The organism is Paenibacillus sp. TSM33 (assembly GCF_056099025.1).
This window is the reverse complement of the sequence record NZ_JBLZXB010000017.1, coordinates 1,038,090-1,095,760: the sequence shown is the minus strand read 5'-3', so window position 1 is coordinate 1,095,760 and position 57,671 is coordinate 1,038,090. Positions and strand designations below refer to the sequence as shown.

The following is a 57,671-nucleotide window of genomic DNA, read 5'->3' as shown; positions in this document are numbered from 1 at the left end:
TTTAGAGGATTTTCGAAAGGAATTTCCTCATAATTATGAGTTGCGTTGTCCCGCTATGATTTTCCCGTTGCCAAGAGGGGAGGAGAGTAATGGAGCTGAGTTCGCTATTATTTTAAAACGAGATAATGATGGAGATACGATAGTCTATTCCCCACTCCCATTGTCATATCTAGAAAAAAGTTAATATTCTATTGAAAGAAAAGGGGAAAACAAGTGCTGACTAATGTAAAGCTATCCTGTGTTTCCTTCTGGCTATATGGAGTGCGTTGATTTGTATCGAAGAGATCTCTAAGTTTCAAATTAAAAATTGGAGATTGCTCCAGAAAGATATACGGCAAATTGTTACAGAGCAGTTTTCGGAGTACAGGCACGGATGGGCACCTGCCTACATACAATAAACAGACCGCGAGCCCGGTAAGTAACAAAGGCCGGTAAGTTCGCAACTACCTCAGGAGGTGTCATCCGTGCCCGGACTATTTAGTGCTATCGCTCTGTTCATCAAGGAATTGACGCTACTCGTTTCCTACGTGAAAAACAACGCCTTTCCGCAGCCATTGACTGAGAAAGAGGAAGCTCGACACCTAAAGCTGTTTGCCGAAGGCAACGCACATTCCCGTAACACACTTATTGAACATAACCTAAGATTGGTGGCCCATATTGTAAAAAAATTCGATAACACCGGCGAAGATTTGGAGGATCTGATATCCATCGGCACCATTGGACTGATCAAAGCTATTGAAAGCTTTCAGACCGGAAAAGGAACAAAACTGGCAACATTTGCAGCCCGTTGTATAGAAAACGAGATCCTGATGCATTTGAGGTCCCTGAAAAAGACACGCAAAGACGTATCTCTCCACGATCCTATAGGGACTGACAAGGAAGGCAACGAAATTACTTTAATTGATATCCTCGGTTCCGAGGCGGACGATATTGTAGATAAGGTACAGCTCAAAATCGAGAAGAGCAAAATCTATCGCAATCTGGATATTTTAGATGAGCGTGAAAAAGAAGTGGTGATTGGTCGTTTCGGCCTGGAAGCCGGAGGAGAGGAACGAACACAGCGGGAAATTGCACGAGAACTGGGAATTTCACGCTCGTATGTGTCACGAATTGAAAAGCGCGCGCTGATGAAGTTATACCATGAATTTTACAAACAAAAGGGATAATGGATAAGAAGATGTTTGAAGCCTCTTGAGGCCCTTAACAGGGCTAAACTAGTCTTTGTTGCTCTTTGTAGAGAACGCGTTGTTTTCTAGTTTATTAATTCGATTCCGAGTCTTTTGTTCAAATGACCTCCAAAAAGGATCTTCTCCTGACCAGTGAACAGCATACGCTTGTCTTTTGTCGTTATCAACATGCTCTGTACTCGTACTACCGTTTTTTTTGCTTAAATAATAGCTATTTTGCTATTTAAAACGCAAATAAAAGCCTGTAGTGGTTTTCTACACTACAGGCTAAAAATGCTTGATATTATTGGGTATTTTTACTTCGTCAGGACAAGCTCTATCGCTAGTCGGCTCTCTTGGATTGAATTTATTTTCCTACATACTCATCCAAAAAGCGATCCACTCTTTTGAAATATTCAGTGGGGTAATGGTTGATGGCATCGATGTGCTCCGTATTTTGCGGGTACCATACTTCTGCTTTTGGGTTATCTTTTAAGGACTCGTAAATAATTTCTGTATTTTTATAACTAATTTGCTGATCTCCAGTACCATGAATGAGCATAACTGGTTTGTCTTGCATCTTTTTTACCGCATCCATAGGAGATATGGAATCAAGATCAACCTTAAAGACCCAATTTGCCATCCATGTCGATGTATAACTGAATGGAAACGCAGGCAGACCTGAAAAGTAGGGCAAACCCTCTCTCAAGAATAGACCAGCATTCCGAAAAGGACTATCTGCAATTATGGCTTTGATGTCATCACTTTCACTTGCGGCTAGCAAAGAAGTAGCAGCACCCATAGAAAAGCCGATAACTCCAATCTTATCACCCGTATGGTCTCTGGATTTTAAATAGCTTACAGCTCCTAGCAAATCGTATTTTTCATTGAGGCCCAGTGTGATCAAATCACCATCGGATTTACCTTGCGAGCTGAGGTCAAATGCCAATACATTGTAGCCTTTCGGAACGAAATGTTCTACTAACTTTTGGGTCCGCCCTTTGACTAAACGATTGCTCGTATATCCATGGACGACAATAATCGTTTTATCACTTGGTTTACCAGAAAGACCACTTGCAGGAAAGAATGTCCCTTTAATCGTATTATCATTTTTCAAACTTTTGAACTCGACCTCTTCGTAGGGGGTTTTATCGCTATTCAATTCATAGCTGACATTAGTGTCTCTAGGATGGTGCAACAAGGTGTCTACTACTTTATAAGATATAAAAAATACAAGAGCCATTACAAGCAGAAGTACGATTCCTAAGCTCCATAAAATTTTCTTCCGTTTTTTCACACGAACGTTAACTGTCAGATCGGGTTGTAATGATGTTTGACTCATTCAGACTCCTCCGGCTTTTCTAAAGGTTGTATGGGTGCGAACAAATAAAAGGCATGCTTCTTCAGATTTTCCCACTCGGGATGATGAATAATACTTTCTCCAAGAGTTAAGCCCACTCCATTTAAAAAAGAGATATAGGCACGAGAGATCATTGCTGGAGAAAAGCTTTTGTTGAATTCTCCCATTAACTGTCCCTTGGTATAGACGTATTCAATCGCATCTGTCATTACCTTTACATTTTCAAGGACCTTCTGTGTAAGTTCAGGGAATCTTATTCGTTGTCCTAAGACAGATTGAACAAGCCGCAATTCATTTATATAGGAGTAGATATGGTTGAATTGTTCTGCCACCATGTTCTTAATCAATACGCCTGGTGTCCCTTCTTGTTTTAGACAAGCAAGCGATTTCACCTGAATATCAGCAAGAGGCTCAAGGACTGCGGCGTAGAATAAAGCTTCTTTGTTAGGGAAATATTGGAAAATGGTTCCAGGAGTAACTCCCACACTCTGCGCAATGATAGCCATTGTGGTATTAGAATATCCACTTTCTGCGAATAGGACAACAGCTTCTTCAAGGATACGTTTACGCCGCTCCAGTCTTTTTTCTTCATTGACGGGTCTTGCCAATTGTATTCCCCTTTCTTTAAACTAACATTAATTAAATGACTGATTATTTAATTAATAATATATCTTAAATTACGACTTATAGCAAGAGTGAATTTATTTTACTTACGAGCAGATTGAACCTCAACATATAAAATAAGTCGGTATACTGCCCAATATGCGCCTCTGGCCTGTTTTTATCAGATTATTTTGGATGAGTAAACGTTCCGCCTTCCTTAAATTCAATAACATCGGTGAAGATTTGGAGGATCTTATATCCATCGGTACCATCGGACTGATCAAGGCCATTGAAAGCTTTCAGACTGGGAAAGGCACCAAGTTGGAAATATTTGCAGCCCGTTTTATAGAAAACGAGATCCTGATGCATTTGCAATTTCTGAAAAACACGCAAAGACGTATCACTCCATGATTCTATAGAGACTGAAGGAAGGCAACAAGATTTGAATACAGGATTATGTTTATGTCATCAGCTGGACGAATATCCTGACGGAGCGCGACGTAGTAGCGAGTCTTAATTTTCGCACGATGACTCTACAATCAAACTCGTTTATACTTTAAATTACTTAATAGTGAAAGCAATGGATATGAGGTGGATTAATGATTCTGGTAAGTTCATGTTTGGCAGGCATGAAGGTGCGATATAACGGGACGGACAGTCTGGATGTACATATTCAGAAATTGGTAGAGGAAAAGAAGGCAATGACGATCTGTCCTGAGCTACTGGGGGGCTTTATGACGCCGAGAGAGCCTGCTGAGATTGTTGGAGGGACAGGGGAGGATGTGCTGACTGGCACCGCCAAGGTGATCGAGTATTCAGGCAATGATGTCAGTGATATGTACATTAGAGGTGCGTACGAAGCTTTACATATAGCCAGAGAGGTTAACGCGTCACTTATTGTTTTAAAAGAAAACAGTCCGTCCTGCGGATCGGCAGCGATCTATAATGGGGCATTCGAAAACCGTAAAATCGCAGGCAACGGGGTAACCTCAGCTTTGTTAAAAAGGGAGGGCTTTAAGGTTATATCGGAAGAACAAATATCGGAGATTTTCTTGCAGGAGAATATGTAATAGTAAATTAAGCGTCTTGTCGCTTACTGGCTTATAGCTGTGAGCGCAAGACGCTTGTTTGTGCTGTGTCCGTTTTACACCCACGTATCAATATTATTTAAGCTTTAATGCCAAAATCCCTAAATACTCCTTGAGGGCTGTCCCAGTTGTAGATATGGCTCCAGCCGACGGTGAGAGCTTGGCAGCATACAGTGACAGCTTTTCACTTGCCAGATAGTCGGTTGGATAAGCTGTGGCTTGCATACCTGCACGCTGAAATTCCAGTGCAGCACGGGGCATATGGAATGCGGAGGTCACCAGAATAGGTTTTGTGAACTGGTGCTGTTTCAAAATTTGGGAGGTATATACAGCATTTTGCTGTGTATTTAAGGAACGGTTTTCGATGAAGATGTCCTTTGCCGGAATACCGAGTCCTACTAGCTGTCTCTGCGCAATATTCGCTTCATTACCACTGTCTCCAAACACTTGTCCACCGGAAAAAAGAATAGGTAGACCTGTTGCTTCATGCAGTCTAGCCGCAGTGAGCAGTCGGTTGGCCGCAGACCCTAGCAGATTACCTTGTCCATTGATGTCGGGAGTTCCCTCTGTAGCTCCGCCCCCAAGTACGACAATAACATCGCCTTGAACGGTACGGGGCTGTGGATACTGCTTTTCCAGACTACGGATTAACAAATCCCCAGCCAAATTGGTCGATGAAACATACAGCAGCAATGTAACAAGGAGCAGTACGACAGCAGGTTTACGCGCCCGTTTCCATAGCCAGATTACAAGCCCTGCCATCACGAGGATGAACAAACCGGGAGGAAGCACGAAGCTGTATAGAAATTTGATGAAATAAATCAAGTGCAGACAACCTCCTATCCTTATAAGCTTTATCTATTGGGTACATTGTAACATAGGCCAAAGACTGGAATCCTCTGTTGATAAAGTTATGCTGTAGGCGTAATATATAAAGTCTAGTGATTTTTTCATAGAGGAGCGAGAGCATCATGGGAGAGTTAACGACAGCCAAGCGGATAATGATGATCGCGCTACTGGTTGTATTGTGGGGCATTTCTTGGCCCATCTATAAAGTTGCACTGGAATTCACGCCTCCCCTTTTGTTTGCAGGACTTCGCACACTGTTGGGTGGTCTGCTATTGGGAGCGATTTTAGCACCGAGATGGAATCGCATTCGTTGGAAAGAAAATTGGCGGGTGTATGCTATTTCAGGTGTTTTTAACGTAGTCCTGTTCTATGGATTGCAAACCGTAGGGCTCATGTATGTACCATCTGGCTTGTTCTCTGTGCTGGTATATCTTCAGCCTGTGCTGGTCGGCATTTTTGCATGGATGTGGCTGGGGGAAGCAATGTCCAAACTCAAGGTGATTGGATTGATTATTGGATTTCTGGGCGTTGCAGCTGTCAGTGTCGGAGGGTTTTCAGGACATGTGGCTATCGCAGGTGTAATTATCGCCATTATTACAGCAGTGAGCTGGGCGTTGGGAACTGTATATGTGAAAAAGGTTAACCAGCGTGTGGATTCGTTGTGGCTGGTCGCATTTCAATGTACACTTGGAGGCATTGTGTTAACAGGAGCTGGATCGGTTACGGAAAGCTGGTCGGACATCGTGTGGAATGTTCCATATGTGTCAGGGCTGGTATTCGGGACTGTGCTGGGAATTTCACTATCCTGGCTGCTGTATTTCACGCTGGTCAATTCGGGGGATGCCAGTAAGGTCGCTTCCTATACGTTTTTGGTACCTGTGATTTCAGTATTTGTCAGTTCTATGCTGCTTCACGAATCGATTACGGCTTTTCTGCTGATCGGTCTGGTATTAATCGGTTTTAGCATTTATCTGGTTAATCGCAGAGTAAGGGTAGTGCGGCAAGCTTGAAAATTAATAACTTAACAATAGCAACAAGTAGGACTCTGCTCAGGTAGCAGAGTCCTTTTTTATAGGTGACAGAATGCAGTGAATGTCAGTGAATGATGGTAACAAGGTTCCCACTCTAGGGAGTTGGTTAAGCTATGAATGACGGCACACACTGTCAAATAAAGAAGGGAGATGCGGACGATGGCACGGAAATTATTGATAACAGGGGCGGCGGGCACAATTGGGAAAGTTCTTTATGAAGGGCTAAAAGCGGAAGGGAAATATGAAATAACCGCTGCCGATGTAATGAGTGATGAAGAAGCAGGGATTGTCGAACTAGATATACATGACGTTGCTAGATTGGCTGAGCTTACACGTGGAATGGATACGGTATTGCATTTTGCATGGATTAAGGATGAGGGGGATTTTCTCGGCAAAGTGTTGTCTGGCAATGTAAGCGGAGCCTATAGGCTGTATGAAGCTGCGGTCAAAAATGGGGTGAAACGAATTATTTTTGCCAGTTCCAATCATGCCACAGGGTTTTATAAAGTAGGCGAAGCCATAGATGTAGAAGATCCCTACCGACCCGATAGTTTTTATGGATTGAGTAAGTGCTACATTGAACTGTTGGGACGGCTATATGCCGATCAGGGCAAAATATCTTCAATAAATATCCGTATCGGCAATTTTCCTGGGGATGATCGGCCACATTCGGAGCGTGCTGCTCATATTTGGATTTCTGAGCGCGATATGATCCATCTGACTATCTGCTGTATTGAGGCCCCTTCGGAGATGAATTATCTTAATTTGTACGGTACGTCAGCTAATACGGATAATTATTATGACATTGGCTACTTGGAAGAACGAATTGGATATAAGCCGCAGGATAATGCCGCTGAGTTGCTGGAGCAGGCCAAGAAAAACGGATTTCGGGTGAAACAGGATGAAACCACTTTTCAGGGTGGGCAAAAGGAATAGAGTAGATCGTCCAAATATGCTTGATGAATGGGCTAAAGGCGTCGATCAGGCGCCTCATATCACACAAAACTTCACAAATATCCGAATTGTTCACTCCTCTGGACACTCCTTTGTTCATGAAGCATGAGAGGCTTCACTTTTCATTTTGAATGCGCTTACATAATATATAGTTATACGGCGGCGATGCTACAAACCTTGCAGTCGGTAATGTATATAGAGGGGGAGTGACTCACATTGAATCAGCCTTTGCCCAAAAATTCTGCAATGCTTACGACGGATTCCCGCTTGAACGGTAGGCTGGGAACAGGCAGGAAACACGGTTTTTTCTATGAACTGATCCGCAATCGAGTATTATTTCTGATGTTGTTGCCCACTTTAATCTTTTTCTTTATAAATTCGTACATTCCTATGGTCGGCATCTATTATGCATTTACCCAGTTTGACTTCAATACCAGCCTTTTTGAGGCCCAGTTTGTCGGACTCCAGAATTTTCGCTTTCTATGGCAATCCGGCACGCTGACAAAACTAACATTGAATACGGTTGGATACAATGCGGCGTTTATCTTACTCGGTAACGTGTTAGCGATTATCCTCGCTATTTTGCTGAATGAGTTGCGGGGCCGCTACTTTAAAAAGATCACTCAATCTGTGATGTTCCTGCCATATTTCGTTTCTTTCGTTATTCTAAGTGTCATCGTGTATAACATATTTAATTATGATAATGGTTTTCTGAACACGCTGCTCGTGCAATTTGGTGGTGAACGTGTGGATGTGTATAACAAACCATGGGTGTGGATTTTCCTGATTATCCTGTTCTATTTGTGGAAAAATCTCGGCTACAGTATGGTAATCTACCTGGCAGCGATCACAGGGATCAGTGACGAGTATTATGAGGCAGCTAAAATAGACGGAGCCAACATTTTTCAACGAATTTGGTACATTACCGTACCGATGCTCAAGTCAACATTCGTTGTGCTGCTGTTATTTGCACTGGGTAGTATTATGAAAGGACAATTTGATCTGTTCTATCAGTTAATCGGTAACAACGGCGTGCTGTACAATACGACTGATATTTTGGACACTTATGTGTATCGTTCCTTGAAAGTGACTTTTGATGTGGGTATGGCTTCGGCCGCAGGCGTGTATCAATCCTTGTTCGGATTTGTACTAATCATGACTGTGAACTATATCATCCGCAAGCTGAACGACGAATATGCCTTATTCTAGAAAGGAGGACCGAAACGGATGGCGATCAAAGAAGATGTATACACTCGACTATTTAAAATCATCTCTTATGTGATTATCATTGTGGCATCCATGGCTTGTTTACTCCCGTTCCTACTTATTATTTCGGCTTCACTAACCAGTAATGAATCGATTATCAGGGATGGCTATCACTTTATTCCACAGCAATTCTCGCTGGAAGGATACCGGACGGTGTTCACCTTTCCTGAAGAGGTGTTAAGGGCGTACGGGGTAACGATTTTTACCACGGTTGTAGGCACGACGTTGGGCCTGTTCCTGATGACGATGGCGGGTTATGTGCTGGCACGCAAAGATTTTAAATACCGCAACGCGTTTTCATTTTATATATACTTTACGACGTTGTTCGGAGGCGGCTTGGTACCTTGGTACATCATGCTGACGAAGTATTTAGGATTGCTTGATACGTATACCGTTCTTATTTTTCCGGGATTGATGACTCCATTTCTGATTATTTTGATGAAAAATTTCATTCGTTCCTCCATGCCGGAAGAGCTGTTCGAGTCTGCTAAAATTGATGGTGCGGGTGATTTTAAAATTTATTATCGAATTGTACTGCCTTTATCTACACCAGGTATTGCCACTGTGGGGCTGTTTCTGGCCTTGGCTTACTGGAATGACTGGTTCTCGTCCTCACTCTTTATTAATGACCCGCACAAATACCAGTTGCAATATTACCTGTACAATGTAATTAACTCCATGCAATTTATTGCTCAAATGGGTGCAGGTACCGGCGTGTCCCTTTCCAACGATATGCCGACAGAGTCGACTAAAATGGCAATGGCAATCGTGGTTACGGGCCCCATTTTACTACTGTACCCGTTCATTCAGCGTTACTTTGTCAAGGGATTAACCATTGGTGCGGTAAAAGGATAAAACGGAACTATAGAGCTGGGATGGCATGACGTGCTGACGGCGTGCCATCTAAGCAGCAACTTTTGTAAGCGTTTTATTTAAACAGAATACCATTTCAAAGGGAGGATTCACATGACATTCACAAAGAAAAGAAAACAACGCATGTCCATCCTGATTGCAGTAATGGTTATCATGGCGCTCTTAGCCGGGTGTGGGGGCGGTAGTGGAAACAGCGCACAAACAGCAAATGGAGAGGATGATAAAGCCCAGAAAGTACAGCTGCAATTTTATATGCTGGGTGATGCTCCTAAGGACCTGCCTACCATTGAGGCAGAGATCAATAAGTTGGCGGAAAAAGATCTGAATGCCACCGTCAAATTTAACTATACGACGTGGACAGACTGGGACCAAAAATATAAGCTGTTATTGTCTTCGGGTCAGCCTATCGACCTGATCTTCACTGCAGATTGGACGCAGTATCAGGCCTATGCCAAGAAGGGCGCATTCCTACCATTAGACGATCTGCTGCCTAAGGCCACACCTGCCTTGCAAAAATTTGTGCCTCAGGACATGTGGGATGGGGTTAAAATCGGAGGCAAAATTTATACCGTACCTGGTACGTATAAAGAATATGTCACAAACGGTTTTGTATGGCGCGAGGATTTACGCGAAAAGTACAATTTGCCTAAACCTACAGACATCAAAAGTTACGAGGCTTACATGGATGGCATACGTCAGCATGAGCCTAGTATGAAGCCCGTATCTTTGAACAGCGATATCAAGGGAAATTTGCATGATCGATATACCGAATTAGTAACGAAGAGTGTAGGTGCTTTGCCTTATGGCATTGGTATCAAATATGAAAAACCAACAGAGGTATATAAATATTGGGGCTCAGATGAACAAAAAGAAGAGCTGAATACTTACAAACGCTGGGCTGATAAAGGATTCATTCCTAAAAACGTATTAAACGTAAAAGATACGCTTCAGGATCAAGTCACTTCTGGTAAAGCAGCGAGTATTTTTGGCGACAATCCAACCCGCTTTAATGATATGGTCATTAAGCTCAAAGCATCCCACCCGGACTGGAAGCTAGAGTACTATCCATTCCCGCTGACCACGGGCTATGCAACTCCGGTGCATCCGATTCATAATGGCTTTGCAATTCCAAAAAGCAGTCCGAACCCAGCTCGCGCATTGGCCTTTTATGAAAAGCTTGTAACGGACAAACGCTATAACCTGCTTACGCAATATGGCATCGAAGGCAAAAACTACGAAGTCAAAGATGGTTACTATCATATGATAGGTAGCGGTAGTACGAATGGATTTTCTCGAGAAGGCATGAACAGCTGGGCTTGGCGTAACCCGGAATACATGCTGTTTGATTCAGGTTTTGACCGTGTGAAGAAGATTTTTGCCGAGCTGGATAAAATCCAGAAGCCTGATCTGTTTACTGGCTTTGCAGAGGACTATACGACCTACCAAGCAGAAAAAGCGGCATTGGAACAGGTCGAGAAGCAGTATCTGTATCCACTTCAAGCTGGACTGATCGACAACGTTGATCAAGGCCTTGAGACCTTCTTGCAAAAGGCGAACCAAGCTGGTTTGGAGAAAATTCAAACTGAATATACCAAGCAATGGGAAGCCTATGTGAAGGAGAAGGGGATCAAGTAAAACGTAAAGGGCTGTGATCTAAAGTAGAAAAGCAAGTCTCCAGAAAGATGGAGGCTTGCTTTTTTGATGTCGCTTATTGCGCATTCGCTTTAGAACGGCGAAAATCTGTGGGTGTCACGCCCAAGCTGCGTTTGAACATACGGTGGAAATAAGAACTGCTTGCAAATCCGGTTTGTTCTGCCACTTCAGCCACCGACCAGTCGGTCTGTTCCAGCAGCTCACAGGCCTTGCGAATACGGAGCTGCTGAATGACGTCTACGATGGTGGACATGGTTTGTTGCTTATAAAGCCTGCTGATATAAATTGGCGACATATCCAGCTCTTCCGCAATCTGATTGAGACAGAAATTGGGGTCCGTATAAGCTTGCTCCATTCGTTCGTTGATTTGTTGTACCAATCGTTCTTGCTTCGTATTTCGTTTTTCCGCTAGACTGGAGCGAACCTGTTCAAAGACCAATTGGTAATGTTCAATAAGATCCTCAGCGGTCTCTAATCGATCTGCGGATGGTAATTCAGGTTTAGATTCGATAGCAAATCCATTGAGCTCACTTATATGCCGAACGGCATTATTCACACTCATAATGAGCCGGGATATTGCCACCCGAACAGAGGAAAACGGATATTTCTCCATATGCATCAACAGATCTTTGAACATCCGGTGTGCATCCTCCGTATGACCAGATAGCAGCGTATCCAGCAATTTTTTTTCTTTATCTGATGGAAATACATAAGTATTTTGGACATCTTCATCTGTAGTGTTTCGCGCATTAATAATACAGCCATGACCCTGAAAAAAACGGTGCATAGATGCGTTCTCTACCTGGCGGTACAGCAGATGAAGCTGTTCTGGTTGACTCGTAATCGCGCTGTAGGTCAGTGATACACTCAGCTTCAAATATTCGAAACAGGCTTCGCGTATTTGGCGTAATAGGGTTTCCAGTAGTACCGTGTCTGTATGTTCCGCAGGGTCTAAAATGTTGAGCATCAGTAGGACGCTATCTTCATCCATATCAACGGTCTCCACCCGATACGTTTGCCCGCATATTTCAGAAGCGATATTCATGATCGCAAACTTGTAAGGTAGCAGATCAGGTCCACGCTCGCTTTGCCAGCGGGCATATTCGTCTATGCGCAGGAGTACAAGGCGATAGTCTTTATCGAACTGGAATGTAATCCCAAGCTCGCGCAACCGTTCCGGTTCTTCACCGGCGGGAAGATTTCGGGTTCCCCGAATCACATTCCGTAAAATGTTTTGCCGGATCGTATACATACTGTTTCGTTTCTCCGATTCCAGTGAATTCATATGCACAACAATTTGGCCAATAGGCATATACAACATTTTGGACAGCAGCCAGGAAGCCACAAATCCTGCCATTCCGATGATGGCAGCGATCAGTACCATGGCATTACGAATAACACTCGCCATTTTGATAACGCTTTCATAAGGTGTGACACTAATATACTGCCAACCTAATCCATCTGGGGAAGTATAGGAAATCAGTGATCTTTTACCATGAAAGTCTTCTACAAAATAACCCGTTTCCTGTTTTTTGACTCTGGTATGCAGCCATAGCTGTTCTTTTTCGTTCAAAGCTTCGTCTGTCAACGTCGTACCAGACAACAGTCTGCCTTGATCGTCTAAAATATAAGCGGTCCCGCCTGAGATGGGGTTCGTCGCCATTTCCTTGTTCATCCAGGCTGCCGACACATTCACAATCACTGCCGAATTTATCGCTTCGTTCGAGTTAATTGCGTCATAGCATAAATACGTATAGGCTGCGATATTTAAGCTTGCTTGCTCTACGCCAGCTTCAGAGTCTGGGGCAGACAGCAACGGATACGTACGTGGGATAGGCGTAAAGGGTTTGTAGTCCTGATAATGATCGAGCACGCGAATGATGTCTGTATCAGCCAGTTCATGTTTGCTGAATAACCCGTTTTGGCCTTGTGAGGACGCAATGTAGAAGGTGTCACTCTTAGGGTTATACACATAGATGGATTCAATATACGGCATAGAGTTAAGATAATTATTCAATTCAGTCATGGCAGCGGTTACATCGTATACATTGGGCTTGGGATAATACAACAGCTTGGATAGGGTACTGCTGCGATACATTTGGAATGCCAACGATTGAGCAATAGATGTCATGTTAATGACCTCTTTGCTTCTCAATGTTAAGCTATTGTGATTAGCTTCGAACGCCTGCTCCTTTTCCACGCGAATATAGTAGAAATAATATACAGTGGTGGATACCAGCAACGTTAGTGTTATACATAACGTAATGCTGACCAGCAATTTGCTGTGTAGCTTGTGATGCTTTTTGAAATTGCCCATATGAACAGGCCTCCTGTCTGTGTGAACGTAGCTGTAAAGTACACCCTATTTATGTATTCATTATACGTATAATCTTATGAACAGGACAGTGAACAAACCGATCCTTTGTGAAAAATAATGACTTTTTCGCAAAAAGACCGGGAACACGCATACGCAAACTGGATTGCGTCGGTTCCCGGCCTGTTTATGGGTTCAAATGAATAGAAGCAGAGATGAGGCGGTACTTCAATCAGTCAGGAAATTGAACATTACCTTTAACAATATAGGCTTGGCCTGTGCCATTTTCCGCTAAAGCTGGGATGGTATCGTTCAGTACGACACCGCGAATGTCCGTAATCCGTATTTTCAGAGGCTGTTTTCCTAAGTTTGTACCCAGAAAGTGGTTGTAATCCTGTTTTTCAAGATTGAGCCATTGCCCGTTTTGTTGGACTTCCATTTTTAAGACCGGATATTTATGATTGCGTACTTGAATGGCTGCCCACCATTGGCTGCTGCCTTCTTTAATACGGTAGGAGACATTGCCACTGACCGGAGCTTTGACAACTTTCCATGAAATATTGATTTTTCCATCCTTTTGATCACCAATCAGATTGAAAGCATTCGGAGACAGATCGAGCGCGCCACTTGGACCCTCAGGATATAAATCTGTTACATAGACGGTTGTTTTTCCTTTGGGACCTTGAACTTCCAAATAGGCTCCAGCTAATGCGGCTTTGATTCCGTTATAATTCAGTTGTGTGGGGTTAAGCGCTGTGATTTTAGCATCAGAAGGGATAGGATCAAGCAGTAATGCTCCTCCAGAGTAACCTGATCCTGTATATGTGGCGTACCCCGTGTATGTATCATTCCAAGCAGCTGAAGCGGGAAGTGCGAACAATACGACACTTAGCAATGACGTCAGACCAATCTTTCTGAACTTTCGGAACAGAGATTTTTCTTGCATAATCATTTCCTCCTTGTTCATTTAATAGATTTATATAGTAAATATAAACACTATATTACCTAATATTCCAAATTGTACAATAGGACTTTGAGGCAAAAAGAAAATGTTGGAGATATTTGTCAACCTACCCATGGGTCATATGGCGTGTTTTTTGAGAAATGGCTGTACAGATAAAGAATAAGGGGAGGGTAAGTAATGGGGGGCGAAACTAGGACTTTTGGATGAAGTCTTTTAAATAGAATAAGCGAACTATTGTTCTCGTTTTGATTGTCGTATACAATCGAATCATGTTGATTTTAATAGAGTGATGTCGACTCTGTGTATACTGCAAGAAAGGATGTTATGCATCATGATGGGAAGAGCCCATTTAATTATTGGAACCGGGGTCTCCCTATCGGTATTAGCCTTAAGTGGATTCGAAGTGGCTCCGGCTGCCGTGGTAGCCGCTGTGGTTGGTTCATTGCTGCCGGATATTGACGAGCCTAACTCCATGCTTGTGAGCCGTGCGTTACCGAACAAAATGCTTAGGCTCATACAGCTTCTAATGATTGGGGCTGCGGGTTGGGTGTTTTTCACCCGTTTGGCTCCGCCACCCTGGAATCTTGTTTTGGCTTTGCTGATGATCAGCGCTTCTTTTATGCCGTCACGGTCTATGCGTAAAATTATCATTTTTCTAATTGGTATCGGCCTTGCCTGGTATGGGGAATCATATGCACCGTGGAATTATATCGCCGGGTGTCTGCTGATCATATGTACGCTTGTTCCGCACCGAGGATTGACGCATACGGTATATGGGACAGTAGCATGGACCGCGCTGCTTTATGGCACGACACGTTTGCATGGCGACAGTATATGGCTGGCTGGTGGTATAGCGTACTTGCTACATTTATTGGCAGATTCCTTGACGAATAACGGAATTAAGCCTTTGCCGCCATTCAAATGGAAGCTAAGATTTAGATTAATGAGCACCGGAACCCGGAAGGGAGCAAAGGTAGAAAATATCTGTATCACCTTAACAGCTGTACTAGTAGTGATTGCTTTGCTTCGGTACAAGCATTTAATTTGAGACCTTCTATTTTTTCTTCTATTAAATTAAAAATCAGTTGAATTAAAAAACAGTCAAGTGCACGTTGTATGTGTCTTGACTGTTTTTTATAGATTCTTATTCTCTGTTACTTTTTAAGCTCGTTCAATAATGGTATTCAGCGTTGTGCGATCCAGATTTTGAACCAGCTTAATGATCAGTTCCTTTGCCGCATCATAATCATCGGTGTGAATAATGGATGAGGAAGTATGGATGTATCGTCCACATATGCCGATGACGGTGGATGGCACACCAATTCCGCTCAAGTGTACTTGACCAGCATCCGTTCCCCCAGTGGAGATAAAATATTGGTACTTGATTTTGTGAGTTTCCGCCATATCCTGCACATACTCCACAATCCCGCGGTGTGTAATCATACCTGGATCAAAAACCCGCAACAGTGCGCCTTTACCAAGCTGTCCATATGCGTTCGGATCTCCACCCATATCGTTGGCAGCACTGCAATCCAGTGCAAAGAAAATATCCGGCTGAATCAGATTGGCAGCTGTGCGTGCACCGCGCAATCCCACTTCCTCCTGAACCGTAGCTCCTGCATACAATGTATTTGGAAGCTGGTCCTTTTCCTTATGTAATGCTTCCAACAGTTCAAGAGCCAGACCTACACCATATCGATTGTCCCATGCTTTAGCCATGATTTTTTTGGGATTCGCAAGTGGAGTGAAATCACAGATCGGAGCGATAGCCGTTCCGGGTACAATCCCCAGATCTTGCGCCTCCTGTTTGCTGTCTACGCCGATATCCAGGTACATATGCTTGATGTCCATCGGCTTGCTGCGTTGCGCTTCATCGAGCAAATGTGGTGAGACAGAGCCAACTACACCAATGATTGGGCCATTTGGGGTCAATACTTGAAGACGTTGTGACATGATGGCTTGGCTCCACCAGCCTCCAACCGGCTGAAAACGAATCATTCCATTTTCCGTAATGCCATTCACAATAAAACCAACTTCATCCAGATGTCCTGCCACCATTATACGTGGTCCGCTTTCTTGCCCGCGCAGCACACCAAAAAGACTGCCCAAACGGTCCTGCACGATTTCATCCGTATAACCGGATATTCGTTCTTTAACCCATGCCCGCAGCTCTCGCTCATGTCCAGGAATGGAAGGGAACTCTGTTAAGGTTTTAAACAATTCCAATGTTTTTGCTTCCATGATGTATACCTCACTCCTTATTAATTAACCAGTGGTCGTCATGTATTCAGTATGAATGGATTTGTACGGAATGTCCACGATATCATTTTCCTGACATAACATTTCCCCTAAAAGCTCATAATGTTAAGGAGCCAAGCAATCTGAACCGCCAAGCGCGGAACTTACGAATAAGGGGTGGTGAATGATGCCAGCTAAGTCAGGACAGCGCGGTTTTCGTACCAATTCGTCGCCGTTGTCCATAAATGAGAAAGACTATCAAAGTGTTTCCCAAAAGCATGAACCCTCCAGAAAAGTATTTGCCAATTGTGTGCGTGCTTTCCTGGTTGGAGGCGTCATCTGTGTGATTGGGCAGGCGATCCAGGAAGCCTTTATGGCAGGTATGCATATTCCCGCCAAAGAGGCTGCGGCACCGACTGCATCCATGATGATCTTGTTGTCTGTTATATTAACTTGCATCGGGGTCTACGATAAGATTGCCCAATGGGCAGGAGCGGGAACCGCTGTACCGATTACAGGTTTTGCGAACTCGATGTGTTCAGCTGCATTGGAGTATCGTTCCGAGGGATTGGTACTTGGAGTGGGCGCAAATATGTTCAAGCTGGCAGGCTCAGTTGTCGTATTCGGTGTTGTGGCCGCATTTATCGTAGGCGTTATATACGCGATCCTCGGTGTGGGGGGCAACCACTTATGAGAAGACAGGGAGGACAAACCTGGAAGTTTGAGTCGAGACCGCGCATCATTGGTAGTGCAACTGTTGTAGGCCCGGATGAAGGAGAGGGGCCGTTGTCCACAGATTTCGATTATATTTATGACAATATCGAAATAAACGAGAAAACATGGGAAAAAGCGGAACGAAGGTTAATTGAGCATTCTACAGAGCTTGCGTTAATTAATTCCAATTTAAACAAAGAGGAAGTGCAATTTTTCATAAGTGGTGATCTGATGAATCAGATTATCAGCAGCTCATTTTCGGCTAGCAAGCTTGCTATTCCCTATTTAGGTGTTTTCGGAGCCTGCTCAACGTCGATGGAAAGCTTGGCTTTAGCAGCACTTATTGTGGATTCAGAGGCGGGCGACTACGTGATGGCGGGTACAACCAGCCATAACTGTACTGTGGAAAAACAATTCCGCTATCCTAATGAATACGGAGCACAGAAGCCCCCCACAGCTCAGTATACGGTTACCGGTTCCGGTGCGGCCATTGTGGGACATGCGAAGTCAGGAACGGTGGTAGATTGTGCCACTATTGGGCGCGTAATGGATATGGGCATTAAAGATCCCTTTAATATGGGCGGAGCCATGGCTCCAGCGGCGGCGGACACGCTTTTGTCTCATTTTCGAGATACAGGCAGGGATCCAGGCTACTATGATCTTATTGTAACAGGGGATTTAGCCTCCGTAGGGCTGCCGATTGCCAAGGAGCTGCTTAAAAAAGACGGATTTGATATGAATCAAACGGAATTTAATGATTGCGGTTTACTGATTTACGACATCAATAAGCAAAAGAAGGTCATTGCAGGTGGAAGTGGTTGCGGATGCTCGGCTGTTGTAACCTATGGACATCTGTTAAAACGGATCGAAAAGGGAGAACTACAAAAGGTGCTGGTCGTGGCGACCGGGGCGTTATTGTCTCCTTTGACTACACAGCAGGGTGAAAGCATTCCATGTGTTGCACATGCTGTAGCTTTTGAAGCGGGAGGAAAAGTATGATATTTCTATGGGCTTTTTTAGTGGGCGGTGCCATTTGTGTCGTGGGTCAGTTGATGATGGATGTAATCAAATTGACCCCGGCACACACAATGAGTACGTTGGTGGTAGCAGGTGCAATTGCCGACGCTGTCGGAATATATGATCCCCTTATCAAATTTGCTGGAGCGGGTGCGACGATTCCAATTACCAGCTTTGGTAACTCACTCGTACATGGTGCATTAACAGAATTGGAAAAGGACGGATGGCTTGGTGTCATTACAGGGATCTTTAGTCTGACAAGCGCAGGGATTTCCTCGGCGATTATTTTCTCTTTTCTGGCATGCTTGTTTGTTCGTCCAAAAGGAAGCATATAAAGCAGGGTGCTTTAAATAGGACACAAGTAAAAAAATTGTATACGTGAACCCTTCGGATTTGATAACCGAAGGGTTTTTGACCGTTCCGAAAAACATGTACATATCAAAGAAGATGGAGCTTGAATAATATGGGTAGGGAGTTAAGTGTACTCTATGTCCACCTTCATGTACAATAATAGGAAACAGGTTGCTATCTAGGAGGTTTACAGAGTTATGCCCGTGCGTCAAGAATCTGTGCAGATTGTATCTGCAATCCGTTCTAATCTGGAATCATGCATATTAGGGAAACCCTTTGAAATAAAATTACTGCTTACGGCTATGCTGGCCGGTGGACACATTCTGATCGAGGACGTTCCGGGTACGGGGAAAACGCAAATGATCAAGGCTCTTGCTAAATCCATGCGTGGTGATTATCGCCGTGTTCAATGTAATCCTGATATTCTACCGAGTGATATTACAGGGGTATCTATATTTCATCCACGGGACGAGCGTTTTTATTTCCGTCCGGGTCCGGTTATGACTAACATTTTGCTGGCAGACGAAATTAACCGAGCGACGACGAAAACCCAGTCAGCTCTGCTTGAGGTTATGGAGGAACGAAGTGTGACGGTGGATGGGGACACTCATATGTTACCTCATCCTTTTATGCTGTGTGCCACTCAAAATCCAATTGATTTTGAAGGCACTTATATGCTGCCGGAAGCACAATTAGATCGTTTTATGCTCAAAATCAGCCTGGGCTATCCTGATTTGGAGACAGAGCGCAACATGCTGCTTCATCATCAGACGGGCCAGCCAGCAGATCGTCTGGAGGCTGTAGCGCATATGGAACAGATTGCTGACATCCAGCAGGAAATCAGAGATATCTATATGGACGAAGCGGTGACGTCCTATTTACTCGATATCGTTCGTGCGACGAGAGAACATCCATCCGTGTTGCTGGGGGCTAGTCCACGGGCTGCGCTTGCTTTTGTCATGGCTGCCAAGGCATACGCTTTTCAAGATAACCGTGACTATGTGCTGCCTGATGATGTGAAGGCGCTGGCGCCTTATGTGCTGACGCATCGTTTGCTGCTTCGTCCCGAAGCGCGCCTCGATAGTTCCAACGCCCAGTCTGTACTGCAGTCTGTGCTCCGACAGGTTCATGTACCCGTACGAATGGAGCGTTCTTAGGGAATGAGTATGGTCAAAAGGAAGCGTAGGCTTCCCCGGCTATCAGGTCGCTTCTGGCTTATGCTATTAATATGGGTGGTGTGCCTGCTTTATTTGTTATTTCAGGGCGGAAAGACATCGGTCATGCTGTTTTCTATGGTTACGTTGTTAATCGTTTATTTATGGATGGTTGGTCTGAGTGGAGTTCGCCGCGTTCAAGGTCATCGGCAACTTTCGCAAGGATCGGAGTTCGGGGAACTGCTGCATGCGGGAGATCAGGTACACGTAAAGCTCAGTCTGAGCATTCCTGGCTTTCTTCCGTTACCCTATGTCATTGTTCGCGAGGTGCTCAAGCGACATACAGGGGAATCCTGGTCGTTTGAAGACAGTGTTATCCCCAGTATGAAAGGTGGTGGCCAGCTTACATTTCAAACCCCTGCTTTAGAACGAGGAAGCTACTATTTTGAGGAAACCGAATGTGTGAGTGAGGACATCTTTGGCCTGTTGGAGCACAAGGGCAGGTTGAATGCACGCGGTGAATTTCGGGTGCTTCCTCGCACGGCATTCATTCCATATTGGCAGATCAATGATCGCCGCTCAAGGATGTCTGGACCGCAGACCGTTCAAACTCGAACGCGTCGTGAAACGACACAAATCAACGGTGTACGGGATTATGTATATGGAGATCGGTTTTCACGTATCCACTGGAATGCGACGGCTCGCACAGGCAGTTGGAAATCGAAGGAATTTGAGCATGAGACGGTTCCTAAAACGATGCTTGTGCTGGACGTGCATACAAAGCATTATGTAAACGCCGATCAGTTTGAGCTAGCTGTATCTTCTACCGCTTCATTACTTGAATATGGCGGACGAGAGCGGATGGGGGTCGGACTGTGTACAGCTGGAGAGAAGGGGACTGTTTTTCAGCCAAGTGAGCAGACCATGGAACGGCAACGAATGATGCATCACTTGGTAGACATCCATACCACTTCGCAAGGCAGCTTGATGACTGCTCTAGAAAGCTGTGTGCGCCAATTTCCGCAAGGCTGTTATTTTATACTGATTAGTCCGCTGAAGGACCATCAGGCGTTGGAGCTTCTTCGCTGGGCCGATACCCGGGGGATGACCCCGTGCCACGTCTATATCGGCGAAGGTTCTGCCGAGGGAGAAGCTGAAAAGTGGATGAGCATGCTTCGTGCAAGGGGAATTAAGGGCTATGATGTTGAGAGCCTCGAAGAGCTCCCGGCTGTAATGGGGGGAGGGACACAATGAAAAGCTGGTTACAATCGTTAAAGAGCTCCTGGGCTCCCGCCTTTACGTTCTTGTGGATTATTATTATTGCTATGCAATGGGTGTCTTTTGCTTCTGAATTATGGCTGGAAGAGACGAGGGCACTTGTACTGACGACCATTACAATGCTGGCGCTGGTGAAGATTTTACTACCATTCCGTCCATGGATTGAATTTGTCGTTAAGGCGGTAACGCTGTTCTTTATTTTGTATCGGACATTAGTGTCTTACTCCATCATTATCCCCTTTGGCGGGGCAGCCAATCGTCTGGATCAGTTTATATCTAATATGTCTCCTTATGTTTGGTTTTCCCTCATTGCTTGGCTAGTCATTGAAATGGTGCCGCTCATCGTTACCACGAAGCAGCGGATTCTAGTTTTTGTGGGCATCAATGTTGCAGCTCTGGCGGTGCTTGATTCCTTCACACCAACTGTGCTGTGGGAGGAGGTTGCCTGGATCGTCTTTGCTGGTATGGGATGGCTAGTGACACAGCATCTGCAGTATTTTCGTCAACATTATCCTCAAGGATGGAAGCATATTCGGCGGTATCCGTATAAAATTGCGGCCAATATTGCTGTCATTTTTGCGCTTATTATTATGGCGGGTGTGAATATGCCCGAGGTACAGCCAGCTTTGACGGACCCCTATACAGCGTGGACCCAGCGCATTAGCTCAACCACCGCTGGAACCGCCAATGGATCTGGGGCACTGAATCAGCGCATGAACACCGCATCTGGTTATAGTCGCCAGGATAATCGATTGGGTGGAGGTTTTAATTTTGATTATTCGCCTGTCATGACCATCACAACTAATCAGCGAAGCTATTGGCGAGGAGAAACGAAACGAACCTATTCCGGTACAGGCTGGGTTGACGTGGGCAACGATGATCCAGCACCAAATGAGGTGTCGATGACCGCAGAGCTTGAAAACGCACAAGAAACGAGACACTCTACTGAGCAGGTCGTGCAGACCGTTACCATGCAAAATGATCAGAGCTATCCCGTTCTGTTTGGCGCCTATTCGGTGCATCGTGTTCAATCGGTGGACAGAGATTCACGGGCAAACGGGTTGCGTTGGAATCCGGAACAGGCAGAACTGCTTTGGAATCCATCCTCTCGAAGAACTGCTTATCCTAAAACGTATACTTTGGTATCGCATGTTCCAGTGATCCCTGAGAAAGAGCTGCGTAGAAAAAGTTTTAATGAGTTGTATGGAAAAAATAAACAGGAAGCCTACTTACAAATTCCAAAGGAATTGCCGCAGCGGGTTCGTGATTTGGCTCGCAATGTAACGGCGACGGCCAAAACGCCGTATGAAAAAGTAGGATTGCTACAGCAGTATCTACAGCAAAATTATGCATATACGAACAATCCGGATCTCTCACGGAAAAGAAGCAGGGATTTCGTGGATGCCTTTCTGTTTGAGATTCGGGAGGGCTATTGCGATTATTATTCCACTTCATTAGTCATGATGGCTCGCTCCGTTGGGGTTCCAGCCCGTTGGGTCAAAGGGTATGCTCCTGGCCAGCAGACGTTTTCAGATGATGCAACCACGGACGATGGTGACGAAAACATGTCCTCTTATTCCGTGACAAACGCGGACGCTCATTCCTGGGCAGAGGTATATTTAGGCGAATATGGCTGGATTCCTGTAGAAGCTACGCCCGGCTTTGACATGCCGCTTCTTACGGAGCAGGAAGATTCAAAGACTCCAGAAGCCCCAGAGGTCAAAGATCAGCCAGAACCAGATCAACATGAGCAGACCCCGCAGATGAACACAGGGGAAGGCTTTAGGATTCATCCTGTAATCATAGGCTCTGCTGTTGCCATTCTCCTATTGTGGGCTGCTTATATCATCTGGCGTAACCGGGCAGACATTCACTTTTATCTACTGCGTTTACGCACAGGTAAGCCGTTGACTCCCGATGAAAAGGTAGTCGTCGAAACGGAACACTGGTTACGGTACATGCGAAGGAAAGGCTTTGTCCGCGCCAGCCATGAGACACTGAGGGAATCAGTTGACAGATGGTCACAAGAAGCACCGGAACGCGCTGCGATTTTACATCATTTGCTAGGACGCTTTGAACAAGCGCGTTATAGTCCTTCGTCGGTAGCCGCAGAGGATTGGCGTAGTGTTCGCCAGCAAGCTTCCCTGTTGCAAAGGGAACCATGGATAAAACGATGGGCCGGACGAAGAGCAAAGCCTGGTCATAAGGACGAAGGCTAGTCTATTTTTACTAGGTTTGAGTGTCGCAATTTTTAATCTTAATCTATATGTTTAGTAAAAAGCTGTCCGTTTGTTGCGGATAGCTTTTTACTAAGCCATAGTAATATGGTATAGTTTGTCGTATGAAACTGAGGTGACCGACGTTGTTTGAAATGCTGATGCCCAAATTACGGGTGAATACCGTCTTTGATATTGATCTTGAAGGCTTGTATGCTCAAGGATATCGCGGCATTATTACGGATCTGGATAACACGCTGGTCGGTGCAAAAGCGCCGAATGCAACTCCCGAGCTGGTGGCCTGGTTTGAAAAGGTCAAACAGGCGGGTTTTAAGCTTGTCATCGTGTCTAATAACAATATGGACCGTGTATCCGTGTTTGCTACGCCTTTGGACATTGAATTTATACATGCCGCCCGGAAGCCATCCAACTCGTCCTTTCGGAAAGCTATCCGTATGATGGGGCTTACTCCGGAAGAGACTATTATGGTCGGGGATCAAATGTTGACGGACGTGTTGGGAGGCAACCGCATGGGATTGCATACCGTTCTGGTGCTACCAATATCGATTCATGATGAAGGAGTCATGACCCGATTTAATCGACGGTTGGAGCGAATCGCGCTCACAAGGTTACGTAAGAAAGGCTTATGGCTTGAGGAGGAAAAGAAGAATGACTGAAAGACCTGACGGCGGAACAGCCGTCAAATGTAGTGGTTGCGGTATCACCATGCAGACCACTAACCCGGACCTTCCGGGATATATTCCGGAAAAATTATTAACTCGCGAACCGGTCATCTGTCAGCGTTGCTTCCGGATCAAAAACTATAATGAAACCTCTTCGGTGACGGTAGATCAAGATGAGTTCTTGAAGCTGCTTAGTCAGATTGGAGACAAGGATGCGCTCGTCATCCACATTGTAGATATTTTTGACTTTGAAGGCAGCTTGATTTCCGGCTTACAGCGTTTTGTAGGCTCAAATCCGGTTGTACTGGCAGTCAATAAGACCGATTTGTTGCCTAAGGTGACAAACTGGAACAAGGTACGTAACTGGGTACAAAAGCAAGCGAAGGAGCAAGGGCTACGCACGGAAGAAATCGTATTGTGCTCTGCTAAAAAAAATCAGGGCTTTGACCGTCTGCTGGATGTGGTATCTGAACTGCGTGGTAACCGCGATGTATATGTGGTCGGAGCCACAAATGTAGGGAAATCCACGCTCATTAACCGCTTGATTCGTGATTACAGCGATATGGAGCAGGAACTTACAACATCCCGTTATCCAGGAACTACACTCGATATGGTAAATATTCCGCTTGACGATGGCAAGCACATTATTGATACTCCGGGTATTGTGTACCCTTGGCGGTTCAGCGAAATCGTCTCCCGTCAGGACTTGAGTGCTATTATGCCGGACAAGCCGCTGAAGCCTGCTGCATATCAGCTTGATGCCGGACAAACGTTGTTTTTCGGCGGTATGGCCCGATTTGATTTTGTAGACGGTCAGCACCAATCATTTACCTGCTACATTAACGGGGGTCTTAAAATACATCGCACCAAGCTGGAGCGAGCTGATCAGTTGTTCGCTGATCATGCCGGGGAGCTATTGTCTCCGCCAACACGCGATCAATTGGCAGAGATGCCGGAATGGACCAGACATGAGTTCCGCGTTCCACGCAAATCTCCATCGGACATCTATATATCCGGTTTGGGATGGATTAGGGTAAATAGTGAGAACGGAGCTCTGGTAGCGGTTCATGCTCCTCGGGGAGTCCGTGTGCTTTTGCGGCCTGCGTTGATTTAACAATGCTGTAACCAAGTTATAGGGCGGCAAGGAACACATACTGGTTCCTGCCGCCATTCATGTATTTGAGCGGCCTAATATTTTGCAATATGGGGGAGAGCAACGATGAACAGCGGGGAGTCTGGAGCGACCGAACAAGATCTTGTACTATTGGGCGTATTGGGTGATCCGATCAAGCACTCCAAATCGCCTCTTATGCATAAAATAGCTTTGCAGGCAGCGGGGATTGAGGGAGATTTTGTACCTCTTCATGTCACACCAGATCAGCTGCAGGATGCCGTGAAGGGGATTCGGGCTTTGCATTTCCGCGGAGTCAATGTGACGATTCCCCATAAGGTTGAGGTTATGAAATATCTGGATGAGATTGATGAAGGGGCCCGGCTCATCGGCGCTGTCAATACGATAGTGAATGACAATGGACGGCTCAAGGGCTATAATACGGACGGAATTGGCTACGTGCGCTCCCTTAAAGAGGAAACTTCTGTCGAGCTAAAAGGTGCAAGGATTGCTGTTCTAGGAGCCGGTGGGGCTGCCCGAGGCGTGATTCACGCCCTGTTGGAGGAGCGACCGGAATCGGTCATTATTCTGAACCGAACACGTGACAAAGCTGAACAACTGGCATTGGAGTGGACGACAGAAGCAATTCCAGTAACGGGCTATTCCAACGAGGAAGCCAAGAGTGTGCTCAGGAGAGTGGATGTGTTGATTAATACAACCTCGGTGGGAATGTCTCCTTTATCTGATGAGCTTCCGTTAGAAACGAATCTGATTCCAGAGGGAATCATTGTGAGCGATTTGATCTACAATCCCCTGGAAACGAGACTTTTACGCGAAAGCCGTGAACAGCGTGGCTGCACTGTACATGGAGGCTTAGGCATGTTTGTGTACCAAGGGGCAGTGGCTTTTGAGTATTTTACGGGGGTGGCCCCTGCAGTAGACCAAATGAGAGCGGCGGTGCTGAGAAGCCTGTCGTAAGTCGGATTATACATTAAAATTATGGAAATGCCGCATTGCATATGTGGCGACGAAGGGGTTAAATATACATGTTAACAGGTAAACAAAAAAGATATCTGCGCTCCATGGCGCATCATTTGGACCCGGTTTTTCAAGTAGGTAAAAACGGTACGAATGAGCATCTTATGCGTCACATTAATGATGCGATTGAAAAGCGTGAGCTGATGAAAGTACAAATTTTGAACAACTGTTTGGACGACAAGCATGAAATTGCGGAAGAATTGGCAGCAGAGACGGGTTCCGAGCTTGTACAGCTTATTGGAAGCACCATTATTTTGTACAAGGAATCTCGTGATCATAAGCAAATCGAGTTGCCTAGAGGGTAATACGCGGGGAGAAAATTATGAAAATCGGTATTATGGGTGGTACATTTGACCCGATTCATATTGGACATCTACTGGCTGGAGAAGCGGCAAGAGATGCTTATGAGCTGGATCAAGTATGGTTTATGCCTTCTCATATTCCTCCGCACAAGCATCAAGCGGGGGCAAGCGGCAAGGAGCGTCTGGAGATGACGAGTCAAGCAGTGGCGGGTCATCCTGCTTTTGAAGTGCTGGATATTGAAGTTCTTCGCGGGGGGGTATCCTATACCATTGACACGATCAAGGAGCTTCAGGAGCTGCATCCTGCTGTAGATTTTTATTTTATTATTGGTGCGGATATGGTGAACTACTTGCCTCATTGGCAGGGAATTGAGGAGTTGGCGCAGCGGATTTGTTTTATTGGGGTGCGGCGACCGGGCTTCCAGCTTGCGTTGGATGAGTTGCCACATTATTTGCAGGGCAAGGTACTGCTGGCAGATATGCCAGTGGTGGACATTTCTTCGACGGATATACGAGAGCGTGCTGCAGAAGGGCGTACTATTCGTTATCTTGTGCCTGATCGTGTACACGACTATATTACAAGGGGCGGTTTGTATGAAGTACAGCCGTGAGCAGCTAATGGAAGCCGTATCTGGTCAGATGCCTGAAAAACGCTGGATACACACGCTGGGTGTGATGCATACCTCTGTGGAGCTTGCGAAGCGTTATGGGGCAGACCCGAATAAGGCAGAACTGGCGGCTATTTTACATGATGTAGCGAAATATTGGCCTGTTCAGCAGATGGAGGAAGTGATTCGTAACTATCCCGAATGTGATCAGGAGCTATTGGAGCATGACAAGCAGCTCTGGCATTCAGAGGTAGGGTACTGCGTTGCGGCGAGAGATTACGGAGTGGATGATCCGGAAATAAGGAATGCAATCCGCTGGCATACGTCAGGACGCGTAGGTATGAGTCTGCTGGATAAAGTCGTGTGTCTGGCTGATTACATCGAACCGGGCCGGGATTTTCCAGGAGTTGAACATATCCGTAAACAGGCAAAGAAAAGTTTGGAGCAGGGCCTTGTCGCTGGATTTGATTCTACGATTTCATTGTTGCTGGAAAAGCAAAAGGTTATTTTTCCGCTGACGGTCTTGTCGCGCAATGACTTGATTCGACAGCTAAAACAGAAAAAAACGGAGGTTCATGAATGACCCTAACGAATGAGAAATTAATGCAAACGGCGGTTGAGGCCGCTAATGATAAAAAGGCAATGAATATTGTCGCACTGGATTTGCGTGGAGTATCGCTAGTCGCGGATTATTTTGTAATTTGCCATGGTAATTCGGATACACAAGTACAGGCGATTGTAACAGAAATTCGCAAACGCGCTCATGATGAAGGTGTAGCCATCAAAGGAATCGAAGGAATGGATTCCGCTCGCTGGGTTCTAATGGATTTGGGGGATGTCGTAGTGCATGTCTTCCATCGCGACGAACGCGAATATTATAACATTGAGCGACTCTGGTCGGATGCTAAGGTTGTGGAGAAGGTATGAGTTTGATCGCTGGTACTTATGTCACCATTATGGTGGATCGTGAGGTATCTCCTTTCGGCTACTTTCTTACCGTCGGTGAGCAGGATGTTCTGCTGCATTATACTGAGCTTACTCGTGAAATCGAGGTAGGTGAACGGCTGGAGGTATTTATCTTCCATGATACAGAGGACCGTTTGGCTGCAACTATGAAAAAGCCGTTCTTGTCTCTGGGAGAAATGGCCAAGCTTGAGGTGGCCGATGTGCATCCGCGTTTGGGATGTTTCCTGGAGATGGGATTGGGGCGTCAGCTTTTGCTGCCGATTCGTGAGTTGCCAGAAAACCGTGATCTGCATCCTCGGGTGGGTGACTACGTGTATGCCATTATGGAGCATGACAAACAAGGCAGACTGCGAGCTAAGCTGGCAGGGGAGCAGGAACTGGCTCCATTGTGCTTCCATGCTCCTAGTTCGTGGCTTAATACATGGGTGCAGGCGACGGTGTACAAGCCGCTTCAGATGGGCACATTCGTCCTGGTGGACGGGGGTGTGCTTGGTTTTGGTGCAATAGGGATGATTCATTCCTCGGAACGTAACCGTATGCTTCGCTTGGGCGAGGAGGTTAAGGTACGGGTCACGCTTGTTCGCGAAGACGGCCGGGTCAATCTGGCGATGTCGCCACGCAAGGAAGTAGGCCGTGATGAGGATGCGGATCGGTTGATTGCATTTCTGAAAGAACGTCCGGGTGGCGGTATGCCATATTCTGACGCAACGCCGCCGGATATTATTAAGCAACGGTTTGGTATCAGTAAATCCGCCTTCAAGCGTGCGATGGGCAAGCTGATGAAGGAAGGGCTGGTTACACAAAAAGAAAACTGGACCTACCTGGTTGAGAAAATGCCTAAACCGAAGGACGGGAATGGGGAGTAAAAGATGGCTTCTTACCGCAAGTTTGCCTATGTGTATGATGAGCTAATGCAGGACATGCCTTACCCAGACTGGTTGCGCTTTGCACGGCAGGCTTGGGATCGATACGGTATGCCGCATACAGTGGCCGAGCTGGGCTGCGGAACGGGCTCAATTACGATTCCACTGGTTAACTCGGGCTTCGAGGTGGCTGGCATCGATTTATCCTCTGACATGCTGGCAGTAGCCCGTCGCAAAATGGAAACCACTCCTCAAGGACAGCGATTGTTTCGTGAGGGAAGCGTTCGCTGGATACAGCAGGATATGCGAGAATGGGTTTTACCGGAGCCCGTGGATTCTGTCATTTCTTTTTGCGATTGCCTGAATTATTTACTTGAGGAAGAAGATATCATTTCTACTTTTCGCAGAACGTATACTGGTCTGAAGCCCGGTGGAACCTTTCTGTTTGATGTACATCATCCCCAGACATTTTTGCGTTATGATGAAGAACAACCATTCGTACTGGATGAACGCTCTATCTCGTATATCTGGACATGCGCGTTGGATACACCCCGTTGTGAAATTGAGCATCATCTTAGTATCTTTGCGAAAGCAGAACAAGAAGGACGCAATCTGTACCAGCGTTTTGAGGAAATTCATGTGCAGCGTGCTTATGATCCAGACTGGATGAAGGCAGAATTGTCCAAAGCGGGTTTTCGTGATGTGAAGGTATATGCAGATTTTGAATGGGTAGAAGCAGAAGATGACGCGGCGAGACTGTTTTATGTCGCTGTAAAATAGCTAGGTTTCATTGAGCTAATAAGAAAAAAGAAAGACGCTTTTCATGGAGTCATGAAGAGCGTCTTTTTGCACTCATATATTCACTTTATAGTTCAGCTGAAGTTCATCACCCGGTACACCCCGAATGCCCCAGTTCTGTTTCGGGGTTTCAAATATAGTAATCTCAAGATCCTGTGGAGCAATGGCAAAATGATCCGTAATTCTTTGGAATAACAGCTGAATGAGCTGCTTCTTAGCTGTTGTCGTTCTGCCTTCAAAAATACTGATTTCAATAATGGTGTACGCCTCGGAGCGATTATCTGTATAGATATAGTCTTCATGATTCATAGGAAAAAAACGATGAAACCTCTTGTCTGGAGGATAGTTGAACGCATCCACCACGGCAGAGTGAATCACCTCTGAAAGTTGCTTCTTGATCGGATCTAGCTTTTCTTTTATTCCGAAAATTTTAATTTGTGTCATGTCTCAGCTCACCTTTCTTATCTCATCTCAACTTGAATCATTGCAACTTGGAGTTATTATAAAACATTCGTATTCATGTGTCATGGACAACTAGTATGAAGATGGAGCTTCGTATCAAATGTAGTCCTTATTTGACTTTTTTCGTGGTTTTCAATATAATAGTGCCATTATTAACGGTTAAACAATCGCTGATGAGGAATAGTAGTTTTGTCTGGACATGTAGAGAGCCGGCGGGTGGTGCAAGCCGGTTGACAGTGCAAAGCGAACTCACCTCGGAGATATGCGTCCAACGCAGGAAAACACTATATAGGTGTTAGTATCCTGTTATTAATGCGCATCGGATCACCTCCGTTATCAGGTGCAAAGGGAGTAGATTGCGAAGAACGCTTTCTGCTAACTAGGGTGGTACCACGGGAATATAACCTCTCGTCCCTAGCGCTGACACGCTACGGGATGCAGAGGTTTTTTTGTTGCATACCGTTTGAGGAGGAAAAGACAATGACAGACACACAGCCGAAGCACGGCTATCAACCGCAAAGTATTGAACCAAAATGGCAGAAATATTGGGATGAGAACAAAACGTTCCGCACTGGGGAAGAGCCGGGGAAACCGAAGTTTTATGCTTTGGATATGTTTCCGTACCCGTCTGGAGCTGGTCTACATGTAGGCCACCCGGAGGGATACACAGCTACAGATATTGTTTCACGTTATAAAAGAATGCGTGGCTACAACGTACTGCATCCGATGGGTTGGGACGCCTTCGGTCTGCCTGCCGAGCAGCATGCGCTGGATACAGGCGAGCACCCACGCGAAATTACGGTAAAGAACGTAAACAACTTCCGCCGTCAAATCAAATCACTTGGGTTTTCATATGACTGGGATCGTGAAATCAGCACTACTGATCCTGATTATTACAAATGGACACAGTGGATTTTCATCCAGCTGTACAAGCGCGGTCTCGCTTATGTAGCTGAAGTGCCCGTGAATTGGTGCCCAGCACTGGGAACAGTGCTGGCGAATGAAGAAGTAATTGACGGTAAGAGTGAGCGTGGCGGCCATCCGGTTATCCGCAAACCAATGCGTCAATGGATGCTGAAAATTACGGAATACGCCGATCGTTTGCTGGATGATTTGGAGGAATTGGACTGGTCCGAGAGTATTAAGGATATGCAGCGGAACTGGATTGGTAAGTCTACCGGGGCAGAGGTTCATTTCCCAATTGAAGGCTATGACGAGCAGCTCACAGTATTTACAACCCGTCCAGATACGCTGTTCGGCGCAAGCTACTGTGTGCTGGCCCCAGAGCAGGAATTGGTGGATATGATTACTACACCTGAGCAAAGGGACGCTGTACAACAGTATCGTGAACAAGCTGCTCGGAAAAGCGATCTGGAGCGTACGGATCTGGCCAAAGATAAAACAGGCGTATTCACAGGAGCTTATGCAGTGAATCCGGTGAACGGCGAAAAGCTGCCAATCTGGATTGCCGACTATGTACTGGCAGGCTACGGAACAGGTGCAATTATGGCAGTACCGGGCCATGATACACGTGACTGGGAATTTGCCAAGAAGTTCGGATTGAAAATCACTGAGGTCGTTCAAGGTGGGGACGTGGACAAAGAGCCATACACCGAGGATGGCCCGCATGTCAATTCAGGCCTGCTGAATGGACTTACCAATGAGGAAGCTATTCCGAAAATGATCGAATGGCTCGAAGCTGAGGGTAAAGGGCAGGGCAAAGTAACCTATCGTCTGCGTGACTGGCTGTTCAGCCGCCAACGCTATTGGGGCGAGCCGATTCCAGTAATTCATCTAGAAGATGGAACGATCAAAACAGTTCCTGAGGATCAACTGCCGCTCGTACTGCCAGAGATGGACAATATCAAGCCTTCAGGTACAGGTGAATCCCCACTGGCGAATGCGACAGATTGGGTAGAAACCGTTGATCCTGAAACAGGTATGAAAGCACGTCGCGAGACAAATACGATGCCGCAATGGGCAGGAAGCTGCTGGTACTACCTGCGCTTTATTGATCCAAAAAATGATAAAGAGCTTGTGTCCAAAGAGAAACAGCGCGAATGGATGCCTGTTGATCTGTATATTGGCGGAGCAGAACATGCGGTTCTTCATTTGCTGTATGCCCGTTTCTGGCACAAGGTGCTATATGATATCGGCGTAGTGGAAACTAAAGAGCCTTTCTATAAACTGGTTAACCAGGGTATGATTCTAGGCAACAATAATGAAAAAATGAGTAAATCACGCGGTAATGTCATCAATCCTGACGATATTGTAAATACGTTTGGCGCCGATACGCTGCGTATTTATGAAATGTTTATGGGGCCGCTGGAAGCGACCAAGCCATGGAATGAGAATGGGGTTGAGGGAGCGCATCGTTTTCTGTCCCGCGTATGGCGCCTGTTTGTTTCCGAGGATGGTAGCCTGAACGAAAAAATTAAAAATGACGGCGGTAGTGACGAGTTCAAACGGACCTGGCATAAAACGCTGAAAAAGGTAACCGAGGATCTGGATGCATTGCGTTTTAATACAGCGATCAGCCAGCTGATGATCTTCACCAATGATGCATACAAAGCAGACCTTCTGCCGCGTGCAGCGATGGAAAACTTCGTGCAAATGCTATCCCCGCTTGCACCGCATCTGGCCGAGGAACTGTGGCAGCTGCTGGGACACAACGAGAGCATTACCTACGCGGCTTGGCCTGCTTATGATGAAGCATGGACGGTGGACGCTGAAGTGGAAATTGTCATCCAGATGAATGGTAAAATTGTACAGCGTGCAACGATTGCTAAAGATCTTGATGCCAAAGCGATGGAATCCTTTGCTTTGTCGCTGGACAGCGTTCAGGAGGCACTGGCTGGTAAAACGGTTCGTAAGGTAATTGCTGTTCCGGGTAAGCTGGTTAATATTGTTGCCGGTTAATCGGCTTTAGGCCGAAGGAGACATCTATCTTTTGCATGTCCTCTTCATACTTGTTGTGCGTGGCCCGTATTAGCTCAGGGAATACACTATGCAGGCTGATGTCCAACAAGGCGAGAGCTTCGGCGGTTATACCTCCGGGAACCGCTACTCTTGCTTGTAACTCGGCTGGTGTCATCCCGCCTTCCGTGAGCAGCTTTCCCGTGCCGATGATCATTTCACCAGCCAATGCGCATAGTTCTGTACGGTCTATACCTGTAGCTTGAACTGCGGCTTGAATCCACTGGTCCATAAAAAAGGCCAAGAAAGCAGGGCCGCAGCTCGAAAAATCCGATGTGATCCGTGTATGAGACTCTTTAACCCGAATTGGCCTGCTGATGTGGGACATAAGCTCTTCCAGAAGGGAGCGATCCTCCTCTGTAATCCGGTTTCCATGGATGCATAGTGAGGCTCCGCTTCCAATCTGGTGAGTGATACTCGGAATAATTTTGGACACCTTGGCTTTTAATGCATGCTCCAAAATACGGATCTGTACTGGACTTGTGATAGAAACGACGATCTGCTCTTCTGTAATGACGTTGCGTATTTCATCCGTTACGGTTTTTGATTCCAGCGGCTTCACGCAGATAAATAGGATATCGCTTTCCGCTGCCGTCTCACGGTTGCTTTGGGCTGCGTGCAAACCTGGATAACGACGGGCTAGCTCGGCTACCTTGGAATACGTTCGGTTGCTTGCTAATATTTGCTGCGGTTTGAGTGCATCCGAATGAATAAAAGATTCAATTAGCAGACTTCCCATGCTGCCAGTCCCGATAAATCCAACTTTCATTGTTCAACGCCCTCCTTTCATACTTTGCGGTATAGACGCTGTGCTGTCATTCTTCTTAATGTATGCATTGGGTCTTGGCCGACATGACCAATTTTATGTCTGAGCATGTTAGATTGTGCCTGGGGTCGTACCACTCTTTGTATAAATACTCACAGCGAGACCGTATGGAGGTGTTTACAACCTCCGGTTTGACGAGAATTGGACAGATTTGCTCTGTTAGATTGAAAAGGTGGTTTTCAGTCGGTTCAATTTCGAAATCCATATGAAGTAGGGGACGATACGAAAAATGAAACGCGTATGGACAGGAACGGCAATAACGCTTGCTGTAATCGGGAGTGGACTTATTTTGTTTGCTGGAGGGCAGCGTACTGAGCCACAAGAAGAGTGGAGTTTGCTTAACCAAAAGGTGGAGCAGGCTTTGGCGATAGAGTCGCAGCCAATTGAGTCACAGCGCAGCAGTGAGTATGCCCAAGGAAAGCATGCTGTAAAAGAGGCTTCAGACCAAGCTGAACGCAGTGCGAATGTCGAAGCTGTTGACGATGTGAAGCAGAATACTAAGCAGAGTTCTACGGGGGTATCTGCTGCTATGAGTGAACGCTCCATGGTGGGGAATTCAAGTACCGTAAAGCAGTCAGATGCTGCGGATTCGAGATCAGACACAGCTGTTGCCAGTTCGAATGCTACAACGACGAGTAGGACAAATACGGTGAATGATTCGGTTATTCCATCCGTTTCCGGTGAAAAAAAGATAAACATCAACACAGCGACTGCTGCCGAGTTAATGGAGCTACCGGGGGTTGGGGCTAAAAAGGCCGAGGCTATTTTGAACTATCGTAATCAGCACGGACTGTTCAAGCGTGTGAACGATTTGGATCAAGTAAAGGGAATCGGAGCTAAAATGTTAGCGAAAATGAAGCCTTATGTTAGCTTATAACTTATTTAAGTTTACGGTGTAGGCTTTGAGAGTGGCTGTAACGGGTATGTTTTACGTTTAACTTGTTTATACGGGAGAGATGGAAATGAGTGCAGATGTACGCAAGGACTGGGACACCTATTTCATGGATATCGCTTATATGGTATCCACCCGTTCGCGCTGCTCGCGGCGTCATGTTGGAGCCGTACTTGTGCAAGGTAAGAAGCTATTGGGGACGGCCTATAATGGAGCACCATCCGGGGTGCCTGACTGTTCTGAGGCAGGCTGTATGATCTCGGAGGAATATGAGGTCGTTCACCGTGATGGACGGGAGGAAATGGTTAAGAAGCAGCGTTGTATTCGCACTATTCATGCGGAGCAGAACCTGCTGCTGTTTACTGACCGGATTGACCGTGAAGGCTCCTCAGTATATGTCACCGACCAGCCGTGCTGGACGTGTGCCAATATGTTGGCGAACAGCGGTATTGTGGAGATTGTATATCACCGACCTTATCCAAAAGATGCCGACAAGGTTCGTGCTATGATGGAGGAAAAGGGAATCGCCTTTCGCATGCTGGAGACTTATCATCCACCGCAGGAAACGCTGATGGATGTTAAGGATTAGATAATAAACGAGGAAGAACCTCTGACAATGTTATTTTGTCAGGGGTTCTTTTTTTGTTTTGTGTGTTGGATAGAAAGCAATGTTTGCTAATGGAAGGTGATTGTATTCAAGCCCAACTTGTGTTGACTAGGCCAATATTAAGCCTCACTGTTTGTTGGATTATAGGAAGTGCGGGGGCGTGTCTGTATTCGGGGCGTATACTTTTGGTGCTGTGGGCGGGAGTTACCCTGGTTTTCCCGCTTATAGCTTTAATGATGAAAATTCCCATCCGACATATGGTATTACTATGGATTGCTTTAAGTGGTGGTGGATTTCATTGGTTTTGGCATGATACGCATAACGTGAGCAGTATTCCTGGTGCTCTTCATGTATCGTCTTCTGTTATAGAAGACATGCCTGTTCAAGCAGCAGGGTTTATTGCTTCAGAAATTGAGATTGATGGTGATCGTGCGCAGTTTGAGATGAGAGTTACTTCTATCCATCACTTGGCAAGTCATTCCAATAAGGTCGAAAATCGAGGATCTATTTCTGAACAGGTCATTGTTCATATCAAGTTGGCTGCGAAGCAGGAACAGCAACTTGCGGCAGCATGGCAGCGTGGGGATGCAATCCTGCTGTATGGCAGCTTAAAGGCACCGATAAAAGCGGGGAACTTTGGTGGCTTTGATTACAGTGAGTATCTGCACACGCAGGAAATTCACTGGCTTTTCAAGGGGGCTGGAGCCGCCTCGTTACAGAGGCAGAAGGCTTCACTGTGGAACCGTTATACAGTATTGAGATGGAATGATCAGCTTAGAGAGCAGCTAGGTCAAAAAATGGAGTCTGCTTTTACATCACTTCTTCACGCAGGATATATGAAAGGTCTGGTGCTTGGGGTTACAGATGAGCTGGACCCAGCAACGTATAATGAATTTACGCAGCTTGGTTTAACGCATATTTTGGCGATATCAGGTATGCATGTGGCGGTATATGCGGCCACATTATTATATTTACTCAAGCTATTACGAGTTAGCCGTGAAACCTCCCTTACGATTGTGATGGTACTGATTCCGGCTTATGTGCTGCTGACAGGTGCTTCTCCCTCTGTTGTAAGAGCAGGAATTATGGCGATGATTGGCTTGTTTGCAGCTCGGCGAGGGTTGCTCAAAGACGGACTTAATATTTTAAGTATATCTGCGTTGCTTATGCTGCTATGGAATCCATACTACCTGCTTAGCGTCAGCTTTCAGCTTTCCTTTTTGGTGACAGGTGGGTTGCTCATATATATGCCGCTTATGAAGCCGTTTTTCGCCAAATGGCCCCTCCTGATCGGTGGTGAAGTTGCGATCACAATCACGGCACAGCTTGTTTCGTTTCCAATGACGGTATTCTACTTTAATCAATTTTCGTTATTATCATTTGCGGCTAATTTTGTACTTGTCCCCTTAATTACATATATCGTGCTTCCACTAGGTACGGTGGCAATGGGAATAGCCTTTTTATGGGGGGATGGGGCACGTATCCTTGCGTGGCCAGCGGAGCAATTAAACGATCTAACCTTTTCGCTTGTGAAATGGATGAATGTGGATGACGCTTATGTGAGTATTTGGCCGTCTTCTTCTATTTTGTGGGTTCTGGCGTATTACGCAGCTTTGTACAGCGTTCTGTACTGGCTCAAAACATGGTTGATATCTCGAAGGCAAACAGGCGAAATTTCCGATATGAAATCTAATCCCATAGCATCACCTGTGCATACAGGACTAGCAGCTTCTGCCGAGTGGGCGGCTATTTTGCAAACGGCTCATGAACCGAAGGGTGCAGGGAAATTTGCGCATCGACAGTGGGATGGATACCGTCATGTGGCACTGGCTTTAAGTGGTATTGCCTGGCTTGGCATACTATGTATAGGGTACCAATCTCCGGTTGAAAGAGGCACGGGAGTTGTTCAATATCTGGATGTGGGCCAAGGTGATAGCATTTTAATTACAACGCCGGGAGGGAAACATATTTTGGTGGATGGCGGGGGTACAATGGACTTTGCAACAGGGAAAAATGCTTGGCGCAAGCGCACAGATCCCTACGAGGTAGGCGCGGATACGATTGTCCCCTTGCTAAAGCAACGTGGTGTGCATCGACTGGACGCTGTTATTTTGACGCATGGAGATCACGATCATGCCGGAGGGCTACAGGCTGTATTTGACCAAATTCCCGTATCCACCCTGTTTTTTAACGGTACCCTAACAGACAAAACCCCATTCCGGAAGTTGTTAAACACGGCTTTGGACAAGCAGATCAAGCTGTACGGTGCAAATCATAGGATGGACTGGGAAGTGGACCGGGATACGAAAATTCGCTTTCTCTATCCGTTTAAGCTGGAGGAGAACGAATCTGAGCAGTTGCCTGTTATGAAGGAACAGAATCATTATTCCGTTGCCATGATTTTAGAGATGGAGGGGGCCTCGTTTTTATTCACAGGAGATATGGATGATGCCGCAGAGTCGCTGTTGCTTTCTGAATTAACCCATTCTCCATCCAGTGTGAAAGCTCAGGGGGCGACAGGAGCTGCAAGAAAAGCTGTAGACGTTATGAAAGTGGCACATCACGGAAGTAAGTACTCTACCTCGGAAGAGTGGTTGTCCTACTGGCAGCCGAAAGTATCCGTCATTTCAGTTGGTGCAAGCAACACTTATGGCCATCCGAATAAAGCGGTATTGGAACGTTTGGCGGAGGTTGATTCTGCCATATATCGAACAGACACAATGGGAGAGGTACAGATTCGTGTGCAGCAAGGGAAACTGAGTGTGCGGTATCAACGGAGACGTGAACAGACGAATTCAAAATGATTTTGTATAAAATCATCTTCAAATATAAAAAGCAGGCTTGTAACAGCCAAGAACCTGCCTATCGTTAAATCAGATAAGGTATATCAATTCTTAATCGACGATTTTTACTTTCAAGATCCGATTGCTCTGTCTTAACAACTAGAACTCATATCTGATTTTCTGATTTCCAAAAAGTAACAAAATGTTTTATCAGTTCAATAGGTTCAGTATTTAGATGTATGTAGGGGTTGAGGGAAGGTGACTACCTTCCCTTTTTCTGTTATTCTAAGGGAGGATACAATGGGGATTCTGGGCATTTTGTTATATTTTTTTTATTAAAAAAATAAAATTAGCGTCAGACGTTTATCCTGCAACAATTTGCAAAAGGGATACGTCTGTAATATTGCAGGGAGAGGGGGATCCTTTGTGGTAGAGCAGGGACTCATCCGAGCCGCTCAATCGGGCGATCGCGACGCTCTCATTACCCTATTAAGAGAGATAGAACAGCATGTGTACCGTACGGCATATTACATTCTAAATAATGAGCAGGACGCCATGGATGCTTCACAAGAAGCCCTCATACGAATATATTCCAAAATCAACTCTTATGAGGAAAAAGCGCAGTTTAAAACCTGGGTCCAACGCATTGTAACGAACATATGCATCGACAAATTCAGAAGAACAAAGCCTTCGGTTTCCATTGACGAGCATGACATGATATTTAATGACCCCCAAAACGTGGAGGTCGAGGTGTTAACCTCTTACATGGCACAAGATGTTCGTGAGGCTATACAACAGCTCCCGGAACACCACCGGACGGTAATTGTCCTGAGATATTTGCAGGATTTCTCTTATAACGAGATTGCCGATTCTCTGGATTTGCCGCTAAATACGGTCAAGTCATACTTGTATCGTGCAAGACAGCAATTGCAAGGGCTACTTCAGGAATATCAGAAAGGTGGTGTATCAGGATGAAGTGTGGAGAAGAGGTGATGGATTGGATGCAGCGTTATGTGGATCATGAACTGGGCGAAGAAGAGACTTCCCAATTAATGAACCATATTGCGACTTGCCCGGACTGTGCGGAAAAATTTCATATTCTTCAGACACTCTCTCGCGAGCTGGAGGAATTGCCTGCCGTTTCCCCGGCGTTCAGCCTGGTGGATTCCATCATGCCTCAGCTTGATGCCATTGACCGCGCACGTGAAGAGCAGGGAAGCGCGCTTCAGGAAATGCAGCCTATGGCTGCTGATCTAGAGCCTAGAACAGGGCCTAGACAACGTACACAGCCTGTGCCTTGGTGGAACCGGGTGGGAGGGCGTGCTGCCATGGGCGTAGCTGCCGCTGCCGTTGTACTGGGGATTGTAGTATTTAACTTCGAGCCTAAAACAGTGCAGGATGCGGAAGGCATACTTACATCCCAATCGCCCGAGGTAACAAGCCAGCAGACTCAGACGGAAATTCCAGGTACGACCAATGGGAGTGGAGGACGTGATGCAACCCTTGGAGCGGAATCGACCAAGCAGCCATCTGAACAGGGACAAGGTGCTGATTCCTCACTGACACCTGCAGATAAGGAACCTGACCTGGGCAACCAGGGAACAGACAGTTCAGATAACGAAAAGAATCCTTCCAAACAGGATGCTGGGAAGGTTGATGACCAGCAAGCTGGCGAGGAACCTTCAACAAAGTCTGCACCGACTAAGCATTCTTCCCATCAGGATGAAAAGCAGGGACAGCCAAACGTCGATCGTCAGACGACAAAGGATGACTCGTCTACAGATGCTCCTAAATCCGATGACAAACAGTTAAAACAGAAAAAATCTGATCAACCCACGATTGCTCCTGATGAACAGCTGGATTCGAAAATGGAAAAGGCACCTTTAGCGGGTACGGGGACCGCTCAGGAGGATAATAGCGATGATACAAGTACAAATGATTCATCTTCGTCGCCTAATCAGGAATTGAAGGTACAGAGTCGAATTGCCTCAAATGAAACGTCGAAAGATACGACATCCAAAAGTGTCACCAAAGATGCGGGGAACTCCTTAGGGGCGGATAGCAGCAATGCAGACTCTAATGATCAGCAATCATCCGTGTCACAAGACCCGGTTCGTAGAGAAGGCTTTGTATCTAATTCGCTGGTCTCTCCGGACAGCAATAATGCTTCCACCTATGGTGCCCAGTCCGCCTCTACAGATCAGTTCAACTCGCCTGATGGTAGCTATGCGGTGGCTATTGAAGGCAAAAAGCTGAAAGTGTATAAGCTTTCCGATAACGGTGTAGACCGAACAACACTGGAAGTCCGTACCCTGAAGGGTGCTTGGGTCAAAGGAAGCTGGTCAGATGACAGCCAGACCTTTATGTATGAGACGGAGCAGGATGGGACTGCAAGTAAATATACGTACACCGTTCCGCGTAGCACTGGAAAATAGTTTCCGTAGGTTAGCACACTTTTAGAAACAGAGAATAAACTATATGAACCGACGTCGTATCCCGACGGCCGAAAGTTTCTAGAGCTTTCTGCTGCCGTGTTGATATAGATGGTGGTGAAGGGATTCTGCCTAAAGGCGGGGTCCCTTTGTTTGTGTCATGACTTGCCTTCCGGTCGGATGTCAGGTACGATCAGTGGGTGGGGGGAACGGAAAATGGATGTAAAAACAGCCTCTAAGGCTATTCGCAAAGGTGATATTTCGCCAGTGTATCTGTTATATGGCAATGAAAAATATCAAATGAAGCAGTTTGTTGAGATGCTAAAAGAGAAGGTGGTGGAGGAGGAGCATCGTGACTTCGCCATTAGTTCTTATGATTTAACCGAGACGCCAATTGAGGTGGTTGTAGAGGATGCAGAAACAGCGCCTTTTCTGGTGCCAAAGAAGCTAATTATTGTACGGGATACCAGTGTATTTGCAGCAGGCAAAGATAACGGCAAAATAGAGCACCGTCTTGAGACGCTGTTGACTTATATGGATAACCCGACTGACTATAGCGTCATCGTTTTTATGGTTCAGGCTGAAAAGTTGGACGAACGGAAAAAGATCGTCAAGAAACTGAAAAGTGATGCCTCAGTTATTGCTTTCGCTCCTATGGGTGGAGATGATCTTGTGGCTTGGGTCCATAAGCGTGCAGCAGAAAGAGAAGTGCAGTTGGTAGCAGGAGCTGCTGAGAGACTCATTCAATATACGGGTGTCGGGCTTCAATCCTTGGCAGCCGAGATAGATAAGCTGTGCTTGTACGCAGGAACGCAGGGAACGATCACATCCGCTGACATTGAATCTCTTGTGCCTCGTAATACAGAGCAAAACGTATTTGCAATGGTTGAGGATCTGGCTAATTTGCGGCTGGATAAGGCGCTCAGTATTTTTTATGAATTGCTTAAGCAAAAAGAAGAACCCATCAAGATAGCAGCTTTGATCACACGGCAGTTTCGTATTATGTTGCAGGTCAAAGAGCTAGCAGGTCAAAGCTATTCTCAGCAACAAATTGCGAGTCAGCTCAGCTTGCATCCTTATGGGGTGAAAGTTGCAGGGGATCAAGCGCGGCGTTTCCGGCCTGAGCAGCTGCGCCAGCTTCTCTATGAACTGGGCGAGCTGGACTATCATATGAAGACAGGTGTCGTTGATAAGGTGCTGGGACTCGAATTGTTTTTGATGAAAATGGGGGCAGGCGCTTCAATCTAATCTCATAAAGTTATAAACTAAAAAATCCTGATCAGCCAAGGCTGGTCAGGATTTTTTCATTAACGTATAAAAGTAGCTCTTGCTTACGCTTGAGCTGTAAGAGCGTTAAGTTTTTTCGCCAAGCGAGATTTCTTGCGAGCAGCTGCATTTTTGTGGATCAGACCTTTAGTTACAGCCTTGTCCAGCTTTTGGGAAGCCACTTTGAAAGCAGCAGCAGCAGCTTCAGCTTCGTTACCTACCAACGCTGTATCGGCAGCTTTTACTGCTGTACGAAGCGCGGATTTTTGGGAAGCGTTCAACGCACGGCGTTTGTCGCTAGTTTTAACGCGTTTGATAGCGGATTTGATGTTTGGCATTACATTCACCTCCTGTAAAGGCATTACTTATGAACACAAACGTTTCACAACTTAAAATATTTTAGCATGCCACACCCCAAATTGCAATAAGAAAACATTCTAAGACGATGCAAATTACAGGATGAAAATGGATGTGCATAAACCTGTTGGGTGTCTCGCACACTATAGCCAGAGATGGTATACAAGGAGGTTTAAAAGATGGATCTGGATTTGCAGAAGTATGCGATACGCACAGATTTGGCATTAGAGGCAAGAGAACTGGCAGAACGGAATCAGCCTGTACCGCTGACGGGTATAAGTGAGAATGTGGAGGAAGATAACGGTATTAAAATTACGCGGCTGGATGTATTAAATGAAGAAGGAGCCAACCGTATTGGGCGGGTACAAGGGCATTACGTTACGCTCGAAGTACCTGGCTTGCGTGAAGGTGACACTGGACTCCAGCAAAGGGTAGCTATTGCCTTTGCAAAAGAAATGGAGCATTTTATACAAAAAATAGGGATCTCTAAGGTGGCAAGGGTGCTGGTGGTAGGGCTGGGGAATTGGAACGTGACTCCTGATTCACTGGGTCCGCTTGTCGTTGAAAATTTAATGGTCACTCGTCAATATTTTGAACTGACACCTGATCAGATCAATCCTGGATATCGGGATGTGAGTGCCATTGCACCGGGTGTTCTTGGGATCACGGGAATCGAATCCAGTGAGATCGTTCAAGGCATTGTGGATCGCACAAAACCAGAACTGATTATTGCTATTGATGCTCTGGCGTCACGTTCACTGGAGCGTGTCAATACGACCATCCAGGTGGCGGATATCGGAATACATCCGGGCTCAGGCATTGGCAACAAGCGGCGCGGTATCACCAGGGATATTATGGGGGTTCCGTGTATTGCTATCGGCGTTCCAACGGTATGCTATGCTTCAACCATCGTCAATAATGTAATCGAACTGATGAAAACGCATTTTACCAAAGAAAAGGCTTCTACCAAAGTAATTCTGGGAATGTTGGATGATATTTCAGAACCTGAGAGACTCGGGCTGGTGAGAGAGGTACTTCAACCGCTGGGGCATGATTTGATTGTGACTCCAAAAGAGATCGATGAATTTATTGAAGATATCGCGAATATCATTGCGACCGGATTGAACGCTGCTCTACATGAGGCTGTTGATCCCGACAATGTCGCCGCCTATACGCATTAATGAAAGGCTAGCAAAACCATCTTTCTAAGACACGACTCCAATATCTCTATTTAACAGGTAGCCTATCTCTTTCAAAAAGGGATGGGCTTGACCTGTAGATAGAGATTTTTGTGTTCTAGTAATTGTTCTCCGTTCATAGAGTTGAAGTATAAGAGATTTCCGCAACAGATAGGAACCCTAAGTTCTGAATGTAATAAGCGGGTTTCGACGGGACGAAGGAGGACAAGGCTCACATGAAAAAAATTCAGACCTGGAACGTCGGAAGATGGAGAAGAAAAGGTATCGAAATTTTGGCGATGGGACATACGCTTGTGCTGCTTATCGTGGGCTCGGCGCTTTTATTTGTCGTTTTGGGGCTCGGAGGATTGGCAGAAAATCGTTTGCAAACCTCTCCTGTTTCTTCGATGAAAGGATTGGCAGGCTCGGTGTCCAGCGGTTTTTTCGCAGATATGCTAGGTATGGAGGTACCCCATTTGGCACAAAAGAAACAGCATTCTTCGTTGTCGGGTGAACAATGGTCGCCATTTGTTTTTCAGATGCTTACAGGGATTAATCCGCAGGATCCCAAAAGTCTCATTTCTCGTGAAATTCCTGGCATGTCTGCAGGAGCGCCTGTCTTGCTTCGCAAGGGCTCCGGGAACATCAAGGTAGAGGGTCCTACGGATTATCAACCCGATCAGGGAACGACGGATACCCCTGGGGGCGTAGACGCAGCCGAGAATCCGCCGTCTACTACGCCGGATATTCCGACAACACCGGAAACAGACCCCGCACGTGAGGATGATCTAGGTGATGCCGCCAAAGGGGAGAAGCGTATATTAATCTATCATTCCCATCCCAGAGAAGCCTATAACCCATTACTGAGCAAAACCAGTTCTAACCCCAATTCAGGTTCTAAGTCAGCTAATGTGTCAAGGGTAGGGGACTTTGTAAAGAAGAGACTGGAAAAGCAAGGGATATCTACACTGCATGTAAATAAGGATTATGCCACCACAGTTCAAAATTACAATTGGAACTACTCCTATAAATATTCACGCGCAACGGTTAAGGAGGCTTTGGCTCAAAATAAAGGTTTAACTTATCTGCTTGATATTCATCGCGATTCCCAGCGTCATGGAAAAACAACTGCCACCATTAATGGACTTTCTTATGCCAAAGTGTATTTTATTATCGGACATGACAACAAAAATTGGCGCAAAAATGAAGCTTTTGCGGCTCGTATTCATGAAAAGTTGGAAAAATCGTATCACGGCGTATCGCGCGGTGTATGGGGAAAAGATGGCGGTAAAGGAAACAACGGTGAATACAATCAAAGCTTGTCTTCCCATAGCATTTTGATCGAAATCGGAGGGATTGACAATACCGAGGAGGAGTTAAAACGAACCTCTGACGTTTTGGCGGACATGATCAGTGAAGTGTATTGGGAGGATCAGAAAGCACAGAAGGCGGGTACCAACGTATCTGACACCAAAAAGAGCAACAGCGGCAATTAAATAAGGTAGCAGTTAGGGGGGGATATAATGACCGGACATTTTCGTAAAAAAGCGCTTGGATTTGTGCTACTGATCGGGGCAGGCGTGTTACTTGGCATGCAGCTGGCAGGCTCTGGCCTGCGCTCAGTCTATGGCCCGGGTTGGGACGAGAATCCAGTTTCATCGGTAAATCAACAGAAAGTTGAATATGAGCAGACGGTGATTGAGGATACCCCGTCAGCTAATGCCCGAGCGTATGATCGTACGTATAATACAAGGGGAAAGGTCGAGTTTGAGCCACAAACGGATACCAATGAAGGGAATACAAACGAACGAAGTGAGGAGCAGACCGCACGCTGGACACATGAATGGGATACGAAGACTGTGCAGGACGACAATACTCGGAAGGGCTTAGAGACGCCTCGTGAGCTGCTAGCCGTAAAGGCGCAGCAGGCTTCGGTAGATACCATGGCTGACAAAACGGCTGGATTGCTTCAAAACCTGTCAAGACAGGGCATTCACTGGGTTGTATCTGTATTTGACGGGGTAACAGAATAGAAATATTGCTGACCCCCCTTACAACTGCTATAATAAGCTGATTGATACTAGGCATTGTGTGGGGGTAAGGCATGACTGACATTTTGGCAAGACAACGTAAAATTCGGAACTTTAGTATCATTGCACATATAGACCATGGTAAATCTACGCTGGCTGACCGGATCTTGGAGTACACCGGTGCACTCACTTCCCGCGAAATGCAGGAGCAAGTGCTTGACCAGATGGAACTGGAGCGAGAGCGCGGGATTACAATTAAGCTCCAGGCAGTGCGACTCACTTATAAGGCCGATGACGGCGAAGAGTACATTTTAAATTTGATTGATACACCGGGACACGTCGATTTTACCTATGAGGTATCTCGTAGTTTGGCAGCCTGCGAAGGTGCTTTGCTGGTAGTAGACGCAGCGCAAGGGATTGAAGCGCAGACATTGGCTAACGTTTATTTGGCGCTCGACAACAATCTGGAGATTTTGCCAGTCCTTAACAAGATTGATTTGCCAAGCGCTGATCCTGAACGGGTCAAACAGGAAATCGAGGATGTCATCGGTTTGGACACGAGCGAAACTGTACATGCTTCAGCCAAAGCTGGAATTGGTATCAAAGAAATTTTGGAACAGGTGGTCAGAAGTGTGCCTGCTCCGCAGGGAAATCCGGATAATCCGCTCAAGGCGCTTATTTTCGATTCGCATTATGATCCTTATAAAGGCGTTATCGTATATGTACGTGTTGTGGATGGCAGTATCCGTGCGGGTTCGAAAATTAAGATGATGGCGACTGACAAAACGTTTGAGGTTATCGAGGTTGGAGCTTTCATGCCACGTATGACGATCGTGGATGAGCTAAACATCGGTGATGTTGGTTTTATCGTTGCTGGAATCAAGCATGTGGGCGACACTCGTGTCGGGGATACGGTAACGGATGCTAAAAATCCAACACCAGAACCGATGCCAGGCTATCGGAAAATTAATCCGATGGTATATTGCGGTCTGTATCCGATTGAAACATCGGAATACAACGATCTGCGTGAGGCGCTTGAAAAGCTGCAACTGAACGATGCTTCGCTCAGCTTTGAACCGGAAACATCCAGTGCGCTGGGCTTCGGTTTCCGTTGTGGTTTCCTAGGTCTGCTTCATATGGACGTTATTCAGGAACGTATTGAACGTGAATTCAATATTCCGTTGATTACAACGGCACCAAGCGTAATTTACCGTGTACAATTGACTAACGGGGAAACGATTGAAATCGATAACCCATCCAACTACCCGGAAGTGGGACGTATTGAACATGTACAAGAGCCATATGTTAAGGCAGGCATCATCGTGCCCAATGATTACGTAGGTACGGTTATGGAGCTTTGTCAGAGCAAGCGTGGTGAGTACGTGAACATGGAGTACCTGGATACAACACGGGTAACGATTACGTATCAGATTCCTTTGTCTGAGATCGTATATGATTTCTTTGATCAGCTTAAATCCAGCACTAAAGGCTATGCTTCCTTTGACTATGAGATTTCAGGCTATCGTCAGTCTAATCTGGTGAAGATGGATATTCTGCTGAATGGTGAGCAGGTCGATGCGCTGTCGTTCATCGTGCATAGAGATCGAGCTTACCACCGCGGACGTATCATTTGTGAGAAGCTGCGCGAGTTGATCCCGCGGCAAATGTTCGAGGTGCCAATCCAGGCATCTGTAGGAACAAAGGTTGTTGCGCGTGAAACCGTTAAGGCTATGCGTAAAAACGTCTTGGCCAAATGTTATGGCGGCGATATTTCCCGTAAACGGAAGCTGCTTGAGAAGCAAAAAGAAGGCAAGAAGCGTATGAAGCAGGTCGGTAACGTAGAAGTACCACAGGAAGCATTTATGGCGGTACTGAAGATAGATGAGTAAAGCAGTTTGAAGTATTCGTCCATTCTTTCATGAGGCATTTGCCATGCATGGAGAATGGACGTTCTTTATTTGAGCAAGCTATTCAAGACGTAGATCTCGTACAAGTTACAATCAGCGTAAAGCATAGTATCTTTAAAACTTTAGCGTATCTCTAAAGTATAATTTCGTTTTACTGCAACACTTACACCACAAAAATGGGCCGACTCGTGGTGGGCAGTAGCGGAGTGGGCCATTTGAATCTGGAGAAGCGTAGCGTTCGCCTTTACTCCCCAATTTTATCCCTAAGAGTGCTTATATAATAGAAAATTGGGAAGTAACAGCGATCAAAAGATCAAATGGAACACGAAGCGGTTAGTCTCGACCTCGGCTCATTTTCTCACCACACCCTGAATCGACAAGGAGGATCGGTATGACCGCATCCATACAAAAACATGAATATTCATCCGCGCCTCAAGCGGTTTATCTGCATATACCTTTTTGCACGAATAAATGCTTTTACTGTGACTTCAACTCTTATGTGCTCAAGGACCAGCCTGTTATGGAATATCTGTACGCATTAGAACGGGAGATGGAACATACGGTCAAACTTCACCCGCCAGGAGAGATCAAGACCATTTTTGTTGGGGGCGGAACACCAACAACCCTCAATCCGAAGGAAATGGAATACTTTCTGAAGAGCGTTCGTACCTATTTTCCAAACTGGGCGGAAGATATTGAGTTTTCCATGGAAGCCAATCCAGGCACAACTGATTTTGAAAAACTTTCTGTGATGAAAGAAGGGGGCGTCAATCGACTCAGCTTTGGTGTGCAGGCTTTCCAGAATGAGCTGCTTACAGGCATAGGTCGTATTCATAGTACAGATGACGTCTATCGTAGTTTGGAAAACGCACGTAAGGCCGGCTTGGACAATCTGTCGATTGACCTGATGTTCGGTTTGCCGAACCAAACGGTGGACATGCTGGATGAAAGCGTCAGTAGAGCCCTAGAGCTGGGACTTCCTCATTACTCTATCTACAGTTTGAAGGTTGAAGAGAATACGCTCTTCCACACGTTGTACCAGAAAAATCAGCTGCCGCTTCCACATGAAGATGACGAGCTGGAAATGTATTTGCTCCTCATGCGTCGCATGAAAGAAGCGGGTTATGAACAGTATGAAATTAGCAATTTCGCAAAACCAGGTTTGGGAAGTAAGCACAATATGACTTATTGGCGTAATGAGGATTATTACGGTCTTGGCGCTGGGGCACATGGTTATGTTGACAGAGAGCGTCATATGAACATTAAGGGCATTAACCCTTATGTGGAGGCTACTCGGAATGGACTACCGCGTTTGGACAGTTTTGAGGTGCCGACGGCGGAAGCCATGGAGGATTTCCTCATGGTCGGTTTGAGAATGCTGGAAGGTGTGTCTAAATCCCGTTTTGAAGCTCAATTTGGTCAGACATTGGAAGACATGTTTACAGTTCCTCTCAGAAAAATGCTGAATGCGGGATTAATTGAATCAATCGAGGATGGGTATCGTTTGAGCGAACGCGGTATTTTATTCGGAAATGATGTATTTGCAGAGTTCATCGGTTCTATCACGGTAAATTCATAAGTTGCAGGCTTCAATACAGCACATTTTGACCCCGTAAGCTGGACCATCATTTTTATTACACCATTCTGCCACAGCAGGGTAAATGGAGTATTGCGATTCTATGCGTAATGTTGTATATTTATTCATTATATGCGGCAAGCGGCAGGAGGAGAGCAAGATGGCTTCAGTGTGTAAAGATGTATTGTGCAGAAGTGCGGTTCCTGAGGATGTGGAGCCTTTATATGAAATGATTAGCGGCTATGCAGAGCGGGGGATTATGCTACCACGTTCAAGGGAAGTGCTTACGCGCCAGCTGGAGCTGTTTATTGTTGCAGAGGTAGATGGCCAAGTCGTTGGTTGTGGTTCTTTATGCAAATTGGGCGCTGATTTAGTAGAGATTCGCTCCTTGGGGATCTCTGAGGGACATAAAGGAATGGGGATTGGCTCCAAGCTCGTGGAGGGCCTCATTATAGAAGCACGGCGGCAACGTATTCCTAAAATTATGGCACTAACCTACGAGGTATCCTTTTTTATAAAAAACGGTTTTGATGTAGTTAGCAAAGAGATTTTCCCTGAGAAGGTATGGACCGACTGCATTCACTGCAGTAAGCAAAATAATTGTGATGAAATCGCAGTGTTGAAAGTACTGAACTGACCTGTCAATAATGAGGTCAGTTCAGTGTTTTTTTATCAGGACGTAGCCGTGTGTATGTGTTACAGCTCACATTATTGTGCCCCTGTTTATTTCTCAAATGTTTGGAGTAACCACCAAATGAATTGATGATGAGGCTCTAGTTCCGAAGGTATATCATTCAAGCTTCTTATGGGATGGTCCTTATGGTATTCCTTATCATTATAAAAGTATGTAGTGCCATCTAACGGGACCTGACGCTTGTATTTATACAAGGCGACAACATATTTTTCAGACTCTCCGGTTCGGCTTGGAAGATAGGTGTACCCTTCCCACTCGGCATCATAATGTAATATAGCTGTAACACTATATTTGATTTGCTTGGGAATGCTTGGACTAAATTCTTGTGGGTAAAATAAAATGGTATTCCACATGCTTAATAGAATAGTAGGGACCAAAATTAAGGCACACCACAGGGGTCTTAATTTACGAATTAAATGGATCACTGAAATCATAAGGGTAGCGTTCAGAATAAAAACTAGTGTTAAAGCAATTATTCTTCCTAGTCCTGTGTAGGGAAACAATTTGATTAAAATGTAAAACATACAAATTGTAGGTAAAAGAGCGATTAATGCGTATAAAAGGTTGCGGCGCTGGCTTCTTAGATCCCATTCCTCCTTAAAGGAAATAAAGTTACAAACAGTTTGGAGACACAATCTCAAATTTTTCAGTTTTCTGTATCTCTATACATAAATACGGTTTGGATATGATGAATAATGAGGTTTTCCGTGAAAAAGTGCAAACGCTCTGTTTTATTGTAGTCATCAAAATGGATATAATAAATCTCGTGTATTGAAAATACTGATCTGACTTGACAATGATCAGGTCGGTTTGGTATTTTTGTATTATCAGTTAGCACTCATCGCGAACGAGTGCTAATGATTCCATTTAACAATCATGCTATTATGGATAAACGATAAGGGGGGATTCGCTTGTTAACCGAACGTCAGAGACTCATTTTGAATGCGATTATTGATGACTACATTCGTTCGGCTGAGCCAGTGGGTTCCCGCAGCATATCCAAAAGGCAGGATGTCGGATTCAGCCCAGCCACAATCCGGAATGAAATGTCGGATTTGGAGGAACAGGGCTATCTGGAGCAACCCCATACTTCTGCGGGACGCATCCCGTCTCATAAAGGCTATCGTTATTATGTGGACCATTTGGTCCCACTAAATACACTGAAGCCTATGGAAATGCGGGAACTAAAAGCCTTTTACGCCGAAAAGCTGAATGTAATGGAGCAAGTGATCCAGCATGCATCAGGCATTTTGTCCCATATGACCAATTATACTTCCATCCTGCTTGGGCCGGAGGTTTTTCATACTTCGTTGCGTCATTTTCAGCTGTTACCGCTCAACGAAACAACGGCTGTAGCGATTATCGTGACCAATACCGGTCAGGTGGAGAATAAAACGGTGGATATTCCGCCTGGAATTTCAATCTCCGAGATGGAAAAGGTTGTGAATTTACTGAACAGCAAGCTGGTTGGTGTACCGATTTATCAGCTTAAATCACGCCTTTACACCGCGCTTGGTCAGGAAATGGAGAAGCATGTGTCTCATTTTGAGGACGCTATGAAGGTGCTGGATAAAGCACTCGATAATGAATCTGATCAGCGCCTGTATTTAAGCGGTGCGACGAACATGCTGAATCAGCCCGAATTTAAAGATGTAGAAAAGGTTAAACATATTCTCGATCTGCTGGAGGAAACACCAACGCTGCTTAAACTGATGACTCCTGTAGCCGGAGCACCTGAAATCCAAGTCCGCATCGGCACAGAAAATGATCATGAAGCATTTGCCAATTGCAGCCTGATTACTGCTACATATGCAGTAGACGGAGAAGCGTTGGGTACTATAGGAATATTGGGTCCGACGCGGATGGAGTATGCGAGAGTTATTAATATTTTGGGTATCCTGTCTAAGGATTTGACCGCAATGCTAACGCAACGGTTTAAATAAAATAAGATCGCATAGGTTGCAGTCCTACATGTTCCGCGCTGGGATACGGTTTGTATCCTGCGCGGGTGCATTGTTGCGTGCTTTTATAAGGGGAGTTACAACTTGAAGGAGGTGAAACATTTTGAAGGAAGAACAAGCGTTCCAAGATGACAAACAACAAAATGTAAGCACAGAGGAAGCCGCTGAAACGAGCCAACAGGAAGAGCCAGTGAATGAAGCGGCAGCACTGGAAGCCGAGGAAAACACTGAGGTGGCAAAACTTCGTGCAGAGGCTGAGGAGCATCAGCAACGGTTTTTGCGCGCACAGGCGGATTTTGATAATTTTCGCCGCCGTACGTTGAAAGAAAAGGAAGACCTTGCTAAATATGCTTCTATGAAGCTTGTTACCGAGTTGGTGCCTGTTCTGGATAACTTCGAGCGAGCGCTGGCAACAGCATCGCAAGGAGCGGAGTCTGAGTCATTCACTAAAGGGGTGGAAATGATTTTCCGTCAGTTTGAGAGTGTACTTCAGGCAGAGGGAGTAACGGCCATGAATGCAGTGGGACAACCGTTTAATCCTGATTTCCATCAGGCTATTATGCAGGTAGAAAGCGAAGAGCATGATGAAGGCATCGTTGTTGAAGAGGTACAAAAAGGATACATGCTGAAGGACAAGGTACTCCGTCCGGCGATGGTAAAAGTTAGCATGTAGCTTTTTCTATATACATTAGAATTACATCATTTTGATTCAACCAATCTGGCCTGAGGGCCTCGTATATACAGAAGGAGGAATTGTCCGATGAGCAAAGTAATCGGTATTGACTTAGGTACAACCAACTCTTGTGTGGCTGTTATGGAGGGCGGCGAAGCCGTCGTTATTCCAAATCCGGAAGGCGCGCGCACAACCCCTTCCGTTGTCGGCTTTAAAAAAGATGGGGAGCGTACTGTAGGAGAAACGGCAAAACGCCAAGCAATTACGAACCCGGATCGTACAATCATGTCCATCAAGCGCCACATGGGTACAAACCATAAAGAAAACATTGACGGTAAGGAATATTCCGCACCGGAAATCTCCGCTATGATTTTGCAAAAGCTGAAAGCCGACGCTGAAGCTTACCTCGGCCAAACGGTTTCTCAAGCAGTTATCACTGTACCTGCTTACTTCAATGACGGTCAACGTCAAGCAACTAAGGACGCAGGTAAAATTGCTGGTCTGGAAGTTCTGCGGATTGTCAATGAGCCAACAGCAGCTGCATTGGCATATGGTATGGAAAAATCCGAAGACCAAACCATCCTCGTATATGACTTGGGTGGCGGTACATTCGACGTATCCATTTTGGAACTGGGCGATGGTTTCTTCGAAGTTAAAGCAACAAGCGGCGACAACAAGCTGGGTGGCGATGACTTTGACCAAGTGATTATTGATTACCTCGTAAATGAATTCAAAAAAGATCAAGGTATTGATCTGAGCAAAGATAAAGCAGCTGTACAACGTCTGAAAGACGCAGCAGAAAAAGCGAAAAAAGAACTGTCCGGCGTGTTGACAACGACAATTTCCTTGCCGTTCATCACAGTAGCTGACGGCGTTCCACAGCACTTGGAGTTAAACCTGACTCGTGCGAAATTTGAAGAATTGTCCGCAGACCTGGTAGAACGTACTTTGGGACCTACTCGTCAAGCGATGAAAGATGCAGGCATGAGTGCTAGCGACATCGATAAAATCGTTCTGGTCGGCGGCTCCACACGTATTCCGGCTGTACAAGAAGCAATCAAAAAGCTGACAGGTAAAGAGCCTCACAAAGGCGTAAACCCTGATGAAGTAGTAGCTTTGGGTGCGGCAGTTCAAGCAGGTGTATTGACAGGTGATGTGAAAGACGTCGTTCTTCTCGACGTAACTCCACTGTCCCTCGGTATTGAAACTGCAGGTGGCGTATTCACTAAAATGATTGAACGCAACACGACAATCCCTACGAGCAAATCGCAGGTATTCTCGACGTATGCCGACAATCAGCCTAGCGTGGAAATTCACGTGCTGCAAGGTGAGCGCGAAATGGCAGCAGGCAACAAAACACTGGGCCGTTTCCAACTGGGAGACATCCCTCCAGCACCACGTGGTGTGCCGCAAATCGAAGTTACCTTCGATCTAGATGCGAACGGTATCGTAAACGTATCTGCTACAGATAAAGGCACAGGCAAAAGCCAAAAAATTACGATCACTTCTTCTAGCGGCTTGAGTGACGAAGAAGTAGAACGTATGATGAAGGATGCCGAGTTGCATGCGGAAGAAGATAAGAAACGCAAAGAGTTGGTAGAAGCGAAAAACGCTGCAGACCAACTGATCTACTCCGTAGACAAAACGATTAAAGATCTGGGCGAAAAAGCTGATGCAGGTGAAGTCGAAAAAGCAAATGCAGCTAAAGAAAATCTGCAAAAAGCGCTGGAATCCGACAACCTGGAAGACATCAAAAAAGCTACTGAAGAACTGACTGAAATCGTTCAGCAATTGTCTGTGAAATTGTATGAGCAAGCTGCTCAAGCAGCACAAGCTCAAGACGGAGCAGCCGACAACAAAGGCCGTGACAATGTAGTTGATGCGGACTATGAAGTTGTTGACGAAGATCAGAAGAAAGACTAAGCAACGGATCGGGTAGTGGCAACTTTACGGTATACCGGTGCGTTATGATATACTGAACAGTAATTAGCAGCGTAGCTGCCTTGATAAATAACAATTAGCCTAAGGGTAACCGTTATTTCCAAGATAAATAAGCATATTACGGGTTGTACTGCCTTGAAATGATGGGAAGGTCAAAGCCGGGTCATCCCGCGCCTTTGGCTTTCCTTTTATATGTAGTGCAGACACGTTGTAGGCATGGGGGTGGAACATTGGCTGATAAGCGTGATTATTATGAAGTGCTAGGTGTCGCAAAAGGCGCTTCGGATGAAGAAGTCAAAAAGGCTTACCGTAAGCTTGCGCGTCAGTATCATCCGGACGTGAACAAGGCTGCGGACGCAGAAGCTAAATTTAAAGAAGTAAAAGAAGCTTACGATGTCCTCAGCGATGGTCAGAAGCGGGCAAGATATGACCAATACGGTCATGTAGATCCGAATCAGGGCATGGGAGGCGGCTTCGGTGGTGCCGACTTCGGTGGCGGATTTGGTGATATCTTCGATATGTTCTTTGGCGGCGGCGGCAACGGTCGACGTGATCCGAATGCACCGCAGCGAGGAAACGATCTTCAGTATACGATGACGATTGAATTCAAAGAAGCGGTGTTTGGTAAAGAAACCGATATTCAAATTGAACGTACGGAAACATGCGATACGTGTCATGGTACAGGAGCCAAAGCGGGCACTCAACCACAGACCTGTTCCGTCTGCCACGGCAGTGGACAGGAAGAAGTGGTACAGAATACACCGTTTGGCCGCATGGTTAATCGACGCGCCTGCTCCAATTGCGGCGGTTCCGGTAAAATCATCAAAGAAAAATGTACCACTTGTAGCGGATCAGGTCGTGTTCGCAAGAAACGTAAAATTCATATTCGAATTCCGGCGGGTGTGGATGATGGCGCACAAATGCGTATCAACGGTGAAGGCGAAGGCGGTGTCAACGGAGGACCGGCAGGTGACTTATACGTCGTGTTCCGTGTGAAGTCGCACGACTTCTTTGAGCGTGAGGGAGACGATATCTACTGTGAAATTCCGCTGACGTTCTCACAGGCAGCCTTGGGAGATGAGGTAGAGATCCCGACGTTGACCGAGAAAGTGAAGCTGAAAGTTCCAGCAGGCACGCAAACAGGGACTTATTTCCGTCTTAAAGGAAAGGGTGTGCCAAAACTGCGCGGCGTAGGTCAAGGTGACCAGCATATTAAAGTAGTCGTGGTAACGCCTAGCAAGCTGAGTGAGGAACAGAAGGATTTGCTGCGTCAGTTCTCTTCGCTTAGTGGAGAGCAGACACATGAGAATGAGCAGTCCTTTTTTGACCGTGTGAAGCGGGCTTTCCGAGGCGACTAATCCAAAGTCGAAATCGCGGAGCTTCAATTATGAATCCGAGGGACTATTCCGCAATTGCGGGATAGTCCCTTTTTTTATATTCACGTAAACACATACATAGCCATTTTTGTATAACCAGAGTTAACTATTGAGCGTCTATCAATATCAACTAGAAAGGGGTGAGTTCCATCGAAAAAATATGGACAAATCTGCGTCGAGGTAAGCCGCTATTAAAGCTCAGAGGTCTAATAACGTTGCTCGTATGTCTGGTTATGGCACTTGTGCTCCTGCCAGTAACACTATTATTTGCCGAGAGAGTTGAGCATGAAACGGAGAAGGGGCTCGAGGAGAAGTCAATGTCCATTGCGCGTACACTCGCCCATACACCGCTTATTATCGAGCAATTGCATCAGACAGATTCATCTCCTTCCATGCAGGAGTATGTGAAGAAGGTTTCAACGGCGAATCATGTCCAATTTGTCGTGGTTATGGATATGAAGGGAATTCGTAAAACGCACCCGGATGCTAGGCGGATTGGCAAAGCCTTTGTCGGAGGAGACGAGTATACTGCCCTTCATGGTCAGGAGAGCGTGTCCGTTGCAAAGGGGACATTAGGCATGTCCATGCGAGCTTTTTCCCCCGTGTTCAGTATGACGGGAAAGCAGGTCGGGGCGATTGTTGTCGGTATATCCATGCAAGATGTACGGAGGGCCCAGGAAGGCAACACCCGTCTTATTGCTATCGCCATTGGTATCGGAATGTTGATTGGCACAGGAGGAGCTGTAGTGCTGGCTCGGAAAATCAAAAATATGCTGGTCGGTCTGGAACCGCCGGAAATCGCACGTTTGCTGGAGGAACGCAGTGCGATGCTACAGTCCATCAAGGAAGGAGTCATCGCAGTGGATGAAGGCGGTCGTATTATGCTGATGAATGCGGAAGCGATCCGTCTACTCAGGCAAGCGGGAATTGAAGATTTTTCATTCTCTGGACAGGAAATTACTGTTTATTTATCCGCTTTCCGATTGCAAGAGGTGTTGGAAGCGAGCACTCCACAGATGGATGAGGAAATGGAACTGGGTGGGATCACCTTAATAACCACCAGTGTTCCGATACAGGTCAAAGGGGAGATTGTCGGAGCCATTGTGACTTTTCGGGATAAGACGGAGATGAACCAACTTGCGGAACGTTTGACAGGAGTTTCTCTGTATACGGAAGCACTACGTGCGCAGGCTCACGAATTTATGAACAAGCTGCATGTCATTATGGGGATGGTACACTTGCGAATGTATGATAAACTGGAACACTATATTATGGATGCCGTCGAGCATCATCAAGTAGAGATTGGTTCGATTACTCGGCAGCTTAAGGACCCAGTTATGGCGGGGTTTGTGTTAGGAAAATTAAGCCGGGCCAGAGAGGCAGGGGTAAGTTTTGAACTAACTCCAGATAGTCACTTGCCTGAATCCAGTCAAACTCAAACGACTCATGAACTGATTACTATTCTTGGCAATCTGTTTGATAATGCGGTGGAGGCGATGGAATCTCTGGAGCACAAGCGGATTACCCTCTCACTTTATTATGAAGAGAAACAGCAGAATGGCTGTCTGACCTGTATCATGTGCGACAATGGCCCGGGTATACCGGAGGGCCTTAGGGAGACTATTTTTGAAAAAGGTTTTTCGACCAAGGGAGAGTCGCGAGGGATGGGGCTTTATCTGGTGGCGCAAAGTGTGAAGAGGCTACAAGGAAGTCTAAAGTTAATTCCTGTCGAGCAAGGGTGTTGTTTTCAGATGAAGATTCCATACATTATAGTGGGGAATGATAAACATGATTAATGTCCTAATTGTAGAAGATGATCCGATGGTTGCGGAATTTAATCGCAAATATATGGAGCAGGTAGAGGGCTTCCAATGTGGTGGGTGGGCTTCTTCGGTGGAGGAGGCTAAGAAATATATAGCTGAACAAGCTATTGATCTGATATTGCTGGATGTGTATATGCAAGAAAGCAATGGCCTCGATCTACTGTCATTCATCCGGGAGGCTGGAGTGAATGTGGATGTTATTGTCATCTCAGCTGCAAGTGACATGAATAGTGTCAAAAAGGCGATGAACTTCGGCGCGGTTGATTATTTAATTAAACCTTTCCACTTTAACCGTTTTCTAGAGGCCCTTACCGGGTACCGAGAGCACATTCGTATTGTGCGTGAGCGTAGTTTACTGTCGCAGGAGGAACTGGACCGACTGATTTATCATAAAAGCATAACTAGAGACTTGGCACGGTTGCCCAAGGGGATAACGAAATCCACACTGGCTAT

General features: G+C 45.8%; 52 protein-coding genes, 1 pseudogene and 1 other annotated feature (2 of these 54 cut by a window edge). Of the genes and pseudogenes, 44 read left to right on the top strand and 9 right to left on the bottom strand.

Annotated elements, in window-relative coordinates:
• Together ACN6NF_RS16810 and sigK are read left to right on the top strand one after the other, a co-directional pair.
• Window positions 1-184: the 3' portion of a hypothetical protein gene (locus ACN6NF_RS16810; RefSeq protein WP_474318687.1), read on the top strand. Its footprint begins 188 nt before the window's first position; the window shows 184 of its 372 coding nt (coding positions 189-372); its start codon lies off the left edge, out of view; its stop codon occupies window positions 182-184.
• Between the two features lie 280 nt (window positions 185-464).
• Window positions 465-1,166, top strand: a complete 702-nt coding sequence (gene sigK / locus ACN6NF_RS16805) for an RNA polymerase sporulation sigma factor SigK (RefSeq protein ID WP_013372224.1) — start codon at window positions 465-467, stop codon at window positions 1,164-1,166.
• Between the two features lie 367 nt (window positions 1,167-1,533).
• On the opposite strand, the gene ACN6NF_RS16800 is transcribed toward sigK, so the two are convergent.
• Entirely contained in the window at window positions 1,534-2,508 is a 975-nt protein-coding gene (locus ACN6NF_RS16800; protein WP_474318686.1) for an alpha/beta hydrolase, read from the bottom strand.
• Window positions 2,505-3,134 carry a TetR/AcrR family transcriptional regulator gene (locus ACN6NF_RS16795; protein WP_474318685.1) on the bottom strand — a complete coding sequence of 210 codons (630 nt, stop codon included), beginning with the start codon at window positions 3,132-3,134 and terminating at the stop codon, window positions 2,505-2,507. Before ACN6NF_RS16795 ends, ACN6NF_RS16800 begins: the two co-directional genes overlap by 4 nt.
• A 154-nt stretch (window positions 3,135-3,288) precedes the next feature.
• Between ACN6NF_RS16795 and ACN6NF_RS16790 the strand changes: the two are divergent.
• A pseudogene (locus tag ACN6NF_RS16790) lies at window positions 3,289-3,572 on the top strand (sigma factor); the annotation flags it as partial.
• 156 nt (window positions 3,573-3,728) lie between these two features.
• Window positions 3,729-4,199, top strand: a complete 471-nt coding sequence (locus ACN6NF_RS16785; protein ID WP_474318683.1) for a 2-thiouracil desulfurase family protein — start codon at window positions 3,729-3,731, stop codon at window positions 4,197-4,199.
• Between the two features lie 93 nt (window positions 4,200-4,292).
• Here ACN6NF_RS16785 and ACN6NF_RS16780 read toward each other — a convergent pair whose 3' ends face one another.
• Window positions 4,293-5,042: a YdcF family protein gene (locus ACN6NF_RS16780; protein WP_474318682.1), complete on the bottom strand. Its 750-nt coding sequence runs from the start codon at window positions 5,040-5,042 to the stop codon at window positions 4,293-4,295.
• Window positions 5,043-5,188: 146 nt separating this feature from the next.
• Here ACN6NF_RS16780 and ACN6NF_RS16775 point away from each other — a divergent pair, with 146 nt between their 5' ends.
• The 5 genes from ACN6NF_RS16775 (at window position 5,189) to ACN6NF_RS16755 (ending at window position 10,825) form a co-directional block, all read left to right on the top strand.
• The gene (locus ACN6NF_RS16775; protein ID WP_474318681.1) at window positions 5,189-6,076 is read left to right on the top strand and encodes a DMT family transporter; all 888 of its coding nucleotides are present in this window, start codon (window positions 5,189-5,191) and stop codon (window positions 6,074-6,076) included.
• A 180-nt stretch (window positions 6,077-6,256) separates the two neighbouring features.
• Complete coding sequence (locus ACN6NF_RS16770) at window positions 6,257-7,033, top strand: NAD-dependent epimerase/dehydratase family protein (RefSeq protein ID WP_474318680.1); 777 nt, start codon at window positions 6,257-6,259, stop codon at window positions 7,031-7,033.
• A gap of 234 nt (window positions 7,034-7,267) precedes the next feature.
• Entirely contained in the window at window positions 7,268-8,260 is a 993-nt protein-coding gene (locus ACN6NF_RS16765; RefSeq protein WP_474318679.1) for an ABC transporter permease, read from the top strand.
• An 18-nt stretch (window positions 8,261-8,278) separates the two neighbouring features.
• A complete protein-coding gene (locus ACN6NF_RS16760) occupies window positions 8,279-9,172 on the top strand; it encodes a carbohydrate ABC transporter permease (protein ID WP_474318678.1) in 894 nt (297 codons plus the stop codon).
• A gap of 111 nt (window positions 9,173-9,283) precedes the next feature.
• Window positions 9,284-10,825: an extracellular solute-binding protein gene (locus ACN6NF_RS16755; RefSeq protein ID WP_474318677.1), complete on the top strand. Its 1,542-nt coding sequence runs from the start codon at window positions 9,284-9,286 to the stop codon at window positions 10,823-10,825.
• Between the two features lie 73 nt (window positions 10,826-10,898).
• Here the strand turns inward: ACN6NF_RS16755 and ACN6NF_RS16750 are convergent, their stop codons facing one another.
• Together ACN6NF_RS16750 and exlX are read right to left on the bottom strand one after the other, a co-directional pair.
• On the bottom strand, window positions 10,899-13,160 hold the full coding sequence (locus ACN6NF_RS16750; RefSeq protein WP_474318676.1) for an AraC family transcriptional regulator: 2,262 nt from the start codon (window positions 13,158-13,160) through the stop codon (window positions 10,899-10,901).
• 229 nt (window positions 13,161-13,389) lie between these two features.
• Window positions 13,390-14,103 (bottom strand): expansin ExlX, encoded by a 714-nt coding sequence (exlX, locus tag ACN6NF_RS16745; RefSeq protein WP_474318674.1) that lies wholly within the window; start codon window positions 14,101-14,103, stop codon window positions 13,390-13,392.
• 349 nt (window positions 14,104-14,452) lie between these two features.
• On the opposite strand from exlX, the gene ACN6NF_RS16740 reads away from it, so the two are divergent.
• Window positions 14,453-15,169, top strand: coding sequence for a metal-dependent hydrolase (locus ACN6NF_RS16740; RefSeq protein WP_474318673.1), 717 nt, complete (start codon window positions 14,453-14,455; stop codon window positions 15,167-15,169).
• A 113-nt stretch (window positions 15,170-15,282) separates the two neighbouring features.
• Here ACN6NF_RS16740 and ACN6NF_RS16735 read toward each other — a convergent pair whose 3' ends face one another.
• Window positions 15,283-16,362: a M42 family metallopeptidase gene (locus tag ACN6NF_RS16735; RefSeq protein ID WP_474318672.1), complete on the bottom strand. Its 1,080-nt coding sequence runs from the start codon at window positions 16,360-16,362 to the stop codon at window positions 15,283-15,285.
• Window positions 16,363-16,546: 184 nt separating this feature from the next.
• Here ACN6NF_RS16735 and spoVAC point away from each other — a divergent pair, with 184 nt between their 5' ends.
• The 15 genes from spoVAC (at window position 16,547) to ACN6NF_RS16660 (ending at window position 29,440) form a co-directional block, all read left to right on the top strand.
• Window positions 16,547-17,053 (top strand): stage V sporulation protein AC, encoded by a 507-nt coding sequence (spoVAC, locus tag ACN6NF_RS16730; RefSeq protein WP_016821646.1) that lies wholly within the window; start codon window positions 16,547-16,549, stop codon window positions 17,051-17,053.
• Window positions 17,050-18,072 carry a stage V sporulation protein AD gene (gene spoVAD / locus ACN6NF_RS16725; protein ID WP_016821645.1) on the top strand — a complete coding sequence of 341 codons (1,023 nt, stop codon included), beginning with the start codon at window positions 17,050-17,052 and terminating at the stop codon, window positions 18,070-18,072. Before spoVAC ends, spoVAD begins: the two co-directional genes overlap by 4 nt.
• Window positions 18,069-18,425: a stage V sporulation protein AE gene (gene spoVAE, locus ACN6NF_RS16720; RefSeq protein ID WP_016821644.1), complete on the top strand. Its 357-nt coding sequence runs from the start codon at window positions 18,069-18,071 to the stop codon at window positions 18,423-18,425. The genes spoVAD and spoVAE overlap by 4 nt, the downstream gene beginning before the upstream one ends.
• A 213-nt stretch (window positions 18,426-18,638) precedes the next feature.
• On the top strand, window positions 18,639-19,598 hold the full coding sequence (locus tag ACN6NF_RS16715) for an AAA family ATPase (RefSeq protein ID WP_474318671.1): 960 nt from the start codon (window positions 18,639-18,641) through the stop codon (window positions 19,596-19,598).
• Between the two features lie 3 nt (window positions 19,599-19,601).
• A complete protein-coding gene (locus ACN6NF_RS16710) occupies window positions 19,602-20,849 on the top strand; it encodes a DUF58 domain-containing protein (RefSeq protein ID WP_474318670.1) in 1,248 nt (415 codons plus the stop codon).
• On the top strand, window positions 20,846-23,092 hold the full coding sequence (locus tag ACN6NF_RS16705; protein WP_474318669.1) for a transglutaminase TgpA family protein: 2,247 nt from the start codon (window positions 20,846-20,848) through the stop codon (window positions 23,090-23,092). The genes ACN6NF_RS16710 and ACN6NF_RS16705 overlap by 4 nt, the downstream gene beginning before the upstream one ends.
• A gap of 143 nt (window positions 23,093-23,235) precedes the next feature.
• Window positions 23,236-23,766 carry a YqeG family HAD IIIA-type phosphatase gene (locus ACN6NF_RS16700; RefSeq protein WP_474318668.1) on the top strand — a complete coding sequence of 177 codons (531 nt, stop codon included), beginning with the start codon at window positions 23,236-23,238 and terminating at the stop codon, window positions 23,764-23,766.
• Window positions 23,759-24,886 (top strand): ribosome biogenesis GTPase YqeH, encoded by a 1,128-nt coding sequence (gene yqeH, locus ACN6NF_RS16695; protein ID WP_474318667.1) that lies wholly within the window; start codon window positions 23,759-23,761, stop codon window positions 24,884-24,886. The genes ACN6NF_RS16700 and yqeH overlap by 8 nt, the downstream gene beginning before the upstream one ends.
• A gap of 105 nt (window positions 24,887-24,991) precedes the next feature.
• Window positions 24,992-25,861, top strand: coding sequence for a shikimate dehydrogenase (gene aroE, locus ACN6NF_RS16690; protein ID WP_474318666.1), 870 nt, complete (start codon window positions 24,992-24,994; stop codon window positions 25,859-25,861).
• 68 nt (window positions 25,862-25,929) lie between these two features.
• Complete coding sequence (gene yhbY / locus ACN6NF_RS16685; RefSeq protein WP_013372202.1) at window positions 25,930-26,226, top strand: ribosome assembly RNA-binding protein YhbY; 297 nt, start codon at window positions 25,930-25,932, stop codon at window positions 26,224-26,226.
• Between the two features lie 17 nt (window positions 26,227-26,243).
• Window positions 26,244-26,834, top strand: a complete 591-nt coding sequence (gene nadD / locus ACN6NF_RS16680) for a nicotinate-nucleotide adenylyltransferase (protein ID WP_474318665.1) — start codon at window positions 26,244-26,246, stop codon at window positions 26,832-26,834.
• Window positions 26,818-27,414, top strand: a complete 597-nt coding sequence (yqeK, locus tag ACN6NF_RS16675; RefSeq protein ID WP_474318664.1) for a bis(5'-nucleosyl)-tetraphosphatase (symmetrical) YqeK — start codon at window positions 26,818-26,820, stop codon at window positions 27,412-27,414. The genes nadD and yqeK overlap by 17 nt, the downstream gene beginning before the upstream one ends.
• The gene (gene rsfS, locus ACN6NF_RS16670) at window positions 27,411-27,758 is read left to right on the top strand and encodes a ribosome silencing factor (protein WP_013372199.1); all 348 of its coding nucleotides are present in this window, start codon (window positions 27,411-27,413) and stop codon (window positions 27,756-27,758) included. The genes yqeK and rsfS overlap by 4 nt, the downstream gene beginning before the upstream one ends.
• A complete protein-coding gene (locus ACN6NF_RS16665) occupies window positions 27,755-28,663 on the top strand; it encodes a CvfB family protein (protein ID WP_016821635.1) in 909 nt (302 codons plus the stop codon). Before rsfS ends, ACN6NF_RS16665 begins: the two co-directional genes overlap by 4 nt.
• A 3-nt stretch (window positions 28,664-28,666) precedes the next feature.
• Window positions 28,667-29,440, top strand: coding sequence for a class I SAM-dependent DNA methyltransferase (locus ACN6NF_RS16660; RefSeq protein WP_474318663.1), 774 nt, complete (start codon window positions 28,667-28,669; stop codon window positions 29,438-29,440).
• Window positions 29,441-29,512: 72 nt separating this feature from the next.
• Here the strand turns inward: ACN6NF_RS16660 and ACN6NF_RS16655 are convergent, their stop codons facing one another.
• Window positions 29,513-29,902 carry a tautomerase family protein gene (locus ACN6NF_RS16655; protein ID WP_474318662.1) on the bottom strand — a complete coding sequence of 130 codons (390 nt, stop codon included), beginning with the start codon at window positions 29,900-29,902 and terminating at the stop codon, window positions 29,513-29,515.
• A gap of 179 nt (window positions 29,903-30,081) precedes the next feature.
• Window positions 30,082-30,339, top strand: a binding site (T-box leader).
• 61 nt (window positions 30,340-30,400) lie between these two features.
• Here ACN6NF_RS16655 and leuS point away from each other — a divergent pair.
• A complete protein-coding gene (gene leuS, locus ACN6NF_RS16650) occupies window positions 30,401-32,839 on the top strand; it encodes a leucine--tRNA ligase (protein WP_474318661.1) in 2,439 nt (812 codons plus the stop codon).
• On the opposite strand, the gene comER is transcribed toward leuS, so the two are convergent.
• On the bottom strand, window positions 32,820-33,665 hold the full coding sequence (comER, locus tag ACN6NF_RS16645) for a late competence protein ComER (RefSeq protein ID WP_474318660.1): 846 nt from the start codon (window positions 33,663-33,665) through the stop codon (window positions 32,820-32,822). The two genes, leuS and comER, sit on opposite strands and share 20 nt — an antisense overlap.
• A gap of 286 nt (window positions 33,666-33,951) precedes the next feature.
• Here comER and ACN6NF_RS16640 point away from each other — a divergent pair, with 286 nt between their 5' ends.
• From ACN6NF_RS16640 to holA, 6 genes are all read left to right on the top strand, one after another.
• Window positions 33,952-34,599: a ComEA family DNA-binding protein gene (locus tag ACN6NF_RS16640; protein WP_474318659.1), complete on the top strand. Its 648-nt coding sequence runs from the start codon at window positions 33,952-33,954 to the stop codon at window positions 34,597-34,599.
• Between the two features lie 85 nt (window positions 34,600-34,684).
• Window positions 34,685-35,203 carry a deoxycytidylate deaminase gene (locus tag ACN6NF_RS16635; RefSeq protein WP_016821629.1) on the top strand — a complete coding sequence of 173 codons (519 nt, stop codon included), beginning with the start codon at window positions 34,685-34,687 and terminating at the stop codon, window positions 35,201-35,203.
• A 203-nt stretch (window positions 35,204-35,406) separates the two neighbouring features.
• Window positions 35,407-38,025 (top strand): ComEC/Rec2 family competence protein, encoded by a 2,619-nt coding sequence (locus ACN6NF_RS16630; protein ID WP_474318658.1) that lies wholly within the window; start codon window positions 35,407-35,409, stop codon window positions 38,023-38,025.
• A gap of 405 nt (window positions 38,026-38,430) precedes the next feature.
• On the top strand, window positions 38,431-38,979 hold the full coding sequence (locus tag ACN6NF_RS16625) for an RNA polymerase sigma factor (RefSeq protein ID WP_013311184.1): 549 nt from the start codon (window positions 38,431-38,433) through the stop codon (window positions 38,977-38,979).
• Window positions 38,976-40,439, top strand: a complete 1,464-nt coding sequence (locus ACN6NF_RS16620; RefSeq protein WP_474318657.1) for an anti-sigma factor family protein — start codon at window positions 38,976-38,978, stop codon at window positions 40,437-40,439. The genes ACN6NF_RS16625 and ACN6NF_RS16620 overlap by 4 nt, the downstream gene beginning before the upstream one ends.
• 213 nt (window positions 40,440-40,652) lie before the next feature.
• Entirely contained in the window at window positions 40,653-41,684 is a 1,032-nt protein-coding gene (holA, locus tag ACN6NF_RS16615) for a DNA polymerase III subunit delta (RefSeq protein ID WP_474318656.1), read from the top strand.
• An 83-nt stretch (window positions 41,685-41,767) separates the two neighbouring features.
• On the opposite strand, the gene rpsT is transcribed toward holA, so the two are convergent.
• On the bottom strand, window positions 41,768-42,040 hold the full coding sequence (gene rpsT / locus ACN6NF_RS16610) for a 30S ribosomal protein S20 (RefSeq protein ID WP_013372187.1): 273 nt from the start codon (window positions 42,038-42,040) through the stop codon (window positions 41,768-41,770).
• Between the two features lie 198 nt (window positions 42,041-42,238).
• On the opposite strand from rpsT, the gene gpr reads away from it, so the two are divergent.
• The 12 genes from gpr to dcuR form a co-directional block, all read left to right on the top strand.
• The gene (gpr, locus tag ACN6NF_RS16605; RefSeq protein ID WP_474318655.1) at window positions 42,239-43,240 is read left to right on the top strand and encodes a GPR endopeptidase; all 1,002 of its coding nucleotides are present in this window, start codon (window positions 42,239-42,241) and stop codon (window positions 43,238-43,240) included.
• Between the two features lie 233 nt (window positions 43,241-43,473).
• A complete protein-coding gene (locus ACN6NF_RS16600; RefSeq protein ID WP_474318654.1) occupies window positions 43,474-44,733 on the top strand; it encodes a stage II sporulation protein P in 1,260 nt (419 codons plus the stop codon).
• A gap of 27 nt (window positions 44,734-44,760) precedes the next feature.
• A complete protein-coding gene (locus ACN6NF_RS16595) occupies window positions 44,761-45,270 on the top strand; it encodes a hypothetical protein (RefSeq protein ID WP_474318653.1) in 510 nt (169 codons plus the stop codon).
• Between the two features lie 71 nt (window positions 45,271-45,341).
• Window positions 45,342-47,156: a translation elongation factor 4 gene (lepA, locus tag ACN6NF_RS16590; RefSeq protein WP_474318652.1), complete on the top strand. Its 1,815-nt coding sequence runs from the start codon at window positions 45,342-45,344 to the stop codon at window positions 47,154-47,156.
• A 409-nt stretch (window positions 47,157-47,565) separates the two neighbouring features.
• Window positions 47,566-48,753, top strand: a complete 1,188-nt coding sequence (gene hemW, locus ACN6NF_RS16585; RefSeq protein ID WP_474318651.1) for a radical SAM family heme chaperone HemW — start codon at window positions 47,566-47,568, stop codon at window positions 48,751-48,753.
• 157 nt (window positions 48,754-48,910) lie between these two features.
• Window positions 48,911-49,387, top strand: coding sequence for an N-acetyltransferase (locus tag ACN6NF_RS16580; protein ID WP_474318650.1), 477 nt, complete (start codon window positions 48,911-48,913; stop codon window positions 49,385-49,387).
• A gap of 968 nt (window positions 49,388-50,355) precedes the next feature.
• Window positions 50,356-51,387 (top strand): heat-inducible transcriptional repressor HrcA, encoded by a 1,032-nt coding sequence (hrcA, locus tag ACN6NF_RS16575; RefSeq protein ID WP_013372178.1) that lies wholly within the window; start codon window positions 50,356-50,358, stop codon window positions 51,385-51,387.
• A 121-nt stretch (window positions 51,388-51,508) separates the two neighbouring features.
• Window positions 51,509-52,078, top strand: a complete 570-nt coding sequence (gene grpE, locus ACN6NF_RS16570) for a nucleotide exchange factor GrpE (RefSeq protein ID WP_474318649.1) — start codon at window positions 51,509-51,511, stop codon at window positions 52,076-52,078.
• 87 nt (window positions 52,079-52,165) lie between these two features.
• Window positions 52,166-54,001 (top strand): molecular chaperone DnaK, encoded by a 1,836-nt coding sequence (gene dnaK / locus ACN6NF_RS16565; RefSeq protein WP_474318648.1) that lies wholly within the window; start codon window positions 52,166-52,168, stop codon window positions 53,999-54,001.
• Between the two features lie 248 nt (window positions 54,002-54,249).
• Complete coding sequence (dnaJ, locus tag ACN6NF_RS16560) at window positions 54,250-55,377, top strand: molecular chaperone DnaJ (RefSeq protein ID WP_474318647.1); 1,128 nt, start codon at window positions 54,250-54,252, stop codon at window positions 55,375-55,377.
• A 158-nt stretch (window positions 55,378-55,535) separates the two neighbouring features.
• Entirely contained in the window at window positions 55,536-57,191 is a 1,656-nt protein-coding gene (gene dcuS / locus ACN6NF_RS16555) for a DcuS/MalK family sensor histidine kinase (protein WP_474318646.1), read from the top strand.
• A protein-coding gene (dcuR, locus tag ACN6NF_RS16550) for a two-component system response regulator DcuR (protein WP_474318645.1) crosses the window boundary here: on the top strand, window positions 57,184-57,671 show its 5' portion. 220 nt of this gene lie beyond the right edge of the window; 488 of the gene's 708 nt are visible here — the first part of the coding sequence; it begins with the start codon at window positions 57,184-57,186; the stop codon falls past the right edge of the window. The genes dcuS and dcuR overlap by 8 nt, the downstream gene beginning before the upstream one ends.

Coding starts and splice junctions, on each gene's coding strand:
- ACN6NF_RS16755 (WP_474318677.1), top strand. CDS start 9,284: ATGACATTCACAAAGAAAAGAAAACAACGCATGTCCATCCTGATTGCA.
- rsfS (WP_013372199.1), top strand. CDS start 27,411: ATGACCCTAACGAATGAGAAATTAATGCAAACGGCGGTTGAGGCCGCT.
- ACN6NF_RS16595 (WP_474318653.1), top strand. CDS start 44,761: ATGACCGGACATTTTCGTAAAAAAGCGCTTGGATTTGTGCTACTGATC.
- ACN6NF_RS16740 (WP_474318673.1), top strand. CDS start 14,453: ATGATGGGAAGAGCCCATTTAATTATTGGAACCGGGGTCTCCCTATCG.
- ACN6NF_RS16660 (WP_474318663.1), top strand. CDS start 28,667: ATGGCTTCTTACCGCAAGTTTGCCTATGTGTATGATGAGCTAATGCAG.
- ACN6NF_RS16705 (WP_474318669.1), top strand. CDS start 20,846: ATGAAAAGCTGGTTACAATCGTTAAAGAGCTCCTGGGCTCCCGCCTTT.
- spoVAD (WP_016821645.1), top strand. CDS start 17,050: ATGAGAAGACAGGGAGGACAAACCTGGAAGTTTGAGTCGAGACCGCGC.
- ACN6NF_RS16665 (WP_016821635.1), top strand. CDS start 27,755: ATGAGTTTGATCGCTGGTACTTATGTCACCATTATGGTGGATCGTGAG.
- exlX (WP_474318674.1), bottom strand. CDS start 14,103: ATGCAAGAAAAATCTCTGTTCCGAAAGTTCAGAAAGATTGGTCTGACG.
- nadD (WP_474318665.1), top strand. CDS start 26,244: ATGAAAATCGGTATTATGGGTGGTACATTTGACCCGATTCATATTGGA.
- yqeK (WP_474318664.1), top strand. CDS start 26,818: ATGAAGTACAGCCGTGAGCAGCTAATGGAAGCCGTATCTGGTCAGATG.
- aroE (WP_474318666.1), top strand. CDS start 24,992: ATGAACAGCGGGGAGTCTGGAGCGACCGAACAAGATCTTGTACTATTG.
- yqeH (WP_474318667.1), top strand. CDS start 23,759: ATGACTGAAAGACCTGACGGCGGAACAGCCGTCAAATGTAGTGGTTGC.
- ACN6NF_RS16785 (WP_474318683.1), top strand. CDS start 3,729: ATGATTCTGGTAAGTTCATGTTTGGCAGGCATGAAGGTGCGATATAAC.
- ACN6NF_RS16760 (WP_474318678.1), top strand. CDS start 8,279: ATGGCGATCAAAGAAGATGTATACACTCGACTATTTAAAATCATCTCT.
- ACN6NF_RS16775 (WP_474318681.1), top strand. CDS start 5,189: ATGGGAGAGTTAACGACAGCCAAGCGGATAATGATGATCGCGCTACTG.
- comER (WP_474318660.1), bottom strand. CDS start 33,665: ATGAAAGTTGGATTTATCGGGACTGGCAGCATGGGAAGTCTGCTAATT.
- lepA (WP_474318652.1), top strand. CDS start 45,342: ATGACTGACATTTTGGCAAGACAACGTAAAATTCGGAACTTTAGTATC.
- rpsT (WP_013372187.1), bottom strand. CDS start 42,040: ATGCCAAACATCAAATCCGCTATCAAACGCGTTAAAACTAGCGACAAA.
- ACN6NF_RS16580 (WP_474318650.1), top strand. CDS start 48,911: ATGGCTTCAGTGTGTAAAGATGTATTGTGCAGAAGTGCGGTTCCTGAG.
- ACN6NF_RS16800 (WP_474318686.1), bottom strand. CDS start 2,508: ATGAGTCAAACATCATTACAACCCGATCTGACAGTTAACGTTCGTGTG.
- spoVAC (WP_016821646.1), top strand. CDS start 16,547: ATGCCAGCTAAGTCAGGACAGCGCGGTTTTCGTACCAATTCGTCGCCG.
- ACN6NF_RS16710 (WP_474318670.1), top strand. CDS start 19,602: ATGAGTATGGTCAAAAGGAAGCGTAGGCTTCCCCGGCTATCAGGTCGC.
- leuS (WP_474318661.1), top strand. CDS start 30,401: ATGACAGACACACAGCCGAAGCACGGCTATCAACCGCAAAGTATTGAA.
- ACN6NF_RS16655 (WP_474318662.1), bottom strand. CDS start 29,902: ATGACACAAATTAAAATTTTCGGAATAAAAGAAAAGCTAGATCCGATC.
- holA (WP_474318656.1), top strand. CDS start 40,653: ATGGATGTAAAAACAGCCTCTAAGGCTATTCGCAAAGGTGATATTTCG.
- ACN6NF_RS16770 (WP_474318680.1), top strand. CDS start 6,257: ATGGCACGGAAATTATTGATAACAGGGGCGGCGGGCACAATTGGGAAA.
- ACN6NF_RS16750 (WP_474318676.1), bottom strand. CDS start 13,160: ATGGGCAATTTCAAAAAGCATCACAAGCTACACAGCAAATTGCTGGTC.
- ACN6NF_RS16640 (WP_474318659.1), top strand. CDS start 33,952: ATGAAACGCGTATGGACAGGAACGGCAATAACGCTTGCTGTAATCGGG.
- ACN6NF_RS16620 (WP_474318657.1), top strand. CDS start 38,976: ATGAAGTGTGGAGAAGAGGTGATGGATTGGATGCAGCGTTATGTGGAT.
- gpr (WP_474318655.1), top strand. CDS start 42,239: ATGGATCTGGATTTGCAGAAGTATGCGATACGCACAGATTTGGCATTA.
- dnaK (WP_474318648.1), top strand. CDS start 52,166: ATGAGCAAAGTAATCGGTATTGACTTAGGTACAACCAACTCTTGTGTG.
- yhbY (WP_013372202.1), top strand. CDS start 25,930: ATGTTAACAGGTAAACAAAAAAGATATCTGCGCTCCATGGCGCATCAT.
- ACN6NF_RS16600 (WP_474318654.1), top strand. CDS start 43,474: ATGAAAAAAATTCAGACCTGGAACGTCGGAAGATGGAGAAGAAAAGGT.
- spoVAE (WP_016821644.1), top strand. CDS start 18,069: ATGATATTTCTATGGGCTTTTTTAGTGGGCGGTGCCATTTGTGTCGTG.
- hemW (WP_474318651.1), top strand. CDS start 47,566: ATGACCGCATCCATACAAAAACATGAATATTCATCCGCGCCTCAAGCG.
- ACN6NF_RS16715 (WP_474318671.1), top strand. CDS start 18,639: ATGCCCGTGCGTCAAGAATCTGTGCAGATTGTATCTGCAATCCGTTCT.
- ACN6NF_RS16735 (WP_474318672.1), bottom strand. CDS start 16,362: ATGGAAGCAAAAACATTGGAATTGTTTAAAACCTTAACAGAGTTCCCT.
- ACN6NF_RS16635 (WP_016821629.1), top strand. CDS start 34,685: ATGAGTGCAGATGTACGCAAGGACTGGGACACCTATTTCATGGATATC.